Source organism: Vulcanococcus sp. DEBay_Sum22DG08_74 (assembly GCF_017852955.1).
Classification (GTDB): domain Bacteria; phylum Cyanobacteriota; class Cyanobacteriia; order PCC-6307; family Cyanobiaceae; genus Vulcanococcus.
On record NZ_JAFMKL010000002.1, the window covers coordinates 1 to 53,604 of the forward strand.

64 protein-coding genes are annotated in these 53,604 nt (G+C 63.8%); 36 read left to right on the top strand and 28 right to left on the bottom strand.

Translation table 11 applies throughout. From position 1 onward, the window contains the following. Positions 1-68 precede the first annotated feature (68 nt). The 6 genes from QZ184_RS00440 to QZ184_RS00465 all read right to left on the bottom strand — a co-directional run bounded on the left by QZ184_RS00440 (position 69) and on the right by QZ184_RS00465 (position 3,864). Positions 69-455 (bottom strand): hypothetical protein, encoded by a 387-nt coding sequence (locus QZ184_RS00440; RefSeq protein WP_363155066.1) that lies wholly within the window; start codon positions 453-455, stop codon positions 69-71. Between the two features lie 42 nt (positions 456-497). Continuing rightward, positions 498-680, bottom strand: a complete 183-nt coding sequence (locus tag QZ184_RS00445; RefSeq protein WP_010316801.1) for a hypothetical protein — start codon at positions 678-680, stop codon at positions 498-500. Further along, positions 680-973, bottom strand: coding sequence for a hypothetical protein (locus QZ184_RS00450; RefSeq protein WP_010316802.1), 294 nt, complete (start codon positions 971-973; stop codon positions 680-682). Before QZ184_RS00450 ends, QZ184_RS00445 begins: the two co-directional genes overlap by 1 nt. Continuing rightward, positions 973-1,731, bottom strand: a complete 759-nt coding sequence (gene msrA, locus QZ184_RS00455) for a peptide-methionine (S)-S-oxide reductase MsrA (protein WP_296415862.1) — start codon at positions 1,729-1,731, stop codon at positions 973-975. The genes QZ184_RS00450 and msrA overlap by 1 nt, the downstream gene beginning before the upstream one ends. Positions 1,732-1,765: 34 nt before the next feature. Further along, positions 1,766-2,020, bottom strand: coding sequence for a hypothetical protein (locus QZ184_RS00460; RefSeq protein ID WP_010316804.1), 255 nt, complete (start codon positions 2,018-2,020; stop codon positions 1,766-1,768). A gap of 83 nt (positions 2,021-2,103) precedes the next feature. Beyond that, positions 2,104-3,864, bottom strand: a complete 1,761-nt coding sequence (locus QZ184_RS00465) for an ABC transporter ATP-binding protein (protein ID WP_296415860.1) — start codon at positions 3,862-3,864, stop codon at positions 2,104-2,106. An 89-nt stretch (positions 3,865-3,953) separates the two neighbouring features. On the opposite strand from QZ184_RS00465, the gene QZ184_RS00470 reads away from it, so the two are divergent. From QZ184_RS00470 to QZ184_RS00510, 9 genes are all read left to right on the top strand, one after another. Beyond that, on the top strand, positions 3,954-4,268 hold the full coding sequence (locus QZ184_RS00470; protein ID WP_010316806.1) for a DUF3288 family protein: 315 nt from the start codon (positions 3,954-3,956) through the stop codon (positions 4,266-4,268). Positions 4,269-4,309: 41 nt separating this feature from the next. Next, a complete protein-coding gene (gene trpD, locus QZ184_RS00475) occupies positions 4,310-5,338 on the top strand; it encodes an anthranilate phosphoribosyltransferase (RefSeq protein WP_296415859.1) in 1,029 nt (342 codons plus the stop codon). 25 nt (positions 5,339-5,363) lie between these two features. After that, on the top strand, positions 5,364-6,509 hold the full coding sequence (gene carA, locus QZ184_RS00480; protein ID WP_296415858.1) for a glutamine-hydrolyzing carbamoyl-phosphate synthase small subunit: 1,146 nt from the start codon (positions 5,364-5,366) through the stop codon (positions 6,507-6,509). 101 nt (positions 6,510-6,610) lie between these two features. Further along, positions 6,611-6,958 carry an STAS domain-containing protein gene (locus tag QZ184_RS00485; protein ID WP_010316811.1) on the top strand — a complete coding sequence of 116 codons (348 nt, stop codon included), beginning with the start codon at positions 6,611-6,613 and terminating at the stop codon, positions 6,956-6,958. Positions 6,959-7,064: 106 nt separating this feature from the next. After that, positions 7,065-7,364 (top strand): ribonuclease III domain-containing protein, encoded by a 300-nt coding sequence (locus tag QZ184_RS00490; RefSeq protein WP_156797920.1) that lies wholly within the window; start codon positions 7,065-7,067, stop codon positions 7,362-7,364. 18 nt (positions 7,365-7,382) lie between these two features. After that, positions 7,383-9,032, top strand: a complete 1,650-nt coding sequence (gene rlmB, locus QZ184_RS00495; RefSeq protein WP_296415856.1) for a 23S rRNA (guanosine(2251)-2'-O)-methyltransferase RlmB — start codon at positions 7,383-7,385, stop codon at positions 9,030-9,032. Positions 9,033-9,085: 53 nt separating this feature from the next. Then, positions 9,086-9,331 carry a DUF1816 domain-containing protein gene (locus tag QZ184_RS00500; protein ID WP_247478213.1) on the top strand — a complete coding sequence of 82 codons (246 nt, stop codon included), beginning with the start codon at positions 9,086-9,088 and terminating at the stop codon, positions 9,329-9,331. A gap of 48 nt (positions 9,332-9,379) precedes the next feature. Next, positions 9,380-10,840, top strand: coding sequence for an Asp-tRNA(Asn)/Glu-tRNA(Gln) amidotransferase subunit GatA (gatA, locus tag QZ184_RS00505; RefSeq protein ID WP_296417663.1), 1,461 nt, complete (start codon positions 9,380-9,382; stop codon positions 10,838-10,840). A gap of 106 nt (positions 10,841-10,946) precedes the next feature. Further along, positions 10,947-14,486: a DNA polymerase III subunit alpha gene (locus QZ184_RS00510; RefSeq protein ID WP_296415854.1), complete on the top strand. Its 3,540-nt coding sequence runs from the start codon at positions 10,947-10,949 to the stop codon at positions 14,484-14,486. Here QZ184_RS00510 and QZ184_RS00515 read toward each other — a convergent pair. From QZ184_RS00515 to ruvA, 3 genes are all read right to left on the bottom strand, one after another. After that, positions 14,461-14,892, bottom strand: a complete 432-nt coding sequence (locus tag QZ184_RS00515) for a PAM68 family protein (protein WP_247478217.1) — start codon at positions 14,890-14,892, stop codon at positions 14,461-14,463. The genes QZ184_RS00510 and QZ184_RS00515 overlap by 26 nt on opposite strands. 1 nt (position 14,893) lies before the next feature. Next, positions 14,894-15,163 (bottom strand): 30S ribosomal protein S15, encoded by a 270-nt coding sequence (rpsO, locus tag QZ184_RS00520; protein ID WP_010316819.1) that lies wholly within the window; start codon positions 15,161-15,163, stop codon positions 14,894-14,896. Between the two features lie 62 nt (positions 15,164-15,225). Next, the gene (ruvA, locus tag QZ184_RS00525; protein ID WP_029626278.1) at positions 15,226-15,879 is read right to left on the bottom strand and encodes a Holliday junction branch migration protein RuvA; all 654 of its coding nucleotides are present in this window, start codon (positions 15,877-15,879) and stop codon (positions 15,226-15,228) included. Positions 15,880-15,901: 22 nt separating this feature from the next. On the opposite strand from ruvA, the gene QZ184_RS00530 reads away from it, so the two are divergent. After that, entirely contained in the window at positions 15,902-16,381 is a 480-nt protein-coding gene (locus tag QZ184_RS00530) for a hypothetical protein (RefSeq protein WP_296415852.1), read from the top strand. Here QZ184_RS00530 and QZ184_RS00535 read toward each other — a convergent pair. After that, a complete protein-coding gene (locus QZ184_RS00535) occupies positions 16,378-17,253 on the bottom strand; it encodes an EamA family transporter (RefSeq protein ID WP_296417665.1) in 876 nt (291 codons plus the stop codon). The genes QZ184_RS00530 and QZ184_RS00535 overlap by 4 nt on opposite strands. Positions 17,254-17,299: 46 nt before the next feature. Here QZ184_RS00535 and dnaG point away from each other — a divergent pair, with 46 nt between their 5' ends. After that, positions 17,300-19,396, top strand: a complete 2,097-nt coding sequence (gene dnaG, locus QZ184_RS00540; RefSeq protein WP_296417667.1) for a DNA primase — start codon at positions 17,300-17,302, stop codon at positions 19,394-19,396. Between the two features lie 102 nt (positions 19,397-19,498). Beyond that, positions 19,499-19,771 (top strand): hypothetical protein, encoded by a 273-nt coding sequence (locus tag QZ184_RS00545; RefSeq protein WP_296415851.1) that lies wholly within the window; start codon positions 19,499-19,501, stop codon positions 19,769-19,771. 4 nt (positions 19,772-19,775) lie between these two features. Here QZ184_RS00545 and QZ184_RS00550 read toward each other — a convergent pair whose 3' ends face one another. Next, positions 19,776-21,053, bottom strand: a complete 1,278-nt coding sequence (locus QZ184_RS00550) for a Y-family DNA polymerase (RefSeq protein WP_296417670.1) — start codon at positions 21,051-21,053, stop codon at positions 19,776-19,778. Continuing rightward, positions 21,046-21,492, bottom strand: coding sequence for a translesion error-prone DNA polymerase V autoproteolytic subunit (umuD, locus tag QZ184_RS00555; protein WP_296415849.1), 447 nt, complete (start codon positions 21,490-21,492; stop codon positions 21,046-21,048). Before umuD ends, QZ184_RS00550 begins: the two co-directional genes overlap by 8 nt. A 109-nt stretch (positions 21,493-21,601) precedes the next feature. On the opposite strand from umuD, the gene QZ184_RS00560 reads away from it, so the two are divergent. Continuing rightward, complete coding sequence (locus QZ184_RS00560) at positions 21,602-22,741, top strand: choloylglycine hydrolase family protein (RefSeq protein ID WP_296415848.1); 1,140 nt, start codon at positions 21,602-21,604, stop codon at positions 22,739-22,741. 16 nt (positions 22,742-22,757) lie between these two features. Here QZ184_RS00560 and QZ184_RS00565 read toward each other — a convergent pair whose 3' ends face one another. Together QZ184_RS00565 and QZ184_RS00570 are read right to left on the bottom strand one after the other, a co-directional pair. Beyond that, positions 22,758-23,195, bottom strand: coding sequence for a hypothetical protein (locus tag QZ184_RS00565; RefSeq protein WP_296417672.1), 438 nt, complete (start codon positions 23,193-23,195; stop codon positions 22,758-22,760). After that, complete coding sequence (locus QZ184_RS00570) at positions 23,195-23,677, bottom strand: pentapeptide repeat-containing protein (RefSeq protein ID WP_247478246.1); 483 nt, start codon at positions 23,675-23,677, stop codon at positions 23,195-23,197. Before QZ184_RS00570 ends, QZ184_RS00565 begins: the two co-directional genes overlap by 1 nt. Positions 23,678-23,814: 137 nt before the next feature. Between QZ184_RS00570 and QZ184_RS00575 the strand changes: the two genes are divergently transcribed. From QZ184_RS00575 to QZ184_RS00615, 9 genes are all read left to right on the top strand, one after another. Next, on the top strand, positions 23,815-24,054 hold the full coding sequence (locus QZ184_RS00575; protein WP_296415845.1) for a hypothetical protein: 240 nt from the start codon (positions 23,815-23,817) through the stop codon (positions 24,052-24,054). A 22-nt stretch (positions 24,055-24,076) separates the two neighbouring features. Continuing rightward, a complete protein-coding gene (locus QZ184_RS00580; protein ID WP_296415881.1) occupies positions 24,077-24,439 on the top strand; it encodes a YraN family protein in 363 nt (120 codons plus the stop codon). Positions 24,440-24,477: 38 nt separating this feature from the next. Then, complete coding sequence (gene rsmA, locus QZ184_RS00585) at positions 24,478-25,314, top strand: 16S rRNA (adenine(1518)-N(6)/adenine(1519)-N(6))-dimethyltransferase RsmA (protein WP_296415844.1); 837 nt, start codon at positions 24,478-24,480, stop codon at positions 25,312-25,314. Then, positions 25,307-26,239: a 4-(cytidine 5'-diphospho)-2-C-methyl-D-erythritol kinase gene (ispE, locus tag QZ184_RS00590; RefSeq protein WP_296417674.1), complete on the top strand. Its 933-nt coding sequence runs from the start codon at positions 25,307-25,309 to the stop codon at positions 26,237-26,239. The genes rsmA and ispE overlap by 8 nt, the downstream gene beginning before the upstream one ends. Positions 26,240-26,260: 21 nt before the next feature. After that, complete coding sequence (locus QZ184_RS00595) at positions 26,261-26,593, top strand: DUF3082 domain-containing protein (RefSeq protein ID WP_296415842.1); 333 nt, start codon at positions 26,261-26,263, stop codon at positions 26,591-26,593. 172 nt (positions 26,594-26,765) lie between these two features. After that, a complete protein-coding gene (locus tag QZ184_RS00600; RefSeq protein ID WP_010316850.1) occupies positions 26,766-27,749 on the top strand; it encodes a pyruvate dehydrogenase complex E1 component subunit beta in 984 nt (327 codons plus the stop codon). Between the two features lies 1 nt (position 27,750). Further along, positions 27,751-29,232: a protein translocase subunit SecD gene (gene secD / locus QZ184_RS00605; protein WP_296417677.1), complete on the top strand. Its 1,482-nt coding sequence runs from the start codon at positions 27,751-27,753 to the stop codon at positions 29,230-29,232. Beyond that, positions 29,232-30,209, top strand: coding sequence for a protein translocase subunit SecF (gene secF / locus QZ184_RS00610; protein WP_247478262.1), 978 nt, complete (start codon positions 29,232-29,234; stop codon positions 30,207-30,209). The genes secD and secF overlap by 1 nt, the downstream gene beginning before the upstream one ends. A gap of 35 nt (positions 30,210-30,244) precedes the next feature. Continuing rightward, positions 30,245-30,403, top strand: coding sequence for a hypothetical protein (locus tag QZ184_RS00615; protein WP_296417679.1), 159 nt, complete (start codon positions 30,245-30,247; stop codon positions 30,401-30,403). Between the two features lie 2 nt (positions 30,404-30,405). Here QZ184_RS00615 and QZ184_RS00620 read toward each other — a convergent pair whose 3' ends face one another. The 4 genes from QZ184_RS00620 to mnmH are packed head-to-tail and all read right to left on the bottom strand — an operon-like array spanning position 30,406 to position 33,966. Further along, the gene (locus tag QZ184_RS00620) at positions 30,406-31,407 is read right to left on the bottom strand and encodes an AI-2E family transporter (RefSeq protein ID WP_010316859.1); all 1,002 of its coding nucleotides are present in this window, start codon (positions 31,405-31,407) and stop codon (positions 30,406-30,408) included. After that, positions 31,407-32,462, bottom strand: coding sequence for an AI-2E family transporter (locus QZ184_RS00625; protein WP_296415840.1), 1,056 nt, complete (start codon positions 32,460-32,462; stop codon positions 31,407-31,409). Before QZ184_RS00625 ends, QZ184_RS00620 begins: the two co-directional genes overlap by 1 nt. 49 nt (positions 32,463-32,511) lie before the next feature. Continuing rightward, complete coding sequence (gene psb28, locus QZ184_RS00630) at positions 32,512-32,880, bottom strand: photosystem II reaction center protein Psb28 (RefSeq protein WP_247478268.1); 369 nt, start codon at positions 32,878-32,880, stop codon at positions 32,512-32,514. A 24-nt stretch (positions 32,881-32,904) separates the two neighbouring features. Next, entirely contained in the window at positions 32,905-33,966 is a 1,062-nt protein-coding gene (gene mnmH, locus QZ184_RS00635) for a tRNA 2-selenouridine(34) synthase MnmH (RefSeq protein ID WP_296417681.1), read from the bottom strand. Between the two features lie 97 nt (positions 33,967-34,063). On the opposite strand from mnmH, the gene QZ184_RS00640 reads away from it, so the two are divergent. Next, positions 34,064-34,786: a GUN4 domain-containing protein gene (locus tag QZ184_RS00640; protein ID WP_296417684.1), complete on the top strand. Its 723-nt coding sequence runs from the start codon at positions 34,064-34,066 to the stop codon at positions 34,784-34,786. A 61-nt stretch (positions 34,787-34,847) separates the two neighbouring features. Further along, positions 34,848-35,237: an ATP-binding protein gene (locus tag QZ184_RS00645; RefSeq protein WP_010316868.1), complete on the top strand. Its 390-nt coding sequence runs from the start codon at positions 34,848-34,850 to the stop codon at positions 35,235-35,237. On the opposite strand, the gene QZ184_RS00650 is transcribed toward QZ184_RS00645, so the two are convergent. After that, complete coding sequence (locus QZ184_RS00650; protein WP_296415835.1) at positions 35,234-35,566, bottom strand: DUF6439 family protein; 333 nt, start codon at positions 35,564-35,566, stop codon at positions 35,234-35,236. The two genes, QZ184_RS00645 and QZ184_RS00650, sit on opposite strands and share 4 nt — an antisense overlap. A gap of 9 nt (positions 35,567-35,575) precedes the next feature. On the opposite strand from QZ184_RS00650, the gene QZ184_RS00655 reads away from it, so the two are divergent. Next, positions 35,576-35,848: a hypothetical protein gene (locus QZ184_RS00655; RefSeq protein ID WP_010316870.1), complete on the top strand. Its 273-nt coding sequence runs from the start codon at positions 35,576-35,578 to the stop codon at positions 35,846-35,848. A 10-nt stretch (positions 35,849-35,858) separates the two neighbouring features. Here the strand turns inward: QZ184_RS00655 and QZ184_RS00660 are convergent, their stop codons facing one another. Both QZ184_RS00660 and QZ184_RS00665 read right to left on the bottom strand, forming a co-directional pair. Continuing rightward, on the bottom strand, positions 35,859-36,173 hold the full coding sequence (locus tag QZ184_RS00660) for a copper-binding protein (RefSeq protein WP_296417685.1): 315 nt from the start codon (positions 36,171-36,173) through the stop codon (positions 35,859-35,861). 42 nt (positions 36,174-36,215) lie between these two features. Further along, positions 36,216-37,271 carry a class I SAM-dependent methyltransferase gene (locus tag QZ184_RS00665; RefSeq protein WP_029626287.1) on the bottom strand — a complete coding sequence of 352 codons (1,056 nt, stop codon included), beginning with the start codon at positions 37,269-37,271 and terminating at the stop codon, positions 36,216-36,218. A 216-nt stretch (positions 37,272-37,487) separates the two neighbouring features. On the opposite strand from QZ184_RS00665, the gene QZ184_RS00670 reads away from it, so the two are divergent. After that, positions 37,488-37,664 (top strand): hypothetical protein, encoded by a 177-nt coding sequence (locus QZ184_RS00670; RefSeq protein ID WP_232197292.1) that lies wholly within the window; start codon positions 37,488-37,490, stop codon positions 37,662-37,664. 54 nt (positions 37,665-37,718) lie between these two features. Here QZ184_RS00670 and glnA read toward each other — a convergent pair whose 3' ends face one another. Further along, the gene (glnA, locus tag QZ184_RS00675; RefSeq protein WP_010316874.1) at positions 37,719-39,137 is read right to left on the bottom strand and encodes a type I glutamate--ammonia ligase; all 1,419 of its coding nucleotides are present in this window, start codon (positions 39,135-39,137) and stop codon (positions 37,719-37,721) included. A 242-nt stretch (positions 39,138-39,379) separates the two neighbouring features. Between glnA and QZ184_RS00680 the strand changes: the two genes are divergently transcribed. Next, complete coding sequence (locus QZ184_RS00680) at positions 39,380-39,910, top strand: allophycocyanin subunit beta (RefSeq protein ID WP_010316875.1); 531 nt, start codon at positions 39,380-39,382, stop codon at positions 39,908-39,910. A gap of 75 nt (positions 39,911-39,985) precedes the next feature. Then, the gene (locus tag QZ184_RS00685) at positions 39,986-41,155 is read left to right on the top strand and encodes an alanine--glyoxylate aminotransferase family protein (protein WP_296415832.1); all 1,170 of its coding nucleotides are present in this window, start codon (positions 39,986-39,988) and stop codon (positions 41,153-41,155) included. Here the strand turns inward: QZ184_RS00685 and QZ184_RS00690 are convergent. Then, a complete protein-coding gene (locus QZ184_RS00690; RefSeq protein WP_247478291.1) occupies positions 41,085-41,633 on the bottom strand; it encodes a nucleoside deaminase in 549 nt (182 codons plus the stop codon). The genes QZ184_RS00685 and QZ184_RS00690 overlap by 71 nt on opposite strands. Before the next feature lie 55 nt (positions 41,634-41,688). On the opposite strand from QZ184_RS00690, the gene QZ184_RS00695 reads away from it, so the two are divergent. After that, positions 41,689-43,098 carry a pyridoxal-dependent decarboxylase gene (locus QZ184_RS00695; protein WP_296415830.1) on the top strand — a complete coding sequence of 470 codons (1,410 nt, stop codon included), beginning with the start codon at positions 41,689-41,691 and terminating at the stop codon, positions 43,096-43,098. Between the two features lie 140 nt (positions 43,099-43,238). On the opposite strand, the gene QZ184_RS00700 is transcribed toward QZ184_RS00695, so the two are convergent. From QZ184_RS00700 to QZ184_RS00710, 3 genes are all read right to left on the bottom strand, one after another. Next, positions 43,239-44,813 (bottom strand): GTP-binding protein, encoded by a 1,575-nt coding sequence (locus QZ184_RS00700; protein ID WP_296415829.1) that lies wholly within the window; start codon positions 44,811-44,813, stop codon positions 43,239-43,241. Between the two features lie 61 nt (positions 44,814-44,874). Then, positions 44,875-45,324 carry a signal peptidase II gene (lspA, locus tag QZ184_RS00705; RefSeq protein ID WP_010316882.1) on the bottom strand — a complete coding sequence of 150 codons (450 nt, stop codon included), beginning with the start codon at positions 45,322-45,324 and terminating at the stop codon, positions 44,875-44,877. Then, the gene (locus QZ184_RS00710; protein WP_247478301.1) at positions 45,324-45,896 is read right to left on the bottom strand and encodes a biotin transporter BioY; all 573 of its coding nucleotides are present in this window, start codon (positions 45,894-45,896) and stop codon (positions 45,324-45,326) included. The genes lspA and QZ184_RS00710 overlap by 1 nt, the downstream gene beginning before the upstream one ends. Before the next feature lie 55 nt (positions 45,897-45,951). Here QZ184_RS00710 and QZ184_RS00715 point away from each other — a divergent pair, with 55 nt between their 5' ends. Further along, the gene (locus tag QZ184_RS00715) at positions 45,952-46,170 is read left to right on the top strand and encodes a DUF3148 domain-containing protein (protein ID WP_010316884.1); all 219 of its coding nucleotides are present in this window, start codon (positions 45,952-45,954) and stop codon (positions 46,168-46,170) included. Here QZ184_RS00715 and QZ184_RS00720 read toward each other — a convergent pair. Both QZ184_RS00720 and QZ184_RS00725 read right to left on the bottom strand, forming a co-directional pair. Then, the gene (locus tag QZ184_RS00720; RefSeq protein ID WP_296415826.1) at positions 46,167-47,450 is read right to left on the bottom strand and encodes a pitrilysin family protein; all 1,284 of its coding nucleotides are present in this window, start codon (positions 47,448-47,450) and stop codon (positions 46,167-46,169) included. The genes QZ184_RS00715 and QZ184_RS00720 overlap by 4 nt on opposite strands. Beyond that, positions 47,447-48,703, bottom strand: a complete 1,257-nt coding sequence (locus tag QZ184_RS00725; RefSeq protein WP_296417688.1) for a pitrilysin family protein — start codon at positions 48,701-48,703, stop codon at positions 47,447-47,449. Before QZ184_RS00725 ends, QZ184_RS00720 begins: the two co-directional genes overlap by 4 nt. 70 nt (positions 48,704-48,773) lie before the next feature. Between QZ184_RS00725 and QZ184_RS00730 the strand changes: the two genes are divergently transcribed. The 6 genes from QZ184_RS00730 to QZ184_RS00755 all read left to right on the top strand — a co-directional run bounded on the left by QZ184_RS00730 (position 48,774) and on the right by QZ184_RS00755 (position 53,520). Further along, on the top strand, positions 48,774-49,505 hold the full coding sequence (locus QZ184_RS00730; protein WP_247478306.1) for a phycocyanobilin:ferredoxin oxidoreductase: 732 nt from the start codon (positions 48,774-48,776) through the stop codon (positions 49,503-49,505). Beyond that, positions 49,505-50,413 carry an HlyD family efflux transporter periplasmic adaptor subunit gene (locus QZ184_RS00735; RefSeq protein WP_010316892.1) on the top strand — a complete coding sequence of 303 codons (909 nt, stop codon included), beginning with the start codon at positions 49,505-49,507 and terminating at the stop codon, positions 50,411-50,413. The genes QZ184_RS00730 and QZ184_RS00735 overlap by 1 nt, the downstream gene beginning before the upstream one ends. Then, entirely contained in the window at positions 50,410-51,597 is a 1,188-nt protein-coding gene (gene devC / locus QZ184_RS00740) for an ABC transporter permease DevC (protein WP_296415819.1), read from the top strand. The genes QZ184_RS00735 and devC overlap by 4 nt, the downstream gene beginning before the upstream one ends. A 4-nt stretch (positions 51,598-51,601) precedes the next feature. Further along, entirely contained in the window at positions 51,602-52,312 is a 711-nt protein-coding gene (locus tag QZ184_RS00745; protein ID WP_296415817.1) for a DevA family ABC transporter ATP-binding protein, read from the top strand. 47 nt (positions 52,313-52,359) lie between these two features. Beyond that, positions 52,360-52,515 (top strand): hypothetical protein, encoded by a 156-nt coding sequence (locus QZ184_RS00750; protein ID WP_006850288.1) that lies wholly within the window; start codon positions 52,360-52,362, stop codon positions 52,513-52,515. Positions 52,516-52,587: 72 nt separating this feature from the next. Next, on the top strand, positions 52,588-53,520 hold the full coding sequence (locus QZ184_RS00755; RefSeq protein WP_247478312.1) for a glycosyltransferase family A protein: 933 nt from the start codon (positions 52,588-52,590) through the stop codon (positions 53,518-53,520). Positions 53,521-53,604: the final 84 nt, after the last annotated feature.

Below are 53,604 nucleotides of genomic sequence, written 5' to 3' on the forward strand. Positions count from 1 at the left end.
CCACGACCCCCACTACCCCAAAGTGGTGCGCTACCAAGCTGCGCTACGCCCCGGCGAGAAAGAAGCTATCACAGCGCTTTGCCGCGTTTCGAGCGGATTTTTCGCAGCATTCGCCGGGTCAGTTGATCGCGGTTCAGGCCCGCGTAGCCCCAGAGGCGCAGGGCGCGAGCGAGCTCCCTTAATTCCCGCAGATTCATCGAGGCCAGGCGCAATTCAGGCACCTTCTGCCAGGCGGTGGCGGTCGGCGGCAGAGCACTGCCCACGCCGCCCGGCTTCAGGCTTGAGAGGGCACCGTCGGCCATCCACTCAGGCACCAGCACAAACAGAACGGCCAGCAGCCCGTAGAGCTCCACCAATCCGCGGGGAAGGGGGTGCAATTGCCGAGGGGCGTTGTTCTCAGCCGATTCGGTAATGGGTCTTGGCTCCGCGTCAGCGCCGGCGCCATTGTTCCGCAAGCCAGGCGTTCCCCCAAGGGGGGCAGAGCCAGAGCTGTCTGCCTAGATCAGGTCAGCCGGGCGCGCCTGAAGCGGTTTGGGGCGCTCCAGGGCGGGCTGCTCTTTCCAGAGCATCGGTGGCTCGGTGCTGGGCGCCAGGCGGACATACCAAAACACCAGTGCAAAGACCAGCCCCAAGGTGGCCAGGATGCCGATGATCACGGTTCGATCCGGTAAGGGGTTCATCAGACCTGATCCACCCGTAGGCACTGCATCCGCATCGGCAGTTGCTCCAGCGTGAGCTCATCGCCACGCAGGATCATCTCCATGCCGTCACTGCTGTAGCGAACGCCAGGTTCGTTGCTCTGCAGCCGAAAAAAGGTTCTGCGGTATCCACCGCTGATGAGGGAGGCCTGGGATTGATTGCGCTCGATCACCAGCATTCCCTTGTCATGGCAGAGGTAGCGATCCTTGATCGCGTAGTCCTCCCACCAGGGGGACTGCATGGCCTGAGCCATCAACAGGGCAAGTCCGAACATCAAAGGCGAATTGGGCTGTTGTCTCCCCGCAGGACGCAGTGGCTGATGCTCCAGTCGTAGTTCTGCCAGACCGCCGCGGGGAGTTTGTAGTGACAGCCCTCCCACTGCTCATCGAGCAAGACCCCCTGGGGTTGTGCGGAGCAGTAGGGGCGGCTGCCTGGACGGGCCAGGTACTGCTGGTGATAGCCCTCGGCGAAGAAAAAGGGTTTGCCCAGGGCAATTTCCGTGGTGATGGCTCCTTTGCCGGAGCCATTCAGCAGCTGCTGGTAGCGATCAGATGAGGCCTTGGCGACCGCCAGGAGCTTGGGCTCGTTGACGTAGATCGATGAGCGGTACTGGGTACCGGTGTCGTTGCCCTGGGCCATCCCCTGGGTTGGGTTGTGGCATTCCCAGAAGAGCTTCAGGAGATCACTGAAATCAATGGCGTTGACATCCCAAACCACACGCACGACTTCGGTGTGACCGGTTCGGCCGGAGCAGACCTCCTCATAGGTCGGGTTCGGGGTGTAGCCACCGGCGTAGCCCACCGCGGTCGTGATCACCCCGGGCAAGCGCCAGAACCCCTTCTCGGCGCCCCAGAAGCAGCCGCAGCCAAACAGGGCTTCCTGCTGACTGGTGCTCAACGGAGCCTTCAGCGCTGTACCCAGGACCACGTGACGATCCGCCGTCGCGATCGGATCGGGGCGTCCTGGTAGGGCCGCTTCTGGTGCAATCAGGTTTGTCTTTGATCCACCCATGCCCTGAAACAGTCCGAACACCACAACAGCCTTTGCTGGCCAGAGCCTAGGAAGTTCAACCCTCGCTCGAAGTCGATTCCAGGGCGATGTGATTCAGCAGGGTTGTGGTGAAGGTGAAGAGCAAAAACGGCAGGGACAGCACCAGGATCAGCCCAACGCCCACCAGGGCCACGATCGGTTTGCTGGCGCCCATGAGCGCGAGTCCGGCTGCCAGGCTGACAAAGATGACCAGCATCCAAATCAGGATCTGGCCGTAGATATCGCCAAAGGTCAGGGTGCAGCGCAGGCGGTAGGCAGAGCTGGTGAGCATGGGGGCGCTCAGCGGAGGCGTCCCTCCAGCTAAGCGAGCTCAAGCGGGCTTGTCCTGGGATGTTGCAAGAACGATGCTGTCCTTCAAGCCACGCGCGTGAGTTGTTCCTCCGCCTGTTCCCGCTCCCAGAGCCTGCGGTAGGTGCCGGCTTCCTCGAGGAGCGCGTTGTGGTGTCCCTGCTGCACCAGGCGCCCCTCGTCCAGGACAAGGATTCGATCACAGGCCGCTGCCGCTGAGAGTTGGTGGCTGATCATCAAGATCGTTCGGTCCCGCTGGGCGCGAATCGAGCTCAGGATGTCGGCGGCCGTGTTGTTGTCCACGCTGGCCAGGGCGTCATCGAGCACCAAGAGCGGGGCTTGAACCAGCAGGGCACGACCCAGGGCTGTGCGCTGGCGCTGTCCGCCACTCAGGGTGATGCCGCGCTCCCCTACGAGGGTTTCGTAGCGATCGGGGAAGCCCCGCACATCAGCGGCCAGTCGCGCCTGCTCCGCTGCCTGCTCGATCCGCGCTTGATCCGCGTCTGGTTCTCCATAGCGGAGGTTGTCGGCGAGGCTCGCAGTGAAGAGGTAGCCCTCCTGGGGGACCAGGGCGACCTGTTGGCGGAGCTGCTCGAGGTCGAGGGCTGTGATGTCAGTCCCATCGAGGTACAACTGCCCTTCAGGCACGTCCACCATCCGGCCCAGGGCCCTGGCCAAGGTGGTTTTGCCGCATCCCACGGGTCCGACAACGGCCACGAGTTCCCCTGGGGCAAGGCGGAAGCTGACGTCCTCAAGGGTGTTGCGCTCCGCGTCGGGGTAACGCAGGGTGAGGCCTCGGGCTTCGATCCCAGCGGCTTGGCTGCCCGTCCGTTGAGGGACTGGCTTTGGTGCCTCAGGGGATTGGATGCGCGGCGTCCGGCGCAGCAGCTCTTCGACGCGCTCCAGGCTCACCTGGCCGGTCTGGAAGGTATTCAGCGTGAATCCCAGAAGGGCCGTCGGGAAGACCAGTCGCTCGACGTAAAGGATCAAGGCCACCAAATCCCCGATGGAGAGGCGACCGCTCTCCAGTTGCCCGCTGCCAAGGGCGAGCAGCAACAGCAAACTGACCGACGAGATGCCCTCCAGGAGAGGGAAGAGCGTGCTGCGGGTGCGGGCTAACTGGAGAGCGTCATCCCGGTAACGCTTGTTGCGCCGCTCGAAGGCCTCCCGCTCGGTGCGTTCTTGGCCATAGATCTTGATGGCGCTGATGCCGGAGAGGTCCTCCTGGATCAGATCGCTCAATTCACCGAGCGCTTCCTGCTGACGGCGCTGTTGCCGCATCATCCGGCCGCCGAAGAGTCGAACGGTGGTCAACATCAAGGGGTAGAGCCCCACCGCCGCCAGGCTGAGCAGTGGGTCGATGGCGAGCATCGCCGGCAGCGTCAGGGCGTAGGCGAGGGCGGTGTTCGTGAGGCTGAGCACCGCAAAGCCCAGCAGGCGCCGCACGTTCTCCACATCACTGGTGGCTCGGCTGATCACTTCGCCGCTGCCGGTGCTCTGCACCCAACCGGGCTCCTGGCGGAGCATGTGATCGAAGATCTTCTGCTTCAGCTGGGCCTCCACCTGCCGGCCCACTCCGAAGACCAGCATTCGCGAGACCAGCCGGACGCCCCCCATGAGGGTCGCCAGCACGACGATGATTCCCGCCTGCCGCAGCACGTCGCTGTAGGTGAAGCCGTCCTGGAGGTCATCGATGACGCCCCGCACCATCAGCGGGATCGTGACGCTCAAGAGGTTGACGACCACTAGGGCGGCGACGCCCAGAAGCACCGTGCGCCGATAGGGCCGCAGGTAGCGCTGGATCAGTCCGAAGCGGATCGCCGCCATGGATCAAGGCAAGGTTTCGCCAACCTAGGCAGCGACCCCAGAACAGCGTTGTTGAGCGATGCTGTGCCGGCGCACCCTCAGTCGGCTCGATGGACGAGAACCAGCAGTCTCATCCTCTTTATGGAACCGAACGCGACCTGGTGGACCGCTTGTTGGCCACTGAGGCCCCTGCTGATGCCGATCTGGTGGAGCTGGGTCGCCTGTTGATGCGTTACGAGGGATTTCCCGGGGCCCTGGATCTTCAGGAGGATCTCCAGAAGACCCTGCGTCTGTGGGGCTTAAGCCGCGAGCAACTGCATCAGCGCACGCGGGCGATCTGGGCTGGCGGCTATCGGCCGGGGGCTGAAGCCGCACCTCAGGCCGTCGGATCTGGTTTTGACACGTCCGATCAGGACAGTCCCTGAGCCTTGTTTTTGCTAGAGACCAATTTCGTTCTTGCGTTTTGATGACAGCCCCCCAGTCCTGGTCGGCCCTTCTCGATCAACTCCTGCGCGGTGAGTCGTTGCAGGGATCGCAGGCACGCGATCTGATGGAGGCCTGGCTGTCTGAACAGCTCGAGCCCGTTCAAACGGGCGCCTTCCTCGCGGCCCTTCGCTCCAAGGGGATGAACGGTGAGGAGCTGGCGGCCATGGCTGAGGTCCTGCGCGCTGCTGCACCCCTGCCCTGTGCCCGGCCTGACCTTGAACTGGTGGATACCTGTGGCACCGGTGGGGATGGGGCCAACACGTTCAACATCTCGACGGCCGTTGCTTTTGTGGCCGCCGCCTGTGGGGCCCAGGTCGCGAAGCACGGAAACCGCAGTGCCAGCGGCAAGGTCGGCTCTGCCGATGTTCTGGAAGCGGTTGGACTGAACCTCAAAGCTCCAACCGACGTGGTGGTTCAGGCACTCAATGCCGCCGGCGTCACCTTCTTATTTGCTCCGGGCTGGCATCCCGCCTTGGTTGGACTGGCCCCCCTGCGCCGGGCCCTGGGGGTGAGAACGGTGTTCAACCTGCTGGGTCCCCTGGTCAATCCCCTCAGGCCGGACTATCAGGTCCTTGGTGTCGGAGCAGCGGAGTTGCTCGATCCCATGGCCGATGCCTTAGCCCGCTTGGGCTGCCGCCGTGCCGTCGTGGTCTTTGGCCATGGCGGGCTCGATGAAGCATCGCTTTCTGGCCCGAGTGAGTTGCGTCTGATCCAGGACGGACAGGTGGAACGCCAGCTCTTGGATCCCCAGACGCTGGGCTTGAGCCTCGCTCCGATGGAGGCCCTCCGGGGTGGAGAACTGGAGGACAACGCTCGGATCCTGGAGGCCGTGCTCCAGGGCCAGGGGAGCCAGGCGCAACAGGATGTGGTGGCCCTGAACGCGGCCCTGGTGATCTGGGCCGCTGGCTTGGCTGACTCCGTTGCGGCAGCCCTGCCTCTGGCGCAGGCCGCCATGGAGAGTGGAGCCGCCTACGCGCGGCTGCGCAGCCTCAGTCAGGCCCTGGCTTAGAACTCCCTTAAGGGAAGATGTCGGCATGAGCAGCTCACCCACCCCTCAACCAGCCCTTCTTGTGTTGGCTGACGGCCTGGTGTTGCGTGGTGAAGCCTTTGGCGCCAGAGCGACGGCCTTCGGTGAAGTGGTCTTCAACACCGGTATGACCGGTTACCAGGAGGTCATGACCGACCCCAGCTATTCCGGGCAGTTGGTCACCTTCACCTATCCCGAACTGGGCAATACCGGGGTCAACGGCAGTGATCAAGAGGCCGATGTCCCCCATGTTCGCGGTGTGATCGCCCGTCAGTTGGCTCCCACCCAGAGCAGCTGGCGCAGTGAAGGCAGCCTCGAGGCCTGGTTAGAGCAACACGGCGTGGTCGGCATCTCCGGCATTGATACCCGCTCCCTGGTGCGCCACCTGCGCGAGGGCGGTGCCATGAACGGTGCCATCAGTACTGACGGCAGCACGCCCCAGCAGTTGCTGGAGCGGGTCCAGGCGATGCCGTCAATGGCTGGTTTGAACCTGGCGAAGGACGTCTCCACCAGGGAGCCCTACACCTGGTCATCCCTTTGCCCTGCTGCCTTCGATCAACGCCTCCAGGACAATCCCGCGACCCCGTACAAGGTCGTGGCGATCGACTTCGGCATCAAACGGGCCATCCTCGAACGGTTGGTGGCCCATGGCTGCGATGTCACGGTGCTGCCGGCCGACGCCACCTTGGAGCAGGTGCTCGAGCGCCAGCCTGAAGGTGTTTTCCTCTCCAACGGCCCTGGCGACCCCTCGGCTGTGACCAGTGGGATCAACCTGGCGAAGTCGTTGGTTGAGCAGGAGGCACTGCCCCTGTTCGGGATCTGCCTGGGGCACCAGATCCTGGGTCTAGCCCTTGGTGGAAGCACGTTCAAGCTTGGCTATGGCCACCGCGGTCTGAACCACCCGTGCGGGACCACCGGTGTGGTGGAAATCACCAGCCAAAACCACGGTTTCGCCTTGGACGCTGACTCGCTCCCGGCCGATCAGATGGAGGTCACCCATCTGAATCTCAACGATCGAACCGTTGCGGCCTTTGCCCATCGCCAGAAGCCGATCTTCGGGGTGCAGTACCACCCAGAGGCCAGTCCTGGCCCCCACGATGCCGACCATCACTTCGGCCGTTTTGCCGCGCTGATGAGCGAGCGACGGGGCTGATCGATCGCAGTTTGTTGCGGTCGTGCCCGTTTCGAAAACCCTCACTACACTGCGATCGCCAGTGACGTCAGAGGTCAGCAGCCATCACTGATCTGCAGCGATTGACCGTCTCTCTACGCGGTGGTTTTGAACAGCAGGACGGATGTCTCCTGTTCAGCTTCACCGGGCAGTTGGATGCTTACTCCGAGAAGCAATTTCTCGCCTTTATCAACGACCACCTCACCAGCACCCCGCAGCCGCTGGTGCTGGACCTGAGCAAGATCGATTTCATCGATTCCTCGGGTCTCGGTGCCCTGGTGCAGTTCGCTAAACACTGCAACGACCAGAAGATCCAGTTCTTAGTGGTCGGCAATGCCAGGGTCGTCCAGACGGTGAAACTGGTAAGGCTTGAGGAGTTTCTCCATCTCCAGCCAGACCTCAACACCGCCCTCGGAGCCATCGCCGCCTGATTCGGCAGCCTGGCTGACCCAACTCCAAGCACCGGGATGGCCCGGGGAGTTGGGTCCGCTTCAGCTGGCCTGGCTAGGGGATGCGGTCTGGGAGTTGCACCAGCGCATGCGCCGCTGCCGCCAGCCGGGACGCAGTTCCGATTTGCATCGAGCCGTTGTGGCGGATGTCCGCGCAGATGCCCAGGCGGAGGCCCTCGATCGCCTGCAGGAGAAGGGATTGCTCCAGGAGGCCGAACTGGAGTGGGTGCGGCGTGGACGCAATAAAGCGGGTCGTGGGCCCCGCAAGGGAGAGGCTGGTGTCTATGGCAAGGCCACGGGATTTGAGACAATGGTGGGCTGGCTCTTTCTGCAGAACCCCAGCCGCCTTGCACAGCTGCTGGCAGAACTCGAGGACGCCGACCGATAACCCCTTTGCCTGACAACCATGAGCCCCCGTTTTGATCGTCGTAAGGACCAGCGCTCGGGCCCAGGTGGAGGGAAGCCACCCCGCGGCGGCGGACGGTTTGCCGATGATCGATCCGGCGGCGAGCGTCGCGGCGACCGTTTTGGCGGCGAGCGTTTCGGATCGGATCGGGGTGGCAACCGCTTTGGCGGGGACGAGGCCGGCGGTGGACGTCCGGGATACCGCTCCGGTGGCCGTCCTGGAGGTCGTCCTGGCGACCGATCTGGCTTCCGTGGCGGTTCGTCCCGTCCGTTTTCTCCCCGCGGCGAATGGCGTCCCGACGGAGAACAGCGCGGTGGTGGTGGCGAGAGACGTGAGCGCTTCTCCCGTTCGGAAGGCCGCCCCGATAGCCGGGGTGAGGCCTCCAGTCGGCCCGAGCGCCGCGGCCCGCGACCCCAGGGCCGCCCGTTTTTGAAGGGACGCTCCTCTGATCGCTTCCGCGACGAGGCTCAAGAGTCCGGCCGGGACGGTTACCGCCCTGGCGGCAAGGGGCGTTTTGGGGGTCGTCGCGACGAGCAGGGTGGCGGGCGCAAGCCGTTCTCCCGTGATCGCGACCAGGCCAAGCCCATCGCCGTCGAGGTTCCCGTTGGTGAGGCCGAACGGTTCAACGCCTATCCCGCCGATGATTTGATCTGGGGGCGCCATGCGGCCCAGGCGGCCCTGGAGAGCGGCCGTCCCGTGCACCGCATCTGGTGCACCCCGGAAATGCGTTTTCAGCCCCGTTTCCTTCAGTTGCTGCGGGAAGCCAAGTCCGGCGGCGTGCTGGTGGAGGAGGTCACCTGGTCGCGTCTCGGCCAGCTGACCAATGGGGCGGTGCACCAGGGCATCGTCATGCAGGCTGCGGCCGCCGACACCCTGGATCTGGGCACCCTGATCGATGGCTGCCGCGACCTGGGTGAGCCCCCGCTGCTGATGGCCCTCGACGGCATCACCGATCCCCACAACCTTGGGGCCATCGTCCGCAGCGCAGAAGCCCTCGGCGCCCATGGACTGGTGTTGCCCCAACGCCGCAGTGCCGGTCTGACCGGTTCCGTCGCCAAGGTGGCTGCTGGAGCCCTGGAGCACCTGCCCGTGGCCCGAGTGGTCAACCTGAACCGCGCCCTCGACAGTCTGAAGAACGAGGGCTATCGGGTGATTGGTCTGGCGGGAGAGGGCAGTGTTGCCCTGAGTGAGGCTGACCTGGACGGTCCCCTGGTGGTGGTGACTGGCTCAGAAGGGGATGGTCTCTCGATGCTGACCCGCAAGCACTGCGATCAGCTGGTGCGGATCCCGATCCGTGGCGCTACCCCCAGCCTGAACGCCTCGGTCGCCACCGCGATGGTTCTTTATGAGGTGGCCCGTCGCGGCTGGATGAAGCAGATCTCGGGGGCCGCGCCGGCCCCGCGGATCGTGCGTCCTCAGTTGCCAACGCCTGCCCCCCTGGAGCTGCCGGAAGAAGGCAGTGCAGAAGCGACCTCCGCCGTTCCCGAGGACGACATCGTTCTCAGTCCCGCTGAAGAGGCCCGTGCCGATCAGCTGGTGGCCGATGTGATGGCTGAGTTCCAGGGGGATTCAGCTGCGGTTGTCGAACAGACCGATGGGGCCGATGGGACGGATCCAACCGCGACGTTCTCCTCCGACATCAAGCTCTGAATGCTGCGCTTGCCCATTCCGGAGCCAGAATGGTGTTATCGCCTCCCGTCTGGATGACGCCCCTTCTTCGGCCTCTGCGCAGCATTGCCAATGGGTTTGGTCTGGCTTGGTGGGCCCGCGTTGAAACGAGGCGGCCGGATGTGACCTACTGGTTTGGTCCCTACATCCGGCGCAGCAGCCTTGAGGCTGCCCTGCCTCCTTTTCTGGCTGACCTCCGCAGCGAAGGAGCTGCTGAGGTCAACCACTCCCTGATCAAGACCCGGCGCGCCGAGCCCCTGACCATTGCGGCCGAGGGTTAGCTCACGGGTTGGCTGATAGCGTCAACCCTTGGTTTGGACCTGGGTTTGATGGGTATCGCCGAGTGGCGCGACCAGCTCAAAAGCGGCGATGTGTCCGCCCGTGAGCTCACGGACCATCACCTCAGCCGCATCGAGGCGGTTGAGCCCAGCGTTAAGGCCTACACCGAGGTCACGGCTGAACGGGCCCGTGCCGATGCCGACCGCATTGATGCCCTGAGGGCCTCTGGTGCTGAGCTCCCGCCCTTGGCGGGTGTTCCCCTGGCGATCAAGGACAACCTCTGCACCCGCGGGATCCGAACGACCTGCTCCAGCCGGATGCTGGAGAACTTCGTTCCCCCCTATGAGTCCACGGTGACCGATCGGCTCTGGGGTGCCGGCGCAGTCCTGCTTGGCAAAACCAATCTCGACGAGTTCGCCATGGGCAGCTCGACCGAGACCTCAGTCTTCGGCCCAAGCCGCAACCCCTGGAACACCGAAAAGGTTCCCGGGGGCAGTTCCGGTGGCAGTGCCGCCGCCGTGGCAGCTGGTGAGTGTGTTGGTTCCCTGGGATCAGACACCGGCGGCTCCATTCGCCAGCCCGCCTCCTTCTGTGGGGTGGTGGGCCTCAAACCCACCTACGGCCGTGTCAGCCGCTATGGCTTGGTGGCTTTCGCCAGCTCCCTGGATCAGGTGGGTCCCTTCGCCAACAGCGTCTCGGATGCCGCCGAGTTGCTCCAGGTGATCGCCGGTGAGGATCCCCGCGATTCGACCTGTCTGAAGGCCCCCGTTCCCGATTACCGGGCGGCCTTGACCCAACCGGTGGCGGGGCTGCGTGTGGGCATTGTGCGGGAGTGTTTTGAAGCCGAGGGCCTGCACCCTGAGGTCAAAGCCTCGGTGATGGCCGCTGCGGCCCAACTTGAGGCCCTGGGCTGTGACCTCGTTGATGTCAGCTGCCCCCGCTTCAACGACGGCATCGCCACCTACTACGTGATTGCCCCCTCGGAGGCGTCCGCCAACCTGGCCCGCTACGACGGCGTGAAGTACGGCTACCGGGCTGAGGATGCCGCGAGCCTGGCGGAGATGACCTCCCGCAGCCGTGCCGAAGGCTTCGGTGACGAGGTCAAGCGCCGGATCCTGATTGGCACCTATGCCCTCTCGGCCGGCTACGTGGATGCCTACTACAAAAAGGCGCAGCAGGTCCGCACCCTGATTCGCCGTGACTTCGACGCCGCCTTTGGTCAGGTGGATGTGTTGCTCACCCCCACTTCACCCACCACTGCCTTTGGCTTCGGCGCCCACGCTGAAGACCCCCTGGCGATGTACTTGGCTGACCTGTTGACCATTCCCGCCAACATGGCCGGTCTGCCGGCCATCAGCCTCCCCTGCGGTTTTGATGGGGCTGGCCTGCCCATTGGCGTGCAACTCATCACCGGTGTTCTTCAAGAGGAGCGCCTGCTCCAGGTCGCTTATCACTACGAGCAGGCCGCGCGCGTGATGGACAAGCGTCCCCAGGCGTCCTTGGTGCCCTGATCCCTAGTGGTGGCGTGCCGGGCTGAAGAAGTGGTGGCTTAGACCCTGAATCTGGTGTTGCCGGCTTAGCCTGGACTCAGCCTCGGCTCCACCGCTTTCTTCGCGCTTGGCCTTCGTCCCCCTCCATAACCACAGCGACTACAGCCTTCTGGATGGGGCAAGTCAGCTGCCGGCCATGGTGAAGCGGGCTGAGGAGCTGGGAATGCCGGCGATCGCCCTGACCGATCACGGTGTGATGTACGGCGCGATTGAGCTGCTGAAGCTCTGCCGCGGCAGTTCCGTGAAGCCGATCATCGGCAACGAGATGTATGTCATCAATGGCTCCATTGATGACCCCAACCCACCGAAGAAGGAGCGCCGCTACCACCTGGTTGTCCTGGCCAAGAACGCGGTGGGCTATCGCAACTTGGTCAAGCTCACCAGCATCAGCCACCTGCGGGGCATGCGCGGGCGGGGCATTTTCTCCAGAGCTTGCATCGATAAGCCGACCCTCGAGCGCCATAGCGAGGGCCTGATCATTGCCACGGCCTGTCTGGGCGGTGAAATCCCCCAGGCGATCCTGCGGGACCGCCCCGATGTGGCCCGGGATGTGGCCCGTTGGTACCAGGGGGTCTTTGGTGACGACTTCTACCTCGAGATTCAAGACCACGGCTCCCCGGAAGATCGGATCGTCAATGTGGAGATGGCGAAGATCTCCAAGGAATTGGGGATTCCGTTGGTGGCGACCAACGATGCCCACTACCTCACCAGCAATGACGCCGAGGCCCACGACGCCCTGCTGTGCGTGCTGACGGGCAAGTTGGTCACCGATGAGAAGCGTCTTCGCTACACGGGGACGGAGTTCATTAAGAGCGAGCAGGAAATGCTCGGACTCTTCGCGGACCACCTGGAGCCCGAGGTGGTGGCCGAGGCCGTTGCCAATACGGCCCTGGTGGCCGAGAAGGTCGAGGACTACGACATCCTTGGGCGCTATCAAATGCCCCGCTTCCCAATCCCCGAGGGGCACACCCCGGTGAGTTATCTGCGGGAGGTGACCGAGCAGGGACTACGCGCGCGCCTGGGGCTTCCGGAGGGCAGCGGTTTCGAGGCCACCTATGGCGAACGCCTCGATTTCGAGCTCCAGGTGATGGAGCAAATGGGCTTCCCGACCTATTTCCTGGTGGTTTGGGACTACATCCGCTTTGCCCGAGACAACGGCATCCCGGTGGGCCCTGGTCGCGGTTCCGCCGCCGGCTCCTTGGTGGCCTACGCCCTCGGCATCACCAACATTGATCCGGTCACTAACGGTCTGCTCTTCGAGCGCTTCTTGAATCCAGAGCGCAAGTCGATGCCTGATATCGACACGGACTTCTGCATCGAGCGACGTGGTGAGGTGATCGACTACGTCACCGAGCGCTATGGCGAAGACAAGGTCGCCCAGATCATCACCTTCAACCGGATGACCTCCAAGGCCGTCCTCAAGGATGTGGCCCGGGTGCTGGATATCCCCTACGGCGATGCCGATCGTCTCGCCAAGTTGATTCCGGTGGTGCGCGGCAAACCCGCCAAGCTCAAGGAGATGATCGGTGAGGAATCACCCGCCCCTGAGTTCCGCGAGAAGTACCTCGGCGATCCCGCAGTGAAGCGCTGGGTCGACATGGCGATGCGCATTGAGGGAACCAACAAAACCTTTGGCGTCCACGCTGCGGGTGTGGTGATCGCCGCCGATCCCCTCGATGAAGTCGTTCCGCTGCAACGCAACAACGACGGTCAGGTGATCACCCAGTACTTCATGGAAGACGTGGAGTCCATGGGTCTGTTGAAGATGGACTTCCTGGGGTTGAAAAACCTCACGATGATCGACAAAACCGTCGATCTGGTGCAGCAGAGCTCAGGGGTCAGCATCGATCCCGATGCCCTTCCCTTGGATGACGAAGGCACCTTTGGCCTGCTGGCGCGTGGAGACCTGGAGGGCATTTTTCAGCTGGAATCCAGTGGGATGCGCCAGATCGTGCGGGACCTCAAGCCCTCGTCCCTGGAGGACATCTCCTCGATCCTGGCCCTCTACCGACCGGGCCCGCTCGACGCGGGGCTGATTCCCAAATTCATCAACCGCAAGCACGGCCGCGAGGCGATTGATTTCGCCCACGCCAAGTTGGAGCCGATCCTGCAGGAGACCTACGGGATCATGGTTTACCAGGAGCAGATCATGAAGATCGCTCAGGATCTGGCGGGCTATTCCCTTGGAGAGGCGGATCTTCTCCGCCGGGCCATGGGTAAGAAGAAAGTCTCGGAGATGCAGAAGCACCGAGACATCTTTGTCAAAGGTGCAAGTGAGCGCGGTGTCGACGCCAAGATCGCCGATGAGCTCTTCGACCAGATGGTGCTCTTCGCGGAGTACTGCTTCAACAAGAGCCATTCCACCGCCTATGGCGCGGTGACGTATCAGACCGCCTACCTCAAGGCCCACTACCCCGTTGCCTATATGGCGGCGCTGCTCACGGTGAATGCCGGCAGCACCGACAAAGTGCAGCGCTACATCTCCAATTGCAATGCAATGGGGATCGAGGTCATGCCCCCCGATGTGAATGCCTCCGGGATTGACTTCACCCCCGTCGGCGATCGCATCTTGTTTGGCCTCTCGGCCGTGCGCAATCTCGGCGAGGGGGCGATTCGTGCCCTGCTGGAGGCCCGCAGCAGTGACGGTCCCTTCCAGTCCCTTGCCGATCTCTGTGATCGCATTCCCGGCACCACCTTGAACCGCCGCTCCCTGGAAGCGTTAATCCATTGCGGTGCCATGGACGCCCTCGAGCCGGAGGCCAATCGGGCCCAGCTGATGGCCGATCTGGATTTGATCGTTGATTGGGCCTCGTCCCGCGCCCGCGACCGCGCCAGTGGCCAGGGCAATCTCTTTGACCTGTTTGCGGCTCCAGCCAGCGGGGATGCAGAGGAGACCCAGGGGGGTGGATCTGACCTGAGCACCGCACCCAAGGCGGCACCGGTCAAGGACTATCCGCCCACCGAAAAGCTCAGGCTCGAGAAGGAACTGGTGGGTTTCTATCTCTCTGATCACCCGCTCAAGCAGCTGACCCGACCGGTCCAGTTGCTTTCACCCGTCGGCCTGGGTGGCCTCGAGGAGCAGGCCGATAAGGCGCGGGTCAGCGTCGTTGGCATGGTCTCAGGCCTACGCCCGGTGACCACGCGCAAGGGGGATCGGATGGCGGTCCTGCAGCTGGAGGATCTCAGCGGCAGTTGTGAAGCGGTGGTCTTCCCCAAGACCTACGCCCGCCTTTCGGATCACCTGATGGTCGATGCCCGGCTGCTGGTCTGGGCCTCCGTCGACCGGCGCGATGAACAGGTCCAGCTGATCGTGGACGACTGCCGTGTCATCGACGAGCTCCAGTTTCTTGTGGTGGAACTGGATGGACCGCAGGCCAGCGACATCGCCATTCAGCACAAGCTGCGGGAATGCCTGAACCAGCACCGCACCGAGAAAGACGAGGGAGGTGTTCGTGTCCCTGTCGTGGCGATGGTCAAGGACCAAAGCCAGGTGCGCTACGTGCGCCTGGGCCACCAGTTCTGCGTGCGCGACAGTCGTGCCGCCCTCAGCAGTCTGGAGGCCCAGGCCTTCCGGGCCCGGCTCAGCTCGAAGCTGGTGGCCGCTTAACGGAGTTGCGCAGCCGGCTGATGTTCACGCCGATCTGCTCGAATCCCAGCAGGGTTCCTGCTGAGGTTTCCCAACTTGCTGACAAGACCCCGTAGCTCAATCCGAGCAGGCCCAACAGGAAAAATCCCCCAGACGTCACCAGGGTGGCGGCGGGGGGAATGTCCAGAATTCCACGGCTGACCACCACATAGCTCACGATGAAGGTGGCCATGCCCATCACCGTGGGAATGCCGGTGGCGATGCCCACCCGCCGCGCCATTCGATTGGCGACGGCCGGTGGAATGGCTTGTGGGTTGGTCGGCTTGGAGCGACCTTGGGCTGCTTTGGATTGGCTCGGGGGAACGCTTGGCGCGAGTCCGCCGCCGCCCTTCTGCGGGCGGGAGCGGTTTTTCCCCTCGTTTGCCATCTCAGCCGCGGATGCCGAGCTTTTTGATCAGGTCGGAATAGCGCTGCTCGCTGTTGCTGCGCAGGTAGCTGAGGAGGCGCTTGCGGCGGCCGATCATCTTCAGCAGACCCTGGCGGGACGAGAAGTCATGGATGTTGCCCTGCAGGTGACCACTCAGCTTGCTGATGCGCTCGCTCAGCATCGCCACCTGAACTTCCACGGAACCGGTGTCGGTGCCATGGGTCTGGTGAGCGTTGATTAGTTCCTGCTTCTTGGTGGTGTCGAGCGGCATGCGCGGCGTCTGGCCCTGACGGTGCAAACAACCAACTTACTGCCCCGTGGGACACCCAGGTCTCAGGCCACGTCGCGGGAGAGATAGCGCAGGCTTTCCCGCAGCCAGGCGTCGCCGTCCTCCCCAAGTTCAGGGCCCTGTGGGCTGATCGCCCGCAGGGCCCGGTTGATCTCCAGGGCTTCGTAGCCGAGCGCCGAAAGGGTGAGCTGAACCTCTTCCCGAACGCCCGCGGCCGGCCCCTCTCCGCTGTCGCTGACCTGCAGATCGTCCGACTGGCTCAACTGCAGGCTTTCCCCGTAGCGCTGCTGGAGCCGGGTGCGCAGTTCCACCGAGAGCCGCTCGGCGGTGCGCTTCCCCACCCCCGGCGCCTGGCAGAGCTGGCGAAGATCGGCCTGCACAATTGCGCGCACCAGCTCCTCGCAACTCAGTTGCCCAAGCAGCCCCAGGGCCATCTGCGGGCCGACGCCGCTGACGGCCACCAGTTCGCGGAAGAGATCGCGCTCATGGCGTGCACAGAAGCCATAGAGCGTCCAGCTGTCCTCGCGAATGACCTGGTGGACATGCAGGGCGGCCTCGGTGCCGTTTCCTCCGAGCTGATCCCAGTGGCGACGGGGCATCTGGACCTCGTAGCCCACCCCTGAGCAGACGAGTAGGACCCCGAATCGGTTGTTCAGGTGCCAGCGATCGGCGAGTTGCCCTTGCAGCCAGCCGATCATGGGGAGACGCTTACTGCCCGCCATGCTGCCCGGTCTGACCGCCCAGGCTGATCGCCTTGCACCACTTTCTCGCCTGTTGACCTGGGCTTTGGCCCTGCTGTTGTCAGCCGTGTTGGCCCTCGGGCTGGGTGGATGTGGCGGTTCTGGTCAGCCTCCCCAGAAGGTGCTGCTCTCGGCCCTTGCGCTGCAGATCGATCTCACCCAGCGCTCCATCGCCGATGCCCTGACCCTGGATGCTTCTGGCCCACCCCAGGTCAGCCGGGTGCGGGTGGAATCCCAGGAGAGCCTCCCCATTGGCGGCGGCAAAGGCATCCATCTCACGGGGCGGTTTGATTGGCGGCTGGCCGGGGATCCCATTCGCGTCGATAGCGCCTTTGACCTGTATCTGCAGCGCGGTGAGCGGGGCCAGAGCTGGCGCTTGGCCCGGCCCAGTGGCAGTGAGGACGGCGCGACCCAGGATTGGTTGACCTATCCCCTTCCGCTGAAGGGTGAGCAGAGCTAGGCGGCTTGGCGCCGCTGTGGTTTCAGGCTCAGGAGCGTTGCGGCCAGCACGAGCACCGCGGCCGTGGTGGTGTCGGGGTCGAGGGGTTCCTGGAAGAGCAGCCATCCCCACAGGGCAGCCAGCGGCACCTGGCCGTAGCTCATGGCCGTCGCTCGCGCCGCTGGCATCCCCAGTAATCCCTTGGTGATGCCGATCTGGCCCAGCTGGGTGAAGACCCCAACGCCGATTAAGGCCAAGAGTTCCCAGCTGCTTGGCCAAACCGGCTGCAGCAGCACCAGTGGCGCCGTCAGCACCAACCCCACCAGGGGGAAGTAAAAAACGATCACCAGGGGATGCTCGGTGCGGCCAAGGGCACGCACGCTGACGTAGGCACAAGCCGACAACAGCGCTCCCGCCAGGGCCAACAGCACGCCCCCCATGGGCAAGGGCGTGGCCTGAACCTGCAGTAATCGACTGCCGAGGGGCCCAAGCAGGCCCATGAGCTCCATCGGGTTGCTGAGGATCAGGACCGCGAGCCAGCCCAGCAGCGCGGCGATCCAAACCTTGGCCCCGAGTCTTTCCTTCAAGAGCAGCCAGGCCAGCAGTGCCGTGAAGGTGGGCTGCAGGTACTGAAGGACCGTGGCGGGTGCCAGGGGCAGTTGGGCCAGGGCTGCGAAGACGCAGAACAGGGCCCCCGTGCCGATGGCGCCCCGCAGGATCAGCAGCCCTTTGCGCTGTCCCCAGGGATCGAGACCGGCCTGCCGCAGCATCGCGACACTCAGCACCAGGCTGATGGCGGAGCGAGCCATCACCACCTCGGCCACAGGGATCCGGCCGCCCAGCGCTTTGACGCAGACCCCCATCAGGCTGAAGCTCAGCGTGCTGGACAGCATCCACAGGCCAGCCCTGCCATCCTGGAGCGTCACTTGCGCCCGGAGCGTGTCAGTCCCTCGCCTCCATCCCCGCACGATCGAGGCCGTTAAAGAGCGCGCTGACATCGTCGATGTGGTGGGCGAGCACGTTGTGCTCAAAAAGAAGGGCAGGGAATTCGTCGGGGTTTGCCCCTTCCACGACGACAAATCACCGTCGATGACGGTGTCACCGGCCAAGCAGTTCTACTACTGCTTCTCCTGTGGCGCCGGCGGCAACTCGATCAAGTTTTTGATGGAGTTGCAGCGTCAGAGCTTCAGTGACGTCGTCCTGGAGTTGGCGCGCAAGTACCAGCTTCCCGTGGAGACCCTGGAGGGTCCTCAGCAGGAACGACTGCGGCAGCAGCTCTCGCGCCGGGATCAACTCCACAAGGCCCTCTCCCTGGCTGCTGGATGGTTCCGCTCACAATTGCGCGCTCCGGAGGGCGCCGCGGCCCTTGACTACCTCAAGACCAGCCGTGGTCTTGATGAGGCCACCCTTGAGGCCTTTGGTCTGGGCTATGCCCCGGAGCGATGGGATGGTCTGCTGAGCCATCTCCAACAGGTGGAGGGACTCAGTCCTGAGCTATTGGAGGCGGCCGGGCTGGTGGTGCCACGCCGCGGCGGGGATGGCTTCTATGACCGCTTCCGCCATCGGGTGATGGTTCCGATCGCGGATCGCCAGGGCCGAATCATTGGCTTTGGTGGCCGCAGCCTCGATGGCGGTGAGCCGAAGTACCTGAACTCTCCGGAGACGGAGGTGTTTGAGAAGGGCAAACACCTCTTTGGCCTCGATAAGGCTGTCAATGCGATCCGCAAGGCCGATCGCGCGGTCGTGGTGGAGGGCTATTTCGATGTCATCGCCCTCCATGCCGCGGGCATCACCAATGCGGTTGCGGCCCTCGGGACAGCCCTGAGCAACCAGCAGATCACCCAGCTCTGTCGCTGCTGCGACGGCAAACGGCTGATCCTGAACTTTGATGCCGATGGCGCTGGTGTCCGGGCCGCCCAGCGCGCCATTGGCGAGGTGGAGCAGTTGGCCCTGCAGGGGCAGCTGGAGTTGCGGGTTCTCCACCTGCCGAGCGGCAAGGACCCCGATGAATTCCTCAAGCAGCACGGCGCAGGGGACTACCGCTCCCTGCTGGATCAATCCCCCCTCTGGCTCGATTGGCAGATCGACCAGGTCCTGCACGGCTGCGACCTCAGCAAGGCCGACCAGTTCCAAAAGGCGGTCACGGATCTGGTGGCGCTGCTGGGCAAGCTGCCCGCCAGCGCCGTTCGCTCCCGCTACCTCCAGCAGGTGGCCGAGCGCCTCAGTGGTGGCCAGGCGCGGCTCGCTCTGCAGTTGGAGGACGACCTGCGCCAGCAGGTCAAAGGTCAGCGCTGGCATGGGCGCTCCCGCCGCTGGGAGCAGCCCGGTGAGGCGGGCCTGCGGGAGCGGGCCGAGGCCGAGGTCCTGCGCCTCTATCTCCACTGCCCGGCCTATCGCGGTCCGATCCGCGCTGAGTTGCGCCGCCGCGAGCTCGATGACTTCGCCATCGCCCATCACCGTCAGCTCTGGGCGGTGATCAGCTCCCTCGAGGAAGACAACCTCGGTGTTGGCCGGCTGGAGGCGATCAACCGTGGCAGTGAGGCCGGTTCCGATCTCGCGGACCTCGATCTGCCGCGGTTACTGAGCGATCAGCTGCTCTTGGCGGATGATCCCGACTCAGGACTGCCAACGGAATTGCTCGCCCGCCTGACTCCCCTGCTGGAGCCCAGCGACGTTCAGCGACTCGCCCTCAGCAACCCACCCTTGCAATTGCGTGGTGCCACGGCAGCCCTCGAGCGGCAGCGCAGCGTCAAACGCTGTCGTCACCTTCTGGATGCCTGGAGCAGTCAACGACTGGAGACCCTCGAGCGCTGTATCGCCCGTCTGCTCGATGACAGCCAGCAGCCGGATCCTGTTCCCCAGGGCGCCAGCCAGGACATGGAGGCCCGCATTGAGGCCATGTTCGCTGAACTCAACAGCGATGCCCTGCGCTTTCAGGACCTCTATTACAACGAGCGCAAACACATCGATCACCTCGATTCCCAGCGTCGCGCCAGTTTTGAGGACGTGATTGTCCAGGACGCCCAACCGGCCTAGGGCTGCCTGTTCTTTCCCTACAGCTCTGCCATTTCCGCTTCAGCGCTGCTATCACCAATCTGAACCGTTCCGGCTCTTCCCCTGACTGACGCCCGTTTGCTCGTGACACGCGCTGCTGGTGTGGCCGTTTTGAGCGGCAGCACCCTGCTTTTTGCTGCGCCTGCTTCGGCGCAAAACATGGTCGTTCAGATCATTCAGAACCAGTGCGCCAGGGCGATGAATGCGGACTTCAAGGCCGCTGGCAAATCCCCCCCGCCGGGCATGGTTCAAGACACCTGCAACTGTGTGGCCCAACGCATCGAGCAGCGCGATTCCATTGAGGAGGCCAAAGCCTTCTGTGTGAAGCAGAGCACCGCCAAATACGGCGCCGTTTGACGGCCTAGCGAGCCCAGACGGTGGGCAGGTCGCTGAGTCGCGTGGTGGCGGCCCTGGAGAGCTGTTCCCGTCGCATCAGCCAAGCCGGCTGCAGGCCGCAGGCGGCCCATTGCACCGTTCCGCGGCCATGGCGGCGATTGAGCCGATCGATGCTGGCCATGAGCGCCTCCCGCCGCTGTTGCTCGGCGCCACTGAGCGGCTGCAGCAGGTGGTGTTGCAACTGCGCCTCGGGCTGCAGCTCCTGCAGCAAAATTCCCGCCTTGGCGAAGCGCTTGTAGGGCCGGTAGAGGCTGGAGATCATCTGGCTGGCGGCCCGCAGTAGAACCCCGGTGTCGTTGCTGGCGAGGGGCAGGCTGACGCTGGCGGCCTGGCTGTAGAAGCCTGGGGCAAAGGGACTGGTTCGTGCGAAGACCGTGAGCCGTCCGGCCCGTTGCCGTTGCCGCCTCAACTTCTCGGCGCCGCGGCTGACATAACTGGCGATGGCCTGGCGCAGTTCCTCTTCGGTGGTGACGGGCCGGCTGAAGCTGCGGCTGACGCAGGTTTCCTGTTTGTCCGCTGGTTGCTGCTCCAGCGGCAGGCAGCTGATGCCCTGCAGTTCCAATTGCAGGCGCAGACCCACCACCCCGGCTTTGGCCCGCAGTTCTCCGCTGGGCATGTCCCTGAGTTGCTGCGCCGTGCTGACACCCCGTAGCCGGCACCAGCGGCTCAGGCGTCGGCCGACCCCCCAGATCTCCTCCACCGGGGTTTGCTCCAGCCAGGCGGTGGTCTCCTCGGGTGGACTGAGGTCAAAGACACCAGCGTGTTGCCGTTCTCCCTTGGCGATGTGGTTCGCCACTTTCGCCAGCACCTTGCTGTTGGCCAGGCCGATGGCAATGGGCAGCCCCAGGTTGTGGCGGATCCGGCTGCGCAGGGCACTGGCCCAGGGAAGGAGGTCACCGCTTTTGGGCCTCGGCAGACGAACGAAGGCCTCATCGATCGAGTACACCTCCAGCTCGGCGACGAAGGGCTCCAGGCTGCTCATCAGCCGTTGGCTCATGTCGCCGTAGAGGGCGTAGTTGGAACTGCGCACGACCACGCCGTGCTGTTCCAGTTGCTCCGCGATCTGGAAGTAGGGCTTGCCCATGCCAATGCCGAGTTGCCGGGCCTCGCTGCTGCGGGAGACCACGCAGCCGTCGTTGTTGGAGAGCACCACGACGGGGCGCCCCAGGAGCGCGGGATCGAAGGCCTGCTCACAGCTGGCATAGAAGTTGTTGGCATCGATCAGCCCGAGGGCGTCAGCCATGGGTGGCGAGGCTGTGAATGGCGTGGATGGCGACACCCCAGATCTGCACATCGCCGCAGTGGTGCAGCTCCAAGGGGGGGTAGGCGCTGTTGGCGGCTTCGAGCCGCAGCCGCCCTTGGTGGCGGGCCAGGCGCTTCAAGGTGAAGGCGCCGTCGAGCACGGCCACCACGACATGGCCCGGTCGGGCCTCGAGGCTGCGGTCCACCACCAGCAGGTCGCCGTGCTGGATCCCGGCCTCGACCATCGAATCACCGCTCACCCGCAGAAAAAAGGTGCTGCTGGGGTGCCGGATCAGGGTCTCGTTCAGGTCGATGCCGACATCGATGTAGTCGTCGGCGGGGCTGGGGAAGCCGGCGGCCACGGTGCTGCTGGCCAAGGGAAGCGGCCGCCGCGGGCGCTCGTCCCGCAGCCCGCCGATCAGAACAACAGGGACCGACATGCACGCACCCGACACACCCCTGCAGGATAGTTCAGGTGTACCACTGGGGTTGATGTTGCCGTCTCCGTCCCGGATGGTCAGGGTGGTGGTTGTGCCTGTCCCTGGATCGATGGAGCGATGGATTCGCCGCCTGCGCCGGCCGGCTCACTCGCTCGTCGCCGCTCTGGCGGCTGCGGGACTGGGCGGGCTGACGGCTTCGCCTCTGCGGGCGTGCACCAGCTTTGTGCTGCGCGGATCCGATGGCGGTCGGGTCTATGCGCGCACGATGGAATTCGGCCAGCCGCTCAACAGCCAGGCCGTGCTGATTCAGCGGGGTACGCCACTGCGGGGCAATGGCCCCGATGGAGGGCAGGGCAATGGTCTGGCCTGGACCAGCCGCTACGCCGTGGTGGGCCTGAATGCCCTGGGACTCAAGGATGTCGTCCCCGATGGGATGAATGAAAAGGGCCTGGCCGGCGGACTGCTGTATTTCGCGGGCTACGCCAAGTTTCAAACGGTCCCGCCGGGGCAGACCCAGCGCTCCATCAACAGCGCGCAGCTGCTGACCTATGTGCTGACGAACTTCGCGAGCATCGCGGAGGTCAAGCGCGGCTTGCCCAAGATTTTGGTGAACGGCGCCAGCGTCCCGGCTTTCGGTGGACCGCTGCCGATTCACATGACCCTGCACGATCGCAGCGGCCAGAGCCTTTCGGTGGAATACATCGACGGGGTGCTCAACCTGATGGACAACCCCACGGGTACCTATACCAACGATCCGCCCTTCCCGTATCACCTGGCGGCAGCAGGGAACTACGCCAATCTGAGCGCGATGCCACCGCCGGAGATGCGCATCAACGGCTTGGCCTTGCCCCCGGCCAGTACGGGCGCAGGTCTGCATGGCCTACCCGGAGATTTTCTGGCGACCTCCCGCTTCATCCGGGCCCTGACACTGAGTCGTTTCGCGCCCACCAACCTGAGCAGCCAGCAGCAGGTGGGGACGGCCTTCCGAATCCTGGGTCAGTTTGATTTGCCGCCGGGAAGCGTGCAGTTACCGCCCGGGGGCGCCTTTGGGGGCGCCGGTGCCACGAGCACCTATGAGATCACCGAGTGGAGTGTTGCCGCTGATCAGCAGAACCTCGTCTATTACATCCAGACCTACGACAATCCAGATCTGCGCAGCCTTCGCTTTGATCGCCTGCCCTTGGATGGGGGAACGATTCAGGTGATGGCTTTGGATCAGCGCCCTCAGATCACTGAGCTCCGTCCCTGAGTCCCAGGGGTTGGTCTCAGCTCTCCTCGTCCCCTTCCAGCAGAAACTGCTGGAAGGCCACATAGAGATCCTGTTCTTCGCTGTTGGCGGGGCGCCGGCGCTGCTGATTGGGCCGGAGTTCCTGGGGTTTGCCCTGGGCTTGCAGGCCACCAGGGCTGCGGTTGGTTTGGCCTTGTAGGGATTGCAGCTGCTCCCGTTGGGCGGCTTGCCGTTTGCGCTCTTGATCGGCTTCCGCCTGGCGCAGGCGATCCATCAGATGGGGGGGGACCGTCCCGTCTTGGCTGGCCTTCATCAATTCCCCGAATAGCGCCTGGGGATCGGTCTCGGTCTCAACGCGATGGCGTTTGGCGGAGGCCCGCTTCGGCTCGACGCTGGTCTCGGGTTTGGGAAGGGGCTTGGGGAGGGAGCGGCCGAGTTCTTGCAGGCGCTCCAGGCTGCGGGCATCGAAGCTCATCAGCTGCACTCAAGGGTGTCTTTGGTGACGCGACCGGTCACGGGGTTCGTGCCGCTGGCACTGGCGCAGAGGGTTTTCAGGACATCACCGCGGAAGGGCACGTTGGTGAAGTCCGCCCCATCGATCAGGACGTCCTTGAAGCGGGTGTTGAAGGCAAAGGCGTTCTCAAGGACCGCATTGCGCAGGTCCGTTCCCTCGAGGACGGCCGAGTCGAGGGTGGCGTCGCTGAGGTCCGCTCCGGCGAGGTTGGCGTCCTGGAGCTTGGCGCCGTAGAGGCTGGCGCCGCGCAGGTCGGCCCCGTGGAAGTCCGCTTCCCGCAGGTTCGTCAGATTGAAGGTCGCGCCATGCAGGTCGACTCCGGCGAAGTCGTGGCCGATCAACACCTGCTTGGCGTAGTCCATCGCCGCCTGTGCGGGTTGCGCCAGAAGGAGGATCAGCGCAAGCAGCGCTGAGGACAGCAGGGACCGGAAGAAGCGACGCATGGAGGAGAGCCGGTGCCTGGCAACCCTAGGCAGGCTGTTTGGGTGGGGACGGTTGGTTGTTCTCCTAACCTCACGACCCTCTCGTTTTTGGTTCACTGAGCGGAACGGGTCGAGCGATCGACCGCCAGTGCAGGCCCATGGGCAACCCGATCGACCGCGATACGTTTTTGGCCCGGGCCAGGGCGCGCTTCGGGGAGCGCTACGACTACAGCGGCATCCAATACAGAAGTTTTAAGTCGCCGATCAAGATCCGCTGCCGGGAGCATCCGGTCCGTCAGATCTCGATCACGCCCGAGCGTCACCTGGTGACCACGGGCGGCTGCAAGTACTGCCTGCGGCAGCTGCGCGGTCAGCTGCCATCCGCAGGGGAATCCTGAGGGGCAGTGCTGGCTGCAGGCGATCGGACGTTCCCCTTCACAACGGCAGGGCCACTGGGCTGAGCAGCGGGCGCTGCGGCTGCTGCAGGCCGCTGGCTGGCGCTTGCTTGAGCAGCGCTGGTGTTGCCGTTGGGGTGAGCTCGATTTGCTGCTCCACAAACCTGGGCGCCTGCTGTTGGTGGAGGTCAAGGGCCGATCCCGCTCGGGTCTGGACGCCTGGGGGATGGCGGCCCTAAAGCGGCCCAAGCGGTTGCGGCTGGAGAGCAGCTTGATGCTCTGGTTGCAGCGGCATCCGCAGTATCAGGACTGCCACTGGGAATGGATCTGTGCCTTGGTCCCACTGCCCCCAAGCCGCCGGCCTGTGCGTTGGTTGCCTTGGCGCTGAGTGAAGCAATGTGGACGTAGGCCTGCGCCCGTCCTCTGATGTCCTTCGCGGCCCATCGCGCCCGCAAACGTTTTGGCCAGCACTGGCTGAAGGACCAGTCCGTGCTCGATCGGATTCTTCAGGCCGCTGCGTTGACCGCCGCTGACACGGTCCTCGAGGTGGGCCCGGGTCGAGGAGCCCTCACCGAGCGGCTCTTGGAGTCCTCCGCCCGCGCGGTCTGCGCCGTTGAGCTGGACCGTGATCTGGTGTCGGGCCTGCAGGAGCGCTTTGGTGCGAATCCGCGCTTCTCGTTGACCGAAGGGGATGTGTTGGCGGTGGAGCTGCCGGAGGCCACCGCCGTGGTCGCCAACATTCCGTACAACATCACAGGGCCCCTGTTGGAGCGCCTGGTCGGACGTCTTGATCGCCCAGCGCTGCAGCCCTATCGCCGTTTGGTGCTGTTGGTGCAGCAGGAGGTGGGTGAGCGGATTCGGGCCCGTCCCGGCAGTAGTGCCTATTCCGCCCTGAGTGTGCGGATGCAGCTCTTGGCGCGGTGCAGCACGGTCTGTCCTGTGCCCCCTCGCTGCTTCCAACCGCCGCCGAAGGTCATGAGTGAGGTGGTGGCCCTGGATCCCTTAGCGCTCGAGCAGCGACTGGATCCAGCCCTGGCCAAAACGGTGGAGATGCTGCTGCGACGCTGTTTCGCTGCCCGCCGCAAGATGCTGCGCAACACCCTCTCGGGCCTGGTGGAGGCTGAGCAGTTGCAGAGCCTGACCGAGTCCGCGGAGATCGGTCTGCAGCAGCGTCCCCAGGAGGTGGCACCAGAGCGTTGGGTGAGCCTGGCGGCGGGCTTGAATCGGCTCATCCCGGACTCGACGCAATCTCGCCATGGCTGAGCTGCAGGTCAGCGCCCCCGCCAAGATCAACCTGCATCTCGAGGTGCTGGGCCTTCGCCCTGACGGCTTTCACGAGCTGGCGATGGTGATGCAGACCCTGGATTTGGCCGACACGATCAGCCTCATCCCGACGGCTGATGGAGCGGTGAGCTTGCGCTGTGATCGCTCGGACCTGCCGACCGATGGCAACAACCTGATCGTCAAGGCGGCTGAGTTGCTGAAGCAGCGAGTGGGGCTGCCCGAGCTCGGTGTGGCAATGCACCTGACCAAACGCATCCCCATTGGGGCAGGGCTGGCGGGGGGCTCGAGCAATGGTGCGGCGGCTCTGGTGGGTCTGAACACGCTTTGGGGCTGTGGGTTCAGCGCTGAGCAGCTCTTGGCGATGGCCGCTGAGCTCGGCTCGGACATGCCGTTCTGCCTGGATGGCGGCACCCAGCTGTGCTTTGGCCGGGGCGAGGTTCTGGAGTCCGCAGGCCTGCCGGAGCCCCCTGCACTGGGGGTGCTGCTGATCAAGCATCCAGAGTCCAGCGTCTCCACCCCCTGGGCCTACAGGCAGTGCCGGGAGCAATTTGGAGCGGACTACCTCTCGACTGAGGCCGACTTTGAGCAGCGGCGCCAGGCCCTACGTGAGGCAGCGTTGTTGCAGGGATTGAGCGGCGGAGCGCCCCTGCCGGTGATCCGCAATGACCTCCAGAGGGTGGTGGAGCCGGAGGTGGCGAGCGTTCGGGAGGGATTGTCGATCCTGCGGCGGGCTGAGGCGGCCGCTGCGGTGGCCATGAGCGGCTCAGGGCCAAGCCTGTTCGCCTTGTTCGTCGACCGGGACGCCGCCGAAGCGGCGCAGCAGCAGTTGGCCGCTCCCCTGGCAGCCGCTGGCTTTGAGTCCTGGGTGTGCCGCTGCACGGGCTCTGGTGCCACGCTGGTCTGAACGCAGCACCATCCACCCCGCGTGAGTGAGACCCAAAGCGACAGCAAAGACCTCGCCAGCGCCAAGCAGAAACCGCGCAAGGGGCCGATCAGCTTCTTGAGCGGCTCCCTGACGAGCTTTGGCTTCGGCTGGCTTGCGCTGCAATTGGCCGGGAAGGTGGTGGGCTACTACGCCGACCATCCGCCCCAGTACGAGGCCCGCTTTGCCCAGAGCATTGCGGTCTTTATGAAGACCCTGGTGGTGGGGATGACCTTTCTGGCCACCTTCACCTTTGCCTTCATTGGATTGGGCCTGTTCCTGACATTTATCCGCAGCCTCTTACCGGGCTGGGAACAGGCGGAAGAAACCCCCTAGCCTTCGGCCACGGGCAGCCTGACGACGACATGACCGGCCACGACCTACAGCTGCTGGTGCTGCTCCTCTCACCAGGAATGCTGTTGTCAGTGTTGTTGTTGCTGACCTTCGCCGCAGGCGGTTGAGATAGGTTGGCCCCACCCCGGTCCAGTGCCGGACCCGCTTTTCAACCGTGGCAGAGACCCTTCTCTTCAACGCCCTGCGTGAGGCCATCGACGAAGAGATGGCGCGTGATCCCCATGTCTGCGTGATGGGGGAAGACGTCGGTCAGTACGGCGGTTCCTACAAGGTCACGAAGGATCTCTACGACAAGTACGGCGAACTGCGGGTCCTGGACACCCCGATTGCTGAGAACGCCTTCACGGGCATGGCCGTTGGTGCGGCGATGACGGGCCTTCGCCCGATCGTTGAGGGCATGAACATGGGCTTCCTGCTGCTCGCCTTCAACCAGATCTCCAACAACATGGGGATGCTCCGCTACACCAGCGGTGGCAACTTCACGATTCCCACCGTGGTGCGCGGCCCTGGTGGTGTGGGCCGTCAGCTGGGCGCGGAGCACAGCCAGCGTCTCGAGGCCTATTTCCACGCGGTTCCCGGCATCAAGATCGTTGCCGTCAGCACCCCGACGAATGCCAAGGGCCTGATGAAGGCGGCGATTCGCGACAACAACCCCGTGCTCTTCTTCGAGCACGTGTTGCTCTACAACCTCTCTGAGGACATCCCCGAGGGCGACTACACCTGCGCCCTGGACCAGGCCGATCTGGTCAAGGAAGGAAGCGATGTCACGATCCTCACCTACTCCCGCATGCGTCACCACTGCCTGAAGGCCGTGGAACAGCTGGAGAAGGAGGGTGTGAGCGTGGAGCTGATCGACCTGATCAGCCTGAAGCCCTTCGACATGGAGACGATCTCCCGCTCCATCCGCAAGACCCACAAGGTCCTGGTGGTTGAGGAGTGCATGAAGACCGGCGGCATTGGCGCCGAGTTGATCGCCTTGATCACCGAGCACTGCTTTGACGACCTGGACGCCCGCCCGATCCGTCTCTCCTCCCAGGACATCCCCACGCCCTACAACGGCACCCTGGAAAACCTGACCATCATTCAGCCGCATCAGATCGTTGAAGCGGCCAAAGCCCTCAAGGCTGGCCAGGTCTGAAATGGCACGTCAACAGGGGTGGTTTGCCCTGATCTTGGCCCTGGCCTTCGCAGCCGGGGCTGTTCTTGCTTCGTTCCCACTTCAGTTGGGTCTCGACCTGCGCGGGGGCAGTCAACTGACCCTTCAAGTCCTGCCGGCTGGTGCGATTCAGCGCGTGCAGAGCGAGCAACTGGAGGCCGTTAAGGACGTCCTGGACCGGCGCATCAATGGCCTGGGGGTGAGTGAATCCACCCTTCAGACCATTGGCGACGATCAACTCCTGCTGCAGCTGCCGGGTGAACAGGACCCCAGCCGTGCCGCCAAGGTCTTGGGCACCACGGCCCTTCTGGAGTTCCGGGCGCAGAAGCCAGGCACTGAACAGCAGATGAGCAGCCTGCTCAAGCTCAAGCGCCAGGCCCAAGCGGTTCTCAACCTGCGCCGCTCCAAGGATCAAGGTCAAACCCAAGCGGTCGACCTTGATGCCGATGGCCTGGCACAGCTCCTCAAGGACGCCGGCGTCAGTGCCCCTGCCGGCAGCACGGAGACCGAGCAGCTGGAGTTGTTGCTGGCGGCGGTCAACACCAAGATCGTCGACCTCTACGAGCCGGCCGCCCTCACCGGTAAGGACCTCACGGGTGCCGGGCGTCAGCAGAACCAGGCCGGGAGCGCCTGGGATGTCACCTTGAGTTTCAACACCGAGGGGGGCCGTAAGTTCGCCCAACTCACCCAGAGCATTGCCGGTAGCGGACGCCTCCTTGGCATCGTTCTCGACGGCCGCTCCATCAGCGAAGCGAGTGTGGGGCCGGAGTTCAAACCCGCCGGCATCAGCGGCGGTGCCGCAAGCATCACGGGCAACTTCAGCGCCGAAGAGGCCCGCGACCTGGAGGTTCAGCTCCGCGGTGGCTCACTGCCCTTGCCGGTGGAGGTGATCGAGCAGCGCACCATTGGCGCCACTCTCGGTAGCGAGAACGTCCAGCGCAGCCTTCAGGCTGCCCTGCTGGGCTTGGCCTTGGTCGCCGTCTTCATGGTCGTCGTCTACCGCTTGCCCGGCGTTGTGGCCGTGGTTGCTCTGGCGCTCTATGCCCTGTTCAACCTGGCCATGTATGCCCTGATCCCCGTCACCTTGACCCTGCCAGGGATCGCAGGCTTCATCCTCTCGATCGGGATCGCTGTCGACGCGAACGTTCTGATTTTTGAGCGGGTCAAAGAGGAGTTGCGACGCGGGAACACCCTGATCCGCTCGATTGATGCGGGTTTCTCGCTGGCCTTCTCATCCATCCTTGATGGCCACATCACCGGTTTGATTAGCTGCGTGGCGCTCTTTGCGCTTGGCACTGGCTTGGTGAAGGGCTTTGCCGTCACCTTGGGCATCGGCTTGGTGCTCAGCCTGTTCACGGCTTTGACCTGCACCCGCACCCTGCTGCGTCTCTTGATGGGGTATCCCGCCCTGCGCCGCTCCAGCTACTTCTTGCCCCAGTCCCAGCTGCCAGCCCAGGCCTCCTGATGTCCGATTCCTCGACCTCCGTGGCCGCCACCGCGCCCCGCTTTCGCATCAGCCGCATCCGCCGCCAGGGCTGGCTTGCTTCTGGTTTGGCTGTCCTGCTCAGTCTGGTGGGGATGGCCTTGTGTTGGAGCAACCCCCGCATCGCCGCTCCCTTGAAGCCCGGTTTGGACTTCACCGGTGGAACCCAGGTGGAGATTCAGCGCAGCTGCAGCGGAGCGGACTGTGCGGGACTTAAAGCCGCTGAGGTGCGTCAGCAGTTGCGCATGCTCACGCTGCCGGAGGTCGGTGGTCAAGCGGCTCCCCAGCTGGTCAATGCTGGAGTGCAGGTGCTCGACCGCGGTCGTTCTGTTGATCTGCGCCTGCCGGACCTTGAGCCCGAGCAGACCCGGGCCCTGATCGAAGGTTTGGCCCCGGTGATTGGCACGGTGAACCCCCAACAGGTTGCGATCAACACCATTGGACCCACCCTTGGCTCCCAGCTGCTCAAAGGAAGCCTGATTTCCCTGTTGGTCAGCTTTGCTGCGATCGCGCTCTACATCAGCTTTCGCTACGACGGGGTGTTTGCAGGCTTGGCCCTGCTCTGCCTGGCCCACGACATCGTCATTACTTGCGGGGTCTTCGCCTGGTTGGGACTGATCAGCGGCATTGAGGTCAATTCCCTGTTTGCCGTGGCGTTGATCACCGTCGCGGGTTATTCGGTCAATGACACGGTGGTTGTCTTCGACCGCATTCGCGAGCAAAAAAGGGCTCTTCAGGGCATGAGCTTGCAGGAACAGGTTGATGTGGCGGTGGATGCCACCTTGACCCGCTCGCTCTACACGTCCTTCACCACCCTGCTGCCGTTGGTCTCGTTGCTGCTCTTTGGCGGCAGCAGCTTGTTCTGGTTCGCCGTGGCCCTGACCGTTGGCATTGGCGTTGGCAGCTGGTCCAGCATCGGTATTGCACCCACACTCTTGCCCGTTCTCTCGCGTCGATGACGCGATCCAGGCGGTTCTCTGTGCCATGGGCCCCGGTGGCGTTGGCACTCCTTGCCCTCTGGGATCTGCGCGCTGAGCTTCAGCTCCTAGCCGAGCACTTCACCTGGATCAGCTTGTTGATGATTCCCCGCTATCACTTGCTTGCGGTCACGGTCTTGATCTTGACCCCGAGCTTGATCCGCCAGCGGCGATAGCCCTAGGTCCACCGGTCCATGACCTGCTCCACCAGCACCCGTTGAGAGAAGACCTGGAGGACGACGACAAGCGGTAGGGCCAGCAGTACACCGGGTAGGCCCAGCAGTGCCCCCAGGCTGAGCTGCGCCATCAGCGCGACGGTGGGCAGCAGATTGACCGTTCGACTCAGGAGCAGGGGCGTGAGTAGGAACGCCTCGCCGTTCTGCAGCACCAGGCGAAGCACGATCACCTGAACGGCCAGGGTCGGCGAGATCAACAGCGACACAGCCACCGGTAGCAGGCTCGCCAGGGTGGGGCCGATGGTGGGCACAAAGGTCAGAAGGCCGCAGATCAGTCCGCTCAACAGGGCCAAGGGGACCTTCAAGGCTGCCAGGCCGGCCCAGGTCAGGAGGAACACCACCGAGGCCGAGAGCGTCATTCCCGCCAGCCAGCCCCCGAGGGCTTGGCGGCTTTCTGTCAGGAGGTTCTGCACCAGCGGCCGGCTGTGGGCTGGCGTCAAGGCCAACACCAGGCGTTGGTGACTGCGCGGATCGAGGACCAACAGGATCGCCAGCAGCCCCATCAACAGCAGCAGCACGGTGCCGCTGGCCGCTCCCCCGGCGAACCCAATCAGTTGGGCTCCAATGGGTTGCAACTTGTCGAGTGTGATCAGATCGGCGAGTCGACCTTCCAGACCCTCCAGGACGCTGACACCGCCCAGCAATTCCGAAAGGCGTGCAATCAGCGCTGGCACCAGCTGGGTCAGCTGATTGAGCTGCTCGAGCAATTCCGGCAGGAGTAAGTCCGTGAGTTGCCAGCTCAGAAGAGCCAGCACCATCAGCACCAGCAGGAGTGCCAGTGGCCGGCTGAGCCTCAGGCCTCGGCGCAACCAGCTCACGGGCACGTCGAGGGCGACAGCGAGGACGACGGCACCGAAGAGCACCATCAGGACCCAGCGCAGTTCCCAGGCCAAGAGCCCAAGAACCACAAGGGACAGCAGCAACAGCAAACTGCGTGGTGTCATCAGCGCTCAGCCATCGGGAGTTCCCAGCCGTTCAGAACGTCTTGGATCAGCACCTCGCGAACCAGGACCTGGAGGCAGACCGCCAGTGGCAGCGCCAACAGCAGTCCCAAGGGACCAAAGATCACCGTGAAGAAGAATTGGGCAATCAAGGTCAATCCAGGCAGCAACTTCACCTGGTGATGCATCACCGAAGGGGTGATCAGGTAGCTCTCGATGTGCTGAATCACCACATAAAGCAGCAGCACCAGCAGCGCTTTGACCGGTGAATCGAGCAACGCCACGGACATTGGAAAGACCGTGCTCAAGGTCGGTCCGATGTTGGGAATGATGTTCAGCAGGCCAGCCAATAGCGCGTTGGCGGCCACCAGCTTCACCCCCAGTAGTGACAGGCCGATGGCGGCCAAGACGCCGACGCAGAGCGAGCTGATCAGCACGCCGGCCATCCAACTGCTGAGGGCCTCACCGCAGAGCGTGAGAACGTCCCGGAAGCGTCGCCGATAAAACGATGGGACCAGCAGGATCGCGATTTCCCGGTAGGCCTGGGGTTGGATCGCCACCATCAGGCTGACAGCGACCACAAACAGCAGCTCCACAAGCCCGCTGCCCAGGTTCCCTGCAATCCCAAGCAGCTTCAGGAACCCCTCGGTCGGGTCAAGGCTGCCGGACCCCTGGCTGAGCCAGCTCTTCTGCAACCACTGCAGCGCCTCGCGGCCATAGAGCATCTGACTGCTCTGATCCAGGGTGCGGCGTAGCAGCTGCATCGCCAACTGCAGGGCTGCTGGAAGCTGCCGCAGCAGTTCTTGGAACTGGGCAACAAACGGTGGGACCACGACGGCGGTGGTCAGCACCACCACCACAAGCAAGCCCCCCAGGCTGATGAAGAGCGCCAGCGGACGGTTGCAGCGCAAGCGCTCTTGGGTCACACCCACCAGGGTGCAGATGGCCATGGCGAGCACCACGGCAGCAAAGACGAGGACGAGGACCTCCCGCAGGGACCACAGCAGCACCAGCGCCGCTGCTGTGGCAATCAATCCGAGCCACTGGCCGAATCGCAAAGGGGGAGGCCAACTCGTGTTGTTTTAGCGCCGATTGCGGCGATTGAATTCAGTTGGCGTCCTCTTCGCCAGCTTCGTCCTTTTTGTTCTGGGCAAAGCCGAGGTCATTGGCCTGGGCATAGCGCTCGGCAAAGCGCATGAACCGCTCGAAATCCTCGGTGGTTTTCCAGGTGTAGGTGGCCTCCAGGGCCGAAGGCTTGCCGTTGACGAACTTGGCGTTGACGTCGCGGGTCACCATCTGACCCTCTTCATCGAGCATGTACATGCCGCCGATGTCAGCCATGGTCTCGGGGGAGAGGGCCTGGGGCTGATCGAACACGAAGATCGCCTGACCGGTGCGACCATCCCGCGAACGGGTCATACGGATATCGGGCACGACCGGCTCATCCACACCGGGGAAAAACTGGATCGCGGCCATCGCCCGTTATCGCAAAGGCTGATCCTAGTGATGCTGCCCGGCGGATCTGGTTGCCGCTCCGCTTTCGATCAGTTGCTCGGCGGCTCCCTGCGCAGTGAGCCCCGCACAGTCGAGTCGCTCCCGTGGGCTTGGCTCTTCGGTTTGACCATGGCGCTCGAGCTCGTGGTCGTAGCAGCGGTCGTAGTAGTCCAGCATCTGCGCACAGGCGCCATGCCAATCCGCTTGCTCGATCGCCTCGAGGGCGGTTTTGGTGCGTTGGGGACCCAGGCGTCTGGCGATCCGTTGGGTGGCATCGGCAAGGGCCAGGGGGTCCTGGATCCCGTAGACCGCCACCAGCTGCTCCAGTCGCTCCTCAACCGGTCTTGTGATTTCCAGCAGCGGAGCCCCCTGCATCTGCTGCCAGAGCCCCGAGGGAATCCGGCAGCGGCCCACCTGCACGCTTTCGGCTTCAACCCAAATCTCTTGGGCCGAGCGGTGCTGCTGCAGCACTTCAGCGATTTTGTTTTCGAAGTGCTCCGTGGTCGGCTGGGCCGGCAAACCCAAGCCGCCAAAGCTGCTGCCGCGGTGATTCGCCAGTCCTTCGAGGTCCAGCACCGCCACGCCTTGTTCCGCCAGGGCCACCAGAAGGTCGGTCTTCCCCGTCCCTGTCCGTCCGCCGAGAAGGCGAATGGGCCAGGGCTGCTCCATCAGCGCGAGGACCCACTGGCGATAGCTCTTGTATCCACCCTCCAGCAGCAGAACCTCAAGATCGAGGGTTTCGGCTAGCCAGGCGATGCTCCCCGAGCGCATTCCGCCGCGCCAGCAGTGAATTTTCAGGGGTTGCCCTGGATGGCTTTTGCTGAGTGTCTGCAGCTTTTCCCCTAGGAAGGCCAGCTTTGGCCCCACCAGCGAGAGGCCGAGCTGCACCGCCGCAGTGCGCCCCTGCTGCTTGTAGCTCGTTCCGACCTCTGCACGCTCCTGGTCGCTGAACAGAGGCAAGTTCTGGGCCCCAGGGATATGGCCCTTTTCGAATTCAGCCGGGGCGCGGACATCCACCACCGGACCCGGGCCCTGCAGGAAAGCCTCAATCGATTGGCGCTCAGCCATGGCGATGATCCTGGGTGGGCTTCTTGCCGCTATGGGACTGCAATGCCTGACATAGTGGGCCAACGCTGTCGCACCAGCGTCAGGTCAGCCCGTCTCCATGCTCTCCGGACCACCCGTCACCACCACGGTCAGCGCTGACCAGTTGATCGAGCGCTTTCTGACGAGCGCTCCACGCCAACGGCGCTCCCTTCTGCCGCAAGTGCTGCAGCGCAGCAGTGAGTGCCGTCCTCTGATCGCCGATCAAATCGACCGCTGGGATGCCACTGGAGATGACTGGGCCTGCGGGACCCTGATCCAGTTGTTGGTCTCCGAGGACGACGCGCTCTCCCAGGCTTTTTGGACCCGTTTCCCAGAGGGCTGGCTCGCAGTGACCAGTGGCCAGGGCCTGGATTACGGCCCCCTGCAGTTGGCCTTGATTCGTCAGGACTTCGAGGAAGCCGACCGTCTAACGAGCGAGCACCTGCGCCAGTTGGCCGGACCGGCAGCCGAAAAACGCGGCTACGTCTATTACTCCGAGGTCCCGCCGATGGCCTCCGTGGATCTTGAGACGCTTGATCGCCTTTGGGTGACCTTCTCGCAGGCTCGTTTTGGCTTCTCCGTTCAACTGCGTTTGCTGCGCAGCCTGGGCAACCGCTGGGAGCAGCTTTGGCCGCGGATTGGCTGGAAGCAAGCGGGGATCTGGACCCGTTACCCCAAGGCCTTCACCTGGACCCTCGAAGCCCCGGAGGGGCACATGCCCCTGGTGAATCAGTTGCGGGGGGTCCGTCTGATGGATGCCTTGCTCTCCCACCCAGGGGTGCAACAACGCGTGGCGTCCTGAAGCACGGCGCTTCACTCGGCGGTAGGGTCAATCCGTTCGCTGTTCCCCTCTCCGGGGCTCTATGGCGCTGCGTTGGGCTGACTACATCACCCCATCGACCCTGCATCTCGCTCCGCTGCTGGAGCTGTTGCTGGAGCCGATTCAATGCGCCGAACAACAGGCCACGCTGCAGTTGGGCCTCCAGGAGGTCCTGGTCAATGCCGTGCGCCACGGCAATGGCAACGACCCTCTGAAGTGCGTGCGGATTCGCCGCATCCTCTCCCCCAGGTGGTGTGTGTTTCAGGTTCAAGATGAGGGGCCTGGCCTGCCGGCCCAAGCCCGCGTCGCTGCGCTTCCGGATCGCCTGGATGCTGCGAGTGGCCGGGGCCTGTTCCTGATCCACCAGTGCTTCGAAGATGTGCGCTGGAGCCGCAGGGGCAACCGCGTCCAAGTGGCGATGCGCAGGGCCTAGTGGCCGTGCGTCGGGCAGCCGGGGTCCTTCAGCTCACCCTTGAGCCAGCCGAGGGCATGCTCCACCAGGGCCGTCGCCTGTTGCCTCTGTGCGCTCACGCCGGCTGAGGCCGGGCCGTTGGCTGGATCCAGCAGCAGCACCAGTGCTGCTGTCAGTTGCTCGGCTGCCCGCCGTTGGGGCTGTGCCTTGAGCGCATGCCAGTCCTGGTTGCTGATGGCCAGCTTCTGATGCAGCGCCTGCGCCAACTGCTGGCTCTCCAGGGGCCACTCCCGCGGATTTTGCTTCGCCTGTTGAGCCTGCACTGGACGGATCCGTTGGGACCAGGCCATCCTGACGCCATGCAACAGCGACCGCGCTCCCCCTACCAGCCGATCCGCTGGCTGCATCAACTGGCCAACCTGCTGGCCACCGTGTCGGCCGCTGAGCGCCTGGAACCCTCCGACGACAGCCTCCAGGCCCGTCGTTTGCGACAGCGGCTCTCAGCAGCCCAGCGACTGTTGGATCCGCTCCCAAGTCCGCTTCAGGCCACTCTCTGGAGTGAGCGGGTTGTTTGGCAATTCCTGCGTTGGGGCGGCGTGGGCGCCCTCATGGCCGTCCTGTTGAAGCGTTGAACCGTCCCGTTCAGGCGGCGACGCGAATCAGCGAACGTCCGGTGGGGCTAGGAGCCTGTTCTTGACTGCTGCCCTCAGGAGTCAGGCCATCTGGACGATTCGCCTTGAGTCGCTCTCCCCTGAGCCAGGCGGCATGCAGGGCACGGCGGCGCCGGTCCTCTGCCAGAACCAGGCGATCAGCGGCTGCCGTCGGGCTCTCGCCAGGTCGCACCGGAGTCCGCAGACAGATTCCGAAGCCTCGTGCTTCCACTTGAACTGCCCCCTCCATCAGCACGGTCTGGAAGGACCAGCCGTTGAGCCAGCGCACGTGGAAGGGGTTGCTCATCAGCAGACCCTATGGAGCGAGCGAGCAGTGGCAAGCCCTGTGTCAGGGCTTGGTGGCAGTCCAGACCCGGGTCATCAGATGGGATTGGGCACGAATTCCGCTGAATCCTGCTGCGCTCAGGCGAGCGTCGATGTCATCGCCGATGTAGTCGCGGTAGTACGGCTCATGGAACATCCGGCGGAAGTTGTCCATGGCGACTTCAAATTGCGGTGAGTCAGCCAGCTGGACGGAATCCGCAAGCACCAGGACACCACCAGGTTCCAGAACCCTGAAGCAGTCTTCGATCACGGCCTGACGCGCTTCGCCTGGCAGTTCGTGCATTAAGAAGACGCAGGTCACCCCCTGCATGCTCCCTTCTGCAAAGGGCATCGACTCGGCGTTGCCCTGGACCAGCTGGGGTAGTTCCGATGGACGTTGCGAGAGCCAGCGATTGGCCTGGCGCAGGTAGGCCGATGACAGATCCAGGCCCACGAGCTGCGCCTGGGGCAGGGCTGCTCGCAGTTGATGCAGGGTCCGGCCCGTACCGGTGGCGACGTCCAGAACCCGAAGGGAGCTGCTGGGTCGGTCACCGAAGGCGCGAAGGCCTTGGACCAACGGCTTGATCACCCGCCGGCGCATGGGATCGGCCGTGCCGTTGAACAGGATCTCGACCTGCAGGTCGTAGAGCGTCGCCGAGTGATCACTCAGATAGCCATCGGTTTGATGGTGAAAGTTCTGCAGGTAGTAGTCGGGGTAGTTCTCGGTCTCGACATTGGTCGGAAGGTCACGGACGTTGCGCTCGGAGCGCCTGGTCCAGGTGCTGGGCATGTCCAGCCAGACCAGGGGGTAGCGCGCGGCCCAATCGCCCCAGGGGGCATCAAAGAGCAAGTTGGTGGGATACAGCCCCGCTTCTGCTTCTTGCCAATCCAGGTCCAGCAGGGCCTTGTGGGAGGCCTGCAGGTCCCGCAGCATCTGGGGCGGAATGGGCAGGGTTTTGGGCGCTCCATCGGGCGCCACAAATTCCATCAGGCGTGTGCTGATCTCCTTGTGGGCGACCCCGACCAGGCTCTTGCCCTGCTGTAGGGCCTCGTAGGCGAGCTTGGTGACGGCGTCAGCCATGGGCGGGATGCCACTGATCTCATGTGGCACCTATTTCAGCCGATGGGATGCAGTCGCCGTGGACTTGTATCGGCTTGAACTCTGATCAAGATTGATGGAGATGCGCGCAAATTGGTAGCAACAGCTACAGAATGAATCTGTGAAACAGGAAGGAGGAAGTCAATGATCGATACCACCCCCTCTGCTCGTTTGAACGAGCCGCACTATGTCGCTTGGGTGCGAGAGCGCCAGCGTGCTGCCCGTCGGCTGAGCGGCTGGCTGTCTCAGCGCCGGGCCAAGCCCGACCTGGATCATGAGGAGCGGGTCGACGCTCAGACCTTGGTTTGGGCCCAGCGCCATGCCCATGAGCAACGGCTGCATGACAGCGCCATCGAGCAGCTGCGTCACAGCTGACTCGCCATCAAAAAGCCCCGGCCGAAGCCGGGGCTGCCATGAACGAGACCCTGATCAGGCGTCGTAGTACATGGTGAATTCGTGGGGGTGGGGCCGCTGGCGCAGCTGCTGCACCTCCTCGTACTTCAGAGCGATCCAGTTGTCGATGAAGTCTTCGGTGAAGACGCCACCGGCCAACAGGTATTCGTGATCAGCCTTGAGGGCTTCCAGTGAGCCGTTGAGGGACGCGGGAACGGTCGAGATCTTCGCCAGCTCCTCGGCGGGCAGTTCGAACAGGTCGACGTCGGTGCCATTGCCCGGATCGATCTGGTTCTTGATGCCGTCGATGCCGGCCATGAGCATGGCGGCAAAGCCCAGATAGGGGTTTGCCAGAGCGTCGCCTGAGCGGAATTCCAGGCGCTTGGCCTTGGGATTCATGCCGGTCAGCGGGATGCGGACGGCGGCGGAACGGTTGCCCTGGGAGTACACCAGGTTCACCGGTGCTTCAAAACCGGGCACCAGGCGCTTGTAGCTGTTGGTGGTCGGGTTGGTGAAGGCCAGGAAACTGGGGGCATGCTTCAGCAGGCCACCGATGTACCAACGGGCCGTTTGGGACAGGTTGGCGTAGGTGCCATCGCCCCACATCAGGGTGTCGCCGTTCTTCCAGATGCTCTGGTGAACGTGCATGCCGCTGCCGTTGTCGGCAAAGATCGGCTTGGGCATGAACGTGGCGGTCTTGCCGTACTTCTTGGCAACGTTGCGCACGACGTATTTGTAGATCATCACGTTGTCCGCCGCGGTGATCAGCTCGGCGAACTTCATGCCCAGCTCATGCTGGGAGGTGGCGACCTCGTGGTGGTGCTTCTCGATGGGCACACCCAGGGAGCCCATGGTGAGGAGCATCTCGGTCCTCATGTCCTGAAGGGTGTCGTTCGGGGCGACGGGGAAGTAGCCCTCCTTCAGTTGAATTTTGTTGGCGAGGTTGCCGCCTTCTTCAACGCGATCGGTATTCCAGGGGTTCTCGATCGAGTCGACGCTGTAGAAGCTCGAGCCATTGGCGCTCTTGTAGCGGACGTCGTCGAAAACGAAGAACTCGGGCTCGGGTCCGAAGTAGGCCGTGTCGGCCAGGCCGCTGGAGCTCAGGTAGTCCAGGGCCTTCTGGGCCAGGGCACGGGGGCAGCGGGAGTAGGGCTTGCCACTACGGGGCTCCTGAATGGAGCAAATCAGGCTGAGGGTTTTGTGGCCGTAGAAGGGGTCGATCCAGGCGGTGTTCGGGTCGGGCACCATGGCCATGTCCGACTCGTTGATGGCCTTCCAGCCGCGGATAGAGGAGCCGTCAAAGGCAACGCCCTCAGTGAAGGCTTCCTCTTCAACCAGATCAGGGGTGACGGTGAGGTGCTGCCACTTGCCGTGGAGGTCAATGAACTTGAGGTCAATCAGTTCAATGCCTTCGTCCTTGATCTGACGGAGGACGTCCTGGGCGGTCTTGGCCATGACGCGTTGAAAATGGCTTGGTGGGTGCCGGCCTGTACCGGACGGCTCAGACCGTAGTGATCGGCGTTGACCCCGCTTTGTATCGCCCGTAACCAAATAGAGGACTGATCGGCCTGTTTTGGACTCCTCCGCTGGTTTGAGTAACCGTTTCTGTCAACTTCTTCAAAACCTCGATCCAGCAAGGGATCTGGACGTTTGCCGGTGCTACGGTCCAACCCAGGTGCGTCGATCTCACACCCCCAATGCGTGATGCCATCACCGGTCTGATCGGCCGTTACGACCAGCTCGGCCGTTATCTCGACGGCTCGGCCATTGACCGAATCGCCACCTACTTCTCTGAATCGTCGTTGCGTCTCGCTGCGGTTGAGCTGATCAACTGCGAAGCCGCTGAAATCGTCCGCGAGGCCAGCCAGCGCCTCTGGCAGTCGGATCCCGAGCTGTTGCTACCCGGCGGCAACGCCTACACCACGCGCCGCTGGGCTGCCTGCCTGCGGGACATGGATTACTTCCTTCGCTACGCCAGCTACGCCTTGGTGGCTGACGACAGCACAATCCTGAACGAGCGGGTCCTGAACGGCCTGGATGACACCTATAAGAGCCTCGGTGTCCCCACTGGTCCCACCGTTCGCAGCATCGCCCTGATGGCCGATGTGATTAGCGAGAAATTGCTCGATTCCGGTGCCGCTAATGCGGAGCTCATCAACAGTGTTGTGCGTGCTCCTTTTGAGCACCTTTGCCGCGGCTTGGCTGATACCAACGTGCGCGCCCGCTGATTCGCTCGCACCTGCGACTGCGTAGTCTCAACCCATCCAGCCCCCTCCCAGGCCTTGGCTTCCATCTCATCAACCGTGTCAGATCGACATCGGCTGTCGCTTGCTCCGATTGATACTCCGGAGCGCTTGCTGCTGGGACCTGGCCCCTCCAATGCCCACCCGACGGTTCTTGAGGCCCTCAGCCGCTCGCCGATCGGCCATTTGGACCCCCTGTATGTCGCCCTGATGGGCGAAGTGCAGGAGCTCCTCCGCTACGTCTGGCAAACCGATAACCGCCTGACCCTGCCGATGAGTGGCACGGGATCGGCGGCTATGGAAGCCACGATCGCCAACATCGTTGAGCCTGGCGACACCGTCCTCGTGGCGGTTAAGGGCTACTTCGGTTTGCGTCTTCAGGACATGGCGGGCCGTTACCGCGCCAATGTCCAGACCATCGAGAAGCCCTGGGGCGAAGCCTTCAGTCTTGATGAGATCGAAGCGGGCTTGAAGCAGCACAAGCCCAAGGTCCTGGCGATGGTCCATGCCGAGACCTCAACGGGTGTCTGCCAGCCCATGGAGGGCATCGGTGACCTCTGCCGTCAGCACGACTGTCTCCTGCTGCTCGACACGGTGACCTCTTTAGGTGCAGTGCCCCTGTATCTCGATGAATGGAAGGTTGATCTGGCCTACAGCTGCAGCCAAAAGGGCCTGAGCTGCCCTCCCGGCCTCGGTCCCTTCTCGATGGGTCCCCGCGCCGAGGAGAAGCTGGCTGCCCGCAGCGGCAAGGTGCCCAACTGGTACCTCGACGTCAGCTTGCTGAATCAGTACTGGGGCAGTGACCGGGTGTATCACCACACCGCACCGGTCAACATGAACTTCGGCATGCGCGAGGCCCTGCGCCTGATCGCAGAAGAAGGTCTTGCGAACGTCTGGGCGCGCCACCGCCGCAATGCTGAGCGCCTTTGGTCAGGTCTTGAGAGGCTTGGGCTTGAACCCCACGTTCCCCTGGAGCTGCGTCTCCCCACCTTGACCACTGTTCGCATTCCAGAAGGTGTCGATGGCAAGGCCTTCACGACTCACCTGCTGAACAAGCACGGCATTGAAGTGGGCGGAGGCCTGGGTGCCCTCGCAGGCAAGGTCTGGCGCATCGGGCTGATGGGCTACAACAGCCGCGAAGAGAACGTGGATCTCCTGCTCAACCTGCTTGAGCAAGAGCTTCCGGCCTTCCGCTCTTCTGCGCCTGCCGCTGCTGCCGCCGCTGCTTGAACCAGGCCTCGAGCCTGCTCTTGCATTCCAGCTCCAGCACTCCGCCCATCACTGTCATGTGGTGATGGGCGCTCGGATCCGTCGCCAAGTTCAGACAGCCGCCGAGAGCACCGCGCTTGGGGTCATGGGCCCCAAAGATCACCTGTCCCATGCGCGCTTGCACCAGGGCGCCTGCACACATTGGGCAGGGCTCCAGCGTCACGATCAGGCTGCAGTCGTTAAAGCGCCAGTCGCCCCTCAGGCGTGCGGCTTGCTCCAAGGCCATTAACTCCGCATGCCCCAGGGGCCTTTGCTCCCGTTGCCTGCGGTTGACCCCCCAGCCCAGGGCCCGTCCATGGCCATCCAGCACGACGGCCGCCACAGGGATTTCACCCTTCTCTCCAACGGCCTCTGCCCGGCGCAGCAGCCGCCTCATCCAGAGTTCATGGCGCTGAGCTTCGTTCAACCCCGAGGTCGATTCGCAGGCTTCTTCAACCATGCCAGCACGGCGGGTCCGATGACACGGGACAATGGGCGCTGAACGCTCAGGGCCATTGGCTCAAGCCCAACCGAGCCAGCCGCAGCGCAGCGTTGCCTGCTTCCCGGATCCCCTGCGGGAGGATCCCGCGTTGGAAGCCTTCTTGAGCTCGGCCAGCACGCGTCTCTGCCAGTGGTGGTCCAGTGCCGCTGAGCGCTCGCCCTTGCCCCTGCTGAGCGTTCTTCCCGAGCCGGCTCCACTGCAACAGGGCCTGTCTGCTGAGGCGTTGCTTGAGGATCTGCAGCTGGTGATGGATGGGGCCTACAACCCCGTCCACCCCGGTGCGATGGCCCACTTGGATCCCCCACCGCTCACCGCATCGGTGGCGGCTGATCTCGTCTGCGCCGGCCTCAACAACAATTTGTTGGCCGAGGAGCTCTCGCCAAGCCTCTCGCGGCTCGAGCGCAGCTTGACCCACTGGATGGCTGAACAACTGGGCCTCGGAGAGACGGCCGGTGGTGTCGCAGCCAGTGGCGGCAGCCTCAGCAATCTGATGGCCTTGGTCGTGGCTCGCCATCAGCTCGCCCATGGCGAGACCTCCGACTTGACGGTGTTCTGCAGCGCAGATGCCCACGTCTCCATCGGCAAGGCCCTGATGGTGATGGGCTTACCGAAGCAGAGTCTCCAGACCATCCAGACGGACGGCGCCGGCTGTCTCTGCCCCACGGCCCTTGCCGCTGCTTTGCAGTCGGCCGAGCAAGAGGGACGTCCTGTCCTTGCCGTTGTGGCCACCGCCGGAACCACGGTGCGGGGTGCCGTCGATCCCCTGGCGGCCATTTCTGATCTGTGCCACCGCCACGGGGTCTGGCTGCACGTGGACGGCGCGATTGGTGCGGTGTTTGGCCTCAGCCAACGGCACAAACACCTGGTCCCCGATCTGGACCGGGCCGACTCCCTCACGGTGAATCCCCAGAAGCTCCTGGGCATCACCAAGACCTCCTCCCTGCTGCTGCTGAAACGTCCTGAACTGCTGGCCTCCTGCTTTGGCACTGGCCTGCCCTACATGGAGCCCAGTTGGCTGGATGCCCATGGCGGTGAATGCGGCCTTCAGGGAACGCGGCCGGCCGAGATCCTCAAGCTCTGGCTGGGACTGCGCCAATTGGGTTTGGATGGAATCGATGCGTTGCTCCAGGGGGCCCTCCAACGGCGCGCTGCGCTGGAGCAGCACCTCTGCGGGCTGCCCTTGCAGATGCGCAGCGGCCCATTGCATCTATTGGCCTTCACCCCGAGTGCGATGGGGGCCAGCGAATCGGAGCGATGGTCGAGCCAGACCCGGCAGCAGTTGCTCGAACAGCAGTTGATGCTCTCCCGTCCCTTCTATGCGGGGAGGCATCACCTCAAGGCCGTACTCGGCAATCCCCACACCCGATCCACTGACCTGGCTGCCGTGGCCTCGGTCGTTCAGCGGTCGTTGACTTGCGTTTGAGATGAATCAACCGAACCCCCAAGGCCGCTGGGTCGCCATCGTGACCGGTGCCATCTCGATTCTGATCGCGGTGGCCTATCTGGCCTTCATCACCGTCCTGGATGCCCGTGGACCGATGCAGCCACCGCCGCCGGAGGCCTTCAGCGACGCTCGGGCCGTGGCGGCAGTTGCCCCTGCTTCCCCTGACGCTGCAGCGGTTCCACCACACGCTTCATCGCTGCCGACAGAAATGCATTGAGGGCGGATTCACGGCGGTTCAGGTCGTACTGACGCTGCACGACGTCCTGGATTCCGCCATCCCCCCAATCCTGATCCTGCTGGAAGTAGGTGATGAAACTGCGTCCGGCGATTCGAGTCAGCCAGCCTGCACCCACCGCCTGCACGGCACGGCTCAGCAGCAGCGCCGGAAGGTTCAGGCTGAGCGCGGCCCCGACCAGGCTGATGCCGCCCTTGATCAAGCCCAAGCTGGCCAGGGTTCGTCCCACGGAAACAGCCAGTTCCTGGGCCGAGGTTTTCGACAGGCTGACCCCATAGACGCGGCCGATTTCCATCACCATCTGGGCATTGACGGCGGCGGCCCCGAGCAAATCGATGCCCGGAAGCGGAGTGGCCGCGAGCACCCCGGCGCTGATCCAGCTGTAGCGATCGACGATCGACTCCGCATCCTGTTGCCGCTGCTCCCCCAGCAGACGGCGTCCCGCGTCGCTGAGCCTGCTGCTCTGCATCAGGATGTTGTCGGCAATCAGCTCCTCCCCGTCGCTGTGCAGGACCTGCGCGATCCTCCGCAGGAGCCGATCGATCTCCGGTGCTGGTTGCAGCGGTTGACCACCCGGCATCGGAACCGATTGGGGTGATGCACTGGCCGTCAGCACGTCCTCCAGTGCAATGCGGCCCTGGGTTCTGCGTCGAAGCAGCTCGAGGAGGCGTTTCTCTTCTTCTTCACCCCGCAGATCGCACTTGTTGAGGACCAGCAGCAGCCGTTTGCCCAAGCTGGCGAGCGCCGCAAACACCTCGAGCTCAGCGGCCCGAAGATCCCCATCGACAACAAGAAGTAGGAGATCGGCATTCGAGGCCTGATCGCGGGCAATCTGCTCGCGCTTCTGCCCCTCGATGCCCGCTTCCAAAATCCCCGGCGTGTCAACCAGTCGGATGCCTCGCTGCAGGTTGCGCAGGCGGAGGCGATAGCTCGTGGTTGTCGTCGTTGAACCCATGGCTGCTCCGACCTCGCCCACGACGTCGCGCAGCAGCGCCCGGATTAGGGATGTTTTCCCGGCGGAGCCGGTGCCAAACACCACGATCACTAAATCGCCGCGTTCCAGCTCTGCTGCAACCCTCTCTCGTTCTTGCCTGAGGGCCTCACGTTGGACCTCGTCCCGGATGCCCTGCAGGAGCGTCTCGATCCCTGCAAGGTTCTTTTGAGCTGCTTCCTTGCGGTTGACGGGAGCCTCAATCGGCGCACTGGTGCGCGAACCGGGCTCTTGAAAGACCTTCCAGCCTGAGCGCCGGATGCTGTTGAACCAGGGCCAAGCAAAGCGAGCGATCAGCAGTGCTGCCCCGCCGAAGAGCAGCAGGCTGAAGGGGCCAACAAGCCAGCTCGGAAGCAGGTAGCTCAGCTGCCAGAGCAGGTTGTTGACGGCCTGGAGCACGGCGGTGACGACCACCAAGACCCCGAGGGCCAGACCAAGCCAAAGCCAGATTCGACCAGGAGGTTTCACGCCAGCATCCCTTGGTGGAGGTCAAGGGCTCCTTGACCACGCGCTCCGATGATCCCCTTGATTAGTGCCTGCGCCAAGCGGGAAAGAGCGAGAGCGCTAGGCAAAGAACCGCGAGGTTGATGGCGACATCCGCGAGGTTGAAGATCGGGAAGGAGATCGGCACAAACTCCAGGAAGTCCACCACCCGCCCCAAGCGCCAGCGGTCGATTCCATTGCCAACGGCTCCCCCCAGCAAGAACCCCAGGCCCATGGCCTGCCAGCGATCCAGTGGACCGCTCGTCTGGATCCAGAACACAAGCCCCACGGCGACCGCGAGGCTGACCACTCCCAACAGGTTGGCGTTTCCCTCCAGCATGCTGAAGGCCGCACCGCTGTTGAAGACCAGCTGCAGTTGGAGCAGTCCTGGAAGCAGCGGACGAACGCCCACTCCGGCCAGATGGTCCACGGCCCAGGCCTTGCTGATCTGGTCCATCAGCACAACGGCGATGGCGATCCAGTAGCTCCGCTTCATCAACGGTCCAGCAACAACAGGCGTCGGGTCGGCCAGGCGAGAACGGCCACCGCACAACAGAGGAGCAGTTGGGGGAGCAGCGGCCCAAGGCTGTAGGTCAGCACCAACTGGGGCAGCTGTCCGCCCCAGCGCTGGAACAGCCCGCCGAGCAGGAGGTTGGCCAGGCCGCAACCCTGAAGGATCAACAGCCCCAGGACCGCTGCAGCCACAAGATTCAGCAGGTCATCCATGTCCTGCTGCTGGGCGAGGCGGCCGGTCAGCCAGGCAGCTGGTAGGAACCCAGCCAGATAGCCAAAAGCGGGATCGCTGAGGTAGCTCAACCCGCCGCCACCCTGAAAAACCGGGAGCTGGAAGAGCCCCAGGCTGATGTAGGCCATGCCGGCCAACATGGCCGGACGATGTCCGCAGACCAAGGCCGTAAAGAGCAGGGCTGGCACCTGCAAGGTCATGGGCAGGGGCACGAACGAGACGCCCTGGCTGCCTGGCCAAGGGATCGCGGCCTGAATCAACCCTCCACAGAGGATCAGCAGCAATCCAGCGAGGGCACCACTCCAGTTGGCAAGGGCGCGCACAGTTGGCCTCTCAGTGGGACCATCCTGCAGGAGAGTGGTGGTCTTGCAACGACCGATGTCCCAGGAATCCATCAGCGTTGGCACTCAGGTGCGTCTGCTGGCTCAACCCAGCTATCTCAAGACAGCCGACGCGATGTCGATGCTGCGCCCGCCTGATTTGATCGACGCCGACGAGGTTGGCCAGGTGGTAGCCCTCAAGGCCTTGGATCAAGTCGCCGTCCGTTTCCGTCGCGGCACCTTTTTGCTGGAGCTCAAGCAACTTGAACCGGTTTAAGACCGGTTCAGTGGATGCCCCGTCCAGACCGCCGTTGCTGCCTCAATCGCGTCCTGCGGTCCGCAGAGGCTCAAGGACGGTCCCTGCAGCAGCGCCTGCGCTGCTTGGTGGAGATCGTTCGGCGTCAGCGCTTCAGCTTCGAGAAGACAGCGATCGGCAAAGTCGAAGGGCAGGCCATGGCCGAGGACCAGGGCGTGGCGATCGGCCACTTGGCTGCAGGTTTGGCGCCCTAACGCCTCCTGACCTTTGAATTTCGCCTTGGCCAGCTGGAGTTGTGCATCACTGATGGGCTCCTCGAGCAGGCGCAGCCATTCATTGAGCAGCTCGCGGGTGGCTTCCTCAGCTCGCTCACTCGAGCTGGAGAGATGGAACACGAAGGGGGCATCCCCGAGGCGCGCGGGGTAGTGCACCCCCACGTCGTAGGCCAGGCCGTGTTCCTCCCGTAGGGCCACAAAGAGGCGGCTGGACATGCCGATGCCCAGGTGGCAATGCAGCAGCCGTAGGGCCAGGGCCTGCTCACTGCCAAGGGGAGCTGTGGTGGTCCCCAGCATCAAGACCAACTGCTCAGTCTCATCGACGTTGCTCGCCAGTGAGACCTGCTTGAGCCCGGAGGCGCCGGCCAGTCGCTTTGGCGCCTGGGTCCTCCAGCTCTGGCCGTCGAGCTGATGCAGCAACAGTTGCTCGGGCTCCGCTGGGATCTGGCCCGCCAGGACCATCACGGCACCCTCTTGCCCGAGCTGGTGGGTCATCTGCTCGAGTTGCGGTCGAGCCAGTGCGCAGAGTTCGGCCTCAACACCCAGGGGGTCGTGGCCGTAGGGCCCTGAGCCGTAGAGCTGCTGACGCAGTTGATCGTGGGCGACCTGGAAGGGGTCCTCCTTCTGCCGCTGCAGGGTTTGCAGATTGAGTTGACGCTCGAGGGTCACCTGGTCCTCGACCAGCCACGGGCTGGTGACCATCTGCAGGACCAGCGGCAGCAAGAGAGCCGCGTCATCACTGGCGCACTTCAGGCTGATCAAGGTGCCGTCTTCGGCGGCCTCACAGCGCAGTCCTGCGCCCCGGCCTTCAACGAGATCAGCCAGGGCGTCGCCACTGAACGGCCCGCAGCCCCGGCTCAGCACCCCCGCGAGCAGTTGGGAAGCCCCCCGCTGGCCAGAGGGGTCGGCGCTGCTTCCGCCGCGGATCCAGAGCTTGGCCGAGAGGATGGCTGGACCTGGACGCTCGATGAGCCAGAGCGGACAGCCTCCGCTGAGCTCACGTTGTTGCACGCCGGCGCTGCTCATGCTGGAACCGCCTCCAACACAAAGGCCTGCTCCGGCTGCAGTTGGGGGACGACGTCCTGCACCAGGCGCTGTCCGTCCCATTCCTCGAGCCAGTCGAGCGGGGCTTGGAGGTTGTGCTTGCGATCCCACAGCGCGCTGTTGCCAACCATCGCGGCGACGGCGCTTGGCGCCTCCAGGCTGAAGCGGTAGCCGTTGCCGACCAATCGCCGGGCGCGCTCCACCTCGGCTTCGCTTGGGATCTCCTGCTGCAGTGCCTTCAGGACGCCATTGATTTCCGCTCGAACACGGCTGAGGTGTTCGGGCTCACAGACCGCCTCAAGCAAGACAAGGCAGCCGGACTCCAAGACGTTGAGATCGAGATCGACGCTTTCCACCAGACGAAGCTGCTCCCGCAGTCGCTCCACCAGGCGACTGCGCCGTCCCTCCGCCAACAGGGTGGTCAGCAGGTCCCCACCAACCACAGACATTTGGTCAGCTGCACCGGGCAGCGGCCAGGCCATTAAGAGCCTGGCGGCCTCCAGCCGGGGCAGTTCCAGTCGCTCTTCACCGGGCATGAACTGCAGTGGAGCAGGCCTTGCGTCGGCTTCGGAGGGGACCAACTGCGCCAAGGCTGAGCGCTGCAGTTGCTCTTCCAGTTGCAACGCCGCCAGCGGCCCTGCCACCGAAAGGCAACAACGATCGGCGCGGTAATGACGGGCGTGGAAGCGCGCCATGGCCTCCGGGGTGTGGCCAAGGAGTGCGTCCCGGTCCCCCAGGATCGCTTTGCCATAGGCGTGATCCAGGCAGCTTTGCTTGAGCAGCTGCTGAAAAGCCACTTCTTCCGGTTGGTCCTCACTCTGGGCGAGTTCCTCGAGCACCACCTGACGCTCCATGTCGAAATCGCTCCGGTCCAAGCGCGGTTGAAGCACCAGATCAGTGAGCAGCTCCAGTGCTTCAGCGCAGGCTTCGGGCGGAATCAGGACGTGATAGTGCACGTCGTCGAAGCCGGTGGCTGCATTGCTGTTGCCCCCAAGCGCTTCGATGCGCTGGTCAAATTCACCGGCTTGAAGGCTGTGACTTCCTTTGAAGACCATGTGCTCGAGGAAGTGGGCGATCCCCGCCTCCCCGGGGGCCTCCACTCCACTGCCGGAGCGGCACCAAAAGTCAAGGCAGACCACAGGTGCATTCGGCAGATCGAGTTGCACCAGGGACGTTCCGTTGGCGAGCTGACCACGCTGCGGTTCAGGCAGCGGAGCGGTGTTCAGACCTGACAACGGATTGAGAACCTGTGGTTCGCCCCATTCTGCTGGCAGGATCGCCAGGACGGTCGCCGCTTCAGCCCCGATGAGTTCTGCTGCCCTCGGCATTCATCCGCTCGTTGACGCCCTCGCTGAGCGCATCCGTCAGCAGTGGTCCTCCTTGCCGGAGCTGCAGCCACTGGCGGTAGATCCCCAATTGGAGGCCATTAGCGGCAGCCTCGATGGGGAGGACCTCTTCATCCGCAATGAATTGCGCTCCAGCCGCGGTCTGCGCAAGTTGCACCTGGAAACCGCACGGCTTGGAGCCGGCCTGCAGATCCTCCACTGCGTCTTTTTCCCCGACCCCCGCTATGACCTGCCCGTCTTTGGGGCGGACATCGTTGCCGGCCGTGGCGTGGTCTCTGCTGCAATCGTTGATCTCTCGCCCGTGGATGGCGCCCTGCCGCAGGCGGTCCTTCAGCGTCTGGAGGCCCTGCCGAAGCGCGCGTTCAGCCAGGAGCGTGAGCTGCCTGAGTGGGGGACGATCTTTTCTCCCTATGTCCGCTTTGTCCGTCCTGCGGATGCAGCGGAAGAGCAACGCTTTATCGAGCTCGTCAGTGATTTTCTGCGGGTGTTGGGTGAGGCCAGTGCAGAGGCCGTTCCTCAGCCCATCGATCACCCAGATACGGTGAGGCGACATAGCGGCCAGCTCTCGTATTGCCAGCAACAGAAGCGCAACGACAAGACCCGCCGCGTGCTCGAGAAAGCCTTCAATCCCGAGTGGGCCGATCGCTACATCGAGGAGTTGCTCTTCGACGATCCACTGCCCCTGCAGTGATGCTGCAGTGGCTGAAGCGATATCCCTGGCGAAGTGGCGGTGGAGCAGTGGCTCTGCTGCTGCTCGCCGTGGTGATTGGTCGTGCCCTGGACCGGCCCGCGCCGGTGCCTCCGGCCCCGGTTGTTCAACCCAGAATTGAATCCGTTTCGGCCCTGGGTCGACTGGAACCCGCCGGCGATGTCCGCAAGCTGGCCGCTCCCATGGGGTCGATGGGCGGCAGCCCCCGCATCAGCGGCCTTTCGGTCCAAGAAGGTGACCGGGTCAAGCGCGGTCAGATCCTGGCCACCTTTGATAACCGCCCCGGACTCTTGGCCGATCTCGCGGCGATCAATGCCCGTATTGGCACCCTGGATCGCTCGATCGCGATGCAGCGTCGTGAGGTGAGTCGCTACCGCGAAGCCTCCAGGGAAGGTGCCGCCAGCATGGTGCTGCTGGAGGAGAAGCAAGACGAGCTGGTGACTTTTGAAGGACAACGGCGTCAAGCCCTCGCTGAGAAGCGAGGCATTGAAGTGGACCTCAAGGACAGCCAACTCCGCTCACCCATTGATGGGACGGTATTGCGGGTCTATGCCCGTCCTGGGGAGCGTCCTGGTTCGGACGGCATCCTGTCGGTTGGCGCCAGTGACCGCATGGAGGCGATCGCCGAGGTCTACGAAAGCGACATCGGTCGGATTCGCCTGGGCCAGAGTGCTTCGTTGATCAGTGAAAACGGAGGCTTCAGCGGCAAGCTGAAGGCTGAAGTGCTGCGGATTTCACCGCAGATCCGGCAGCGGGATGTGCTCTCCACCGATCCCACGGGCGATGCGGACGCTCGCATCGTCGAAGTGCGACTCGCCCTGGATCCCGCCGATGCCAAGCGTGTGCAGCAGCTCTCGGGCCTGAAGGTCATCGCGCGCTTTGAGCCGTGAGTCTTCAGCGTTGGTTTGAGGGGATCTGGCAACGCCGGCGCATTCCCCTGGCCCTGCTGCTCTTAACCCGGCAGCCAGTGCGTCTGGCTGTAGCGCTTGCGGGCATCAGTTTCGCCGGGATCCTGATGTTCATGCAGCTGGGCTTCCGTGACGGGCTGTTTGATGCCAGCGTCACGATTCACCGGCTGTTTGACGCCGATCTGGTGCTGATCAGTCCCCGGTCCACCAGTTCGGTGAGCATGGCGGGCTTCCCCAAGCGCCGTTTGGTCCAGACCATGGCGGCCCCAGAGGTGGAGGGGATCACGCCGGTTCACTGGAATTTGTTGCTCTGGCGCAACCCCGAAACGCGGGGCACACGCTCCATCTTGACCCTGGGCTTTGAGCCCAATGATCCCCTCTTCACCGATCCTTCGCTGGCCCCAAAGGCGCGGGCTCTGACTCAAAAGGGGCGGGTTCTTTTTGATGAGCAGTCCCGACCGGAATTTGGACCGGTGGCCGAGTGGTTCCGTGAGGGGCGCACGGTGGAGAGTGAAATTGCCGGCAAGCGCGTCCGCGTGGCTGGTTTGGTGGGCTTGGGAACCTCCTTTGGAGCGGATGGAAATCTGCTGACCAGCTCGGAGACCTTCATCGATCTGCTTCCCAACACCCCGCCCGGGAGCATCGAGGTCGGCTTGGTTCGCCTGAAACCCGGAAGCGATCCCACCGCCGTCGCCCAACGTCTGCAGGCCCAACTGCCCAGCGACGTCAAGGTGCTCACCAAGCAGGGCTTTATTGATTTCGAGCAGAACTACTGGCGCACCAGCACCTCCATCGGCTTCATCTTCACGCTCGGGGCCGCCATGGGATTCGTCGTTGGCTGCGTGATCGTCTATCAGGTGCTCTATTCCGATGTCAGTGACCACCTGCCGGAGTACGCGACCTTGATGGCGATGGGCTACAAGCTGCCCAGCCTGCTTGGGGTCGTTGCCCGCGAAGGACTGCTGCTGGCCGCCTTTGGCTATCTCCCGGCCTATGCCGCAGGCCAGGGCCTTTACCTCATGGTGCGCTCTGCCACCCAACTGCCGGTGTTCATGGACTCCGCCCGCGCCATCACCGTGTTCAGCATGATTTTGGTGATGTGCATGGCGTCAGCAGGGCTGGCCATGCGTCGCCTGGCCGACGCCGATCCCGCAGAGATTTTCTGAACCGATGGCCATCTCCGCTGCAGTTGATCTTCGGGAGCTCTCCCATTTCTATGGATCGGGGACCATGCGCCGCCAGGTCCTCCAGGGCGTCAACCTGACCGTTGCGGCCGGCGAGGTCGTGCTGCTGACGGGACCCTCCGGCTGCGGCAAGACCACCCTGCTGACCCTTGTCGGCGCCCTGCGCTCCGTTCAAGAAGGATCCGTAGAGGTGTTGGGCCAACAGCTGGCCGGAGCCAGTCGCCGCGATCGTCAGCGGCTGCGCCGCTCGATCGGCATGATTTTTCAAGGACACAATCTGCTGCGCTGCCTGACGGCGGAGCAAAACGTGCAGATGGGATCGGACCTGCTGCCTGGCCTGAGCTACCGCGCCCGGCGTGATCAATCCAGGGAGTGGCTTCGGGCCGTGGGCCTCGGGGACGAACTGCATAAGTTGCCCCATGACCTCTCCGGCGGTCAGAAGCAGCGCGTGGCGATTGCCCGTGCCCTCGCAGCCCACCCGCGCTTGCTGCTCGCCGATGAACCCACCGCAGCGTTGGATTCGCAAACGGGTCGTGAGGTGGTGGAACTTTTAAGGCGTTTGGCCCGGGATCAGGGCTGTGCGGTCCTGATGGTCACCCATGATCCGCGGATCTTGGATATCGCTGATCGCCTGGTGCGCATGGAGGATGGCCGTCTGCTGGAGGCAGGAAAGCCCGCGTTATCCGTTCAGCACTGAGGGCGATTCAGTACTGTGGGGACTAACCCGAACTTCACGCCGTTTCGATGGCCAAACGCCGCAACCTCAAGAAGGAAAAGCAAGAGCGCAACCGCGCGTACGCCCGCAAGTTCAAAAAGCGGAAGATGCGTAACGACGGTCGCGGCGAAGGCGCAGGTAACGGCGTGACCGGCACCGCCAACAACGGCGGCGCTGCTGACTGATCAGCTCTCGCAATTTGACTGCTCTGGGATCCTGAGGGATCCCTTTTTTTTGCTCGAATCGTCGACCTGGCCATGTTCCTCAGCGTCGTCATCCCCACCTACAACCGTCTTCCGATTCTCGAGAAGTGCCTGCGTGCCCTCGAGAGCCAGCGACTGGCTGCACCGATCAGCAACTACGAGGTGGTGGTGGTGGATGACGGGTCCACCGACGACACAGTGGCTTGGTTGGGCCGCCATCAGGCCGATCTCCCCCATGTCCGCCTGGTCCAACAGGACCACGGTGGACCGGCTGAGGGGCGCAACCGCGGGGTGGATCACGCCCGTGGTGACGTGATTGTTTTTATTGACAGCGACCTGGTGGTGACGGAGGACTTTCTCCTGAGTCACGCCAGCCAGCTGAACCAGAGCTGGCAGGAGCGGGGCGACCGCCTCTGCTTCACCTATGGAGCGGTGATCAACACCGCCAATTTTGAAGATCCGACCAGCGAACCCCACAAGCTCCGCGATCTTTCCTGGGCCTATTTCGCCACCGGGAATGTCGCGATTGACCGTGAGGTTCTTGAGCGCAGTGGCCTGTTTGACACCCGCTTCCGGCTCTATGGCTGGGAAGACCTGGAGTTGGGCGAGCGGCTGCGGCAGATGGGCGTCGTCCTGGTCCGTTGTCCAGCTGCGGTTGGCTATCACTGGCACCCGCCCCTGAGCTTGGAGCAGGTCCCCCGCCTGATCGCCGTCGAGGGGGAGCGGGCCAAGATGGGTCTGGTCTTCTACAAAAAACACCCCACCCGGCGGGTGCGGTTCATCATTCAATTCACCATCCTCCACAGGGTGCTCTGGGAGCTACTGACCCTGGGTGGTCTCTTGAATGAGCGCAGCCTTCGGCCGCTGCTGGCTTGGCTGATTCGTCAGGGCCAAGCGGCATGGGCCATGGAGCTACTCCGGCTTCCTCTCAATCGCATCGGTGTCAGGGCGCTTTATGCCGAGGCTCGGGCCGCCGGTCTGCGCTGAGCAGAAGGCCCGTTTGGTAGTGTTTCCAAGCACTTTCAAACCGCACACCTGCGCGTTTCGGGTGATCAACCGGTGATTCAGGTT

What these genes read in the sequence shown, in the direction of transcription:
- QZ184_RS00445 (WP_010316801.1), bottom strand. Translation starts at nt 680, where the DNA reads ATGAACCCCTTACCGGATCGAACCGTGATCATCGGCATCCTGGCCACC.
- QZ184_RS00450 (WP_010316802.1), bottom strand. Translation starts at nt 973, where the DNA reads ATGTTCGGACTTGCCCTGTTGATGGCTCAGGCCATGCAGTCCCCCTGG.
- QZ184_RS00460 (WP_010316804.1), bottom strand. Translation starts at nt 2,020, where the DNA reads ATGCTCACCAGCTCTGCCTACCGCCTGCGCTGCACCCTGACCTTTGGC.
- QZ184_RS00465 (WP_296415860.1), bottom strand. Translation starts at nt 3,864, where the DNA reads ATGGCGGCGATCCGCTTCGGACTGATCCAGCGCTACCTGCGGCCCTAT.
- QZ184_RS00470 (WP_010316806.1), top strand. Translation starts at nt 3,954, where the DNA reads ATGGACGAGAACCAGCAGTCTCATCCTCTTTATGGAACCGAACGCGAC.
- trpD (WP_296415859.1), top strand. Translation starts at nt 4,310, where the DNA reads ATGACAGCCCCCCAGTCCTGGTCGGCCCTTCTCGATCAACTCCTGCGC.
- carA (WP_296415858.1), top strand. Translation starts at nt 5,364, where the DNA reads ATGAGCAGCTCACCCACCCCTCAACCAGCCCTTCTTGTGTTGGCTGAC.
- QZ184_RS00490 (WP_156797920.1), top strand. Translation starts at nt 7,065, where the DNA reads ATGCGCCGCTGCCGCCAGCCGGGACGCAGTTCCGATTTGCATCGAGCC.
- rlmB (WP_296415856.1), top strand. Translation starts at nt 7,383, where the DNA reads ATGAGCCCCCGTTTTGATCGTCGTAAGGACCAGCGCTCGGGCCCAGGT.
- QZ184_RS00500 (WP_247478213.1), top strand. Translation starts at nt 9,086, where the DNA reads ATGACGCCCCTTCTTCGGCCTCTGCGCAGCATTGCCAATGGGTTTGGT.
- gatA (WP_296417663.1), top strand. Translation starts at nt 9,380, where the DNA reads ATGGGTATCGCCGAGTGGCGCGACCAGCTCAAAAGCGGCGATGTGTCC.
- QZ184_RS00515 (WP_247478217.1), bottom strand. Translation starts at nt 14,892, where the DNA reads ATGGCAAACGAGGGGAAAAACCGCTCCCGCCCGCAGAAGGGCGGCGGC.
- rpsO (WP_010316819.1), bottom strand. Translation starts at nt 15,163, where the DNA reads ATGCCGCTCGACACCACCAAGAAGCAGGAACTAATCAACGCTCACCAG.
- ruvA (WP_029626278.1), bottom strand. Translation starts at nt 15,879, where the DNA reads ATGATCGGCTGGCTGCAAGGGCAACTCGCCGATCGCTGGCACCTGAAC.
- QZ184_RS00530 (WP_296415852.1), top strand. Translation starts at nt 15,902, where the DNA reads ATGCTGCCCGGTCTGACCGCCCAGGCTGATCGCCTTGCACCACTTTCT.
- QZ184_RS00535 (WP_296417665.1), bottom strand. Translation starts at nt 17,253, where the DNA reads ATGCTGTCCAGCACGCTGAGCTTCAGCCTGATGGGGGTCTGCGTCAAA.
- QZ184_RS00550 (WP_296417670.1), bottom strand. Translation starts at nt 21,053, where the DNA reads ATGGCTGACGCCCTCGGGCTGATCGATGCCAACAACTTCTATGCCAGC.
- umuD (WP_296415849.1), bottom strand. Translation starts at nt 21,492, where the DNA reads ATGTCGGTCCCTGTTGTTCTGATCGGCGGGCTGCGGGACGAGCGCCCG.
- QZ184_RS00560 (WP_296415848.1), top strand. Translation starts at nt 21,602, where the DNA reads ATGGAGCGATGGATTCGCCGCCTGCGCCGGCCGGCTCACTCGCTCGTC.
- QZ184_RS00565 (WP_296417672.1), bottom strand. Translation starts at nt 23,195, where the DNA reads ATGAGCTTCGATGCCCGCAGCCTGGAGCGCCTGCAAGAACTCGGCCGC.
- QZ184_RS00570 (WP_247478246.1), bottom strand. Translation starts at nt 23,677, where the DNA reads ATGCGTCGCTTCTTCCGGTCCCTGCTGTCCTCAGCGCTGCTTGCGCTG.
- QZ184_RS00575 (WP_296415845.1), top strand. Translation starts at nt 23,815, where the DNA reads ATGGGCAACCCGATCGACCGCGATACGTTTTTGGCCCGGGCCAGGGCG.
- rsmA (WP_296415844.1), top strand. Translation starts at nt 24,478, where the DNA reads ATGTCCTTCGCGGCCCATCGCGCCCGCAAACGTTTTGGCCAGCACTGG.
- ispE (WP_296417674.1), top strand. Translation starts at nt 25,307, where the DNA reads ATGGCTGAGCTGCAGGTCAGCGCCCCCGCCAAGATCAACCTGCATCTC.
- secD (WP_296417677.1), top strand. Translation starts at nt 27,751, where the DNA reads ATGGCACGTCAACAGGGGTGGTTTGCCCTGATCTTGGCCCTGGCCTTC.
- secF (WP_247478262.1), top strand. Translation starts at nt 29,232, where the DNA reads ATGTCCGATTCCTCGACCTCCGTGGCCGCCACCGCGCCCCGCTTTCGC.
- QZ184_RS00620 (WP_010316859.1), bottom strand. Translation starts at nt 31,407, where the DNA reads ATGACACCACGCAGTTTGCTGTTGCTGCTGTCCCTTGTGGTTCTTGGG.
- psb28 (WP_247478268.1), bottom strand. Translation starts at nt 32,880, where the DNA reads ATGGCCGCGATCCAGTTTTTCCCCGGTGTGGATGAGCCGGTCGTGCCC.
- mnmH (WP_296417681.1), bottom strand. Translation starts at nt 33,966, where the DNA reads ATGGCTGAGCGCCAATCGATTGAGGCTTTCCTGCAGGGCCCGGGTCCG.
- QZ184_RS00640 (WP_296417684.1), top strand. Translation starts at nt 34,064, where the DNA reads ATGCTCTCCGGACCACCCGTCACCACCACGGTCAGCGCTGACCAGTTG.
- QZ184_RS00645 (WP_010316868.1), top strand. Translation starts at nt 34,848, where the DNA reads ATGGCGCTGCGTTGGGCTGACTACATCACCCCATCGACCCTGCATCTC.
- QZ184_RS00650 (WP_296415835.1), bottom strand. Translation starts at nt 35,566, where the DNA reads ATGGCCTGGTCCCAACGGATCCGTCCAGTGCAGGCTCAACAGGCGAAG.
- QZ184_RS00655 (WP_010316870.1), top strand. Translation starts at nt 35,576, where the DNA reads ATGCAACAGCGACCGCGCTCCCCCTACCAGCCGATCCGCTGGCTGCAT.
- QZ184_RS00660 (WP_296417685.1), bottom strand. Translation starts at nt 36,173, where the DNA reads ATGAGCAACCCCTTCCACGTGCGCTGGCTCAACGGCTGGTCCTTCCAG.
- QZ184_RS00665 (WP_029626287.1), bottom strand. Translation starts at nt 37,271, where the DNA reads ATGGCTGACGCCGTCACCAAGCTCGCCTACGAGGCCCTACAGCAGGGC.
- glnA (WP_010316874.1), bottom strand. Translation starts at nt 39,137, where the DNA reads ATGGCCAAGACCGCCCAGGACGTCCTCCGTCAGATCAAGGACGAAGGC.
- QZ184_RS00680 (WP_010316875.1), top strand. Translation starts at nt 39,380, where the DNA reads ATGCGTGATGCCATCACCGGTCTGATCGGCCGTTACGACCAGCTCGGC.
- QZ184_RS00690 (WP_247478291.1), bottom strand. Translation starts at nt 41,633, where the DNA reads ATGGTTGAAGAAGCCTGCGAATCGACCTCGGGGTTGAACGAAGCTCAG.
- lspA (WP_010316882.1), bottom strand. Translation starts at nt 45,324, where the DNA reads ATGAAGCGGAGCTACTGGATCGCCATCGCCGTTGTGCTGATGGACCAG.
- QZ184_RS00715 (WP_010316884.1), top strand. Translation starts at nt 45,952, where the DNA reads ATGTCCCAGGAATCCATCAGCGTTGGCACTCAGGTGCGTCTGCTGGCT.
- QZ184_RS00720 (WP_296415826.1), bottom strand. Translation starts at nt 47,450, where the DNA reads ATGAGCAGCGCCGGCGTGCAACAACGTGAGCTCAGCGGAGGCTGTCCG.
- QZ184_RS00730 (WP_247478306.1), top strand. Translation starts at nt 48,774, where the DNA reads ATGAGTTCTGCTGCCCTCGGCATTCATCCGCTCGTTGACGCCCTCGCT.
- QZ184_RS00735 (WP_010316892.1), top strand. Translation starts at nt 49,505, where the DNA reads ATGCTGCAGTGGCTGAAGCGATATCCCTGGCGAAGTGGCGGTGGAGCA.
- QZ184_RS00745 (WP_296415817.1), top strand. Translation starts at nt 51,602, where the DNA reads ATGGCCATCTCCGCTGCAGTTGATCTTCGGGAGCTCTCCCATTTCTAT.
- QZ184_RS00750 (WP_006850288.1), top strand. Translation starts at nt 52,360, where the DNA reads ATGGCCAAACGCCGCAACCTCAAGAAGGAAAAGCAAGAGCGCAACCGC.
- QZ184_RS00755 (WP_247478312.1), top strand. Translation starts at nt 52,588, where the DNA reads ATGTTCCTCAGCGTCGTCATCCCCACCTACAACCGTCTTCCGATTCTC.